53 protein-coding genes and 2 pseudogenes (2 of these 55 cut by a window edge) are annotated in these 57,671 nt (G+C 43.5%); 24 read left to right on the top strand and 31 right to left on the bottom strand.

Annotated features, from left to right (window positions below; all coding sequences use genetic code 11):
* The 5 genes in view from L3J70_07000 to recG are tightly spaced (at most 52 nt apart) and all read left to right on the top strand, a layout consistent with a single transcriptional unit that may run on beyond the window.
* Window positions 1–916, top strand: the 3' portion of a protein-coding gene (locus L3J70_07000) for a hypothetical protein (GenBank protein MCF6236106.1). 452 nt of this gene lie to the left of the window's left edge; 916 of the gene's 1,368 nt are visible here — the last part of the coding sequence; the start codon falls outside the window, past its left edge; the stop codon is at window positions 914–916.
* Between the two features lie 52 nt (window positions 917–968).
* Window positions 969–1,238 carry a DNA-directed RNA polymerase subunit omega gene (gene rpoZ, locus L3J70_06995; protein MCF6236105.1) on the top strand — a complete coding sequence of 90 codons (270 nt, stop codon included), beginning with the start codon at window positions 969–971 and terminating at the stop codon, window positions 1,236–1,238.
* A 14-nt stretch (window positions 1,239–1,252) separates the two neighbouring features.
* Window positions 1,253–3,481, top strand: a complete 2,229-nt coding sequence (locus tag L3J70_06990; GenBank protein ID MCF6236104.1) for a RelA/SpoT family protein — start codon at window positions 1,253–1,255, stop codon at window positions 3,479–3,481.
* A gap of 24 nt (window positions 3,482–3,505) precedes the next feature.
* A complete protein-coding gene (locus L3J70_06985) occupies window positions 3,506–3,892 on the top strand; it encodes a RidA family protein (protein MCF6236103.1) in 387 nt (128 codons plus the stop codon).
* Window positions 3,893–3,899: 7 nt separating this feature from the next.
* Entirely contained in the window at window positions 3,900–5,981 is a 2,082-nt protein-coding gene (recG, locus tag L3J70_06980) for an ATP-dependent DNA helicase RecG (GenBank protein MCF6236102.1), read from the top strand.
* Here recG and L3J70_06975 read toward each other — a convergent pair whose 3' ends face one another.
* Complete coding sequence (locus L3J70_06975; protein MCF6236101.1) at window positions 5,982–7,220, bottom strand: malate dehydrogenase; 1,239 nt, start codon at window positions 7,218–7,220, stop codon at window positions 5,982–5,984. It abuts the gene before it with no gap.
* Between the two features lie 118 nt (window positions 7,221–7,338).
* Window positions 7,339–7,545: a 50S ribosomal protein L31 gene (rpmE, locus tag L3J70_06970; protein MCF6236100.1), complete on the bottom strand. Its 207-nt coding sequence runs from the start codon at window positions 7,543–7,545 to the stop codon at window positions 7,339–7,341.
* Window positions 7,546–7,714: 169 nt separating this feature from the next.
* Between rpmE and L3J70_06965 the strand changes: the two genes are divergently transcribed.
* Window positions 7,715–10,201 (top strand): glycogen/starch/alpha-glucan phosphorylase, encoded by a 2,487-nt coding sequence (locus L3J70_06965; protein MCF6236099.1) that lies wholly within the window; start codon window positions 7,715–7,717, stop codon window positions 10,199–10,201.
* A gap of 63 nt (window positions 10,202–10,264) precedes the next feature.
* Here the strand turns inward: L3J70_06965 and rho are convergent, their stop codons facing one another.
* The 7 genes from rho to L3J70_06930 form a co-directional block, all read right to left on the bottom strand.
* Complete coding sequence (gene rho / locus L3J70_06960; protein ID MCF6236098.1) at window positions 10,265–11,524, bottom strand: transcription termination factor Rho; 1,260 nt, start codon at window positions 11,522–11,524, stop codon at window positions 10,265–10,267.
* Window positions 11,525–11,694: 170 nt separating this feature from the next.
* Entirely contained in the window at window positions 11,695–12,021 is a 327-nt protein-coding gene (gene trxA, locus L3J70_06955; protein MCF6236097.1) for a thioredoxin TrxA, read from the bottom strand.
* A gap of 227 nt (window positions 12,022–12,248) precedes the next feature.
* Window positions 12,249–13,823, bottom strand: coding sequence for a bifunctional phosphoribosylaminoimidazolecarboxamide formyltransferase/IMP cyclohydrolase (purH, locus tag L3J70_06950; protein MCF6236096.1), 1,575 nt, complete (start codon window positions 13,821–13,823; stop codon window positions 12,249–12,251).
* A gap of 50 nt (window positions 13,824–13,873) precedes the next feature.
* Entirely contained in the window at window positions 13,874–14,149 is a 276-nt protein-coding gene (gene fis / locus L3J70_06945) for a DNA-binding transcriptional regulator Fis (GenBank protein MCF6236095.1), read from the bottom strand.
* Window positions 14,146–15,123 carry a tRNA dihydrouridine synthase DusB gene (gene dusB, locus L3J70_06940; protein MCF6236094.1) on the bottom strand — a complete coding sequence of 326 codons (978 nt, stop codon included), beginning with the start codon at window positions 15,121–15,123 and terminating at the stop codon, window positions 14,146–14,148. The genes fis and dusB overlap by 4 nt, the downstream gene beginning before the upstream one ends.
* An 83-nt stretch (window positions 15,124–15,206) precedes the next feature.
* Window positions 15,207–16,172: an arsenosugar biosynthesis radical SAM protein ArsS gene (gene arsS, locus L3J70_06935; GenBank protein MCF6236093.1), complete on the bottom strand. Its 966-nt coding sequence runs from the start codon at window positions 16,170–16,172 to the stop codon at window positions 15,207–15,209.
* Window positions 16,173–16,816: 644 nt separating this feature from the next.
* On the bottom strand, window positions 16,817–17,320 hold the full coding sequence (locus L3J70_06930; protein MCF6236092.1) for a chemotaxis protein CheW: 504 nt from the start codon (window positions 17,318–17,320) through the stop codon (window positions 16,817–16,819).
* Between the two features lie 92 nt (window positions 17,321–17,412).
* On the opposite strand from L3J70_06930, the gene L3J70_06925 reads away from it, so the two are divergent.
* The 6 genes from L3J70_06925 (at window position 17,413) to L3J70_06900 (ending at window position 22,497) form a co-directional block, all read left to right on the top strand.
* Entirely contained in the window at window positions 17,413–17,937 is a 525-nt protein-coding gene (locus L3J70_06925; GenBank protein ID MCF6236091.1) for a hypothetical protein, read from the top strand.
* 108 nt (window positions 17,938–18,045) lie between these two features.
* Window positions 18,046–19,302 (top strand): hypothetical protein, encoded by a 1,257-nt coding sequence (locus tag L3J70_06920; GenBank protein MCF6236090.1) that lies wholly within the window; start codon window positions 18,046–18,048, stop codon window positions 19,300–19,302.
* Window positions 19,303–19,330: 28 nt separating this feature from the next.
* The gene (locus L3J70_06915) at window positions 19,331–20,389 is read left to right on the top strand and encodes a 3-deoxy-7-phosphoheptulonate synthase (protein ID MCF6236089.1); all 1,059 of its coding nucleotides are present in this window, start codon (window positions 19,331–19,333) and stop codon (window positions 20,387–20,389) included.
* A gap of 118 nt (window positions 20,390–20,507) precedes the next feature.
* Complete coding sequence (locus L3J70_06910) at window positions 20,508–21,134, top strand: glutathione S-transferase N-terminal domain-containing protein (protein MCF6236088.1); 627 nt, start codon at window positions 20,508–20,510, stop codon at window positions 21,132–21,134.
* A gap of 7 nt (window positions 21,135–21,141) precedes the next feature.
* A complete protein-coding gene (locus tag L3J70_06905; GenBank protein ID MCF6236087.1) occupies window positions 21,142–21,555 on the top strand; it encodes a ClpXP protease specificity-enhancing factor in 414 nt (137 codons plus the stop codon).
* Window positions 21,556–21,576: 21 nt separating this feature from the next.
* Window positions 21,577–22,497: a branched-chain amino acid transaminase gene (locus tag L3J70_06900; GenBank protein ID MCF6236086.1), complete on the top strand. Its 921-nt coding sequence runs from the start codon at window positions 21,577–21,579 to the stop codon at window positions 22,495–22,497.
* Window positions 22,498–22,591: 94 nt separating this feature from the next.
* Here the strand turns inward: L3J70_06900 and glmS are convergent, their stop codons facing one another.
* The 16 genes from glmS to mnmG form a co-directional block, all read right to left on the bottom strand.
* Entirely contained in the window at window positions 22,592–24,424 is a 1,833-nt protein-coding gene (gene glmS, locus L3J70_06895; GenBank protein ID MCF6236085.1) for a glutamine--fructose-6-phosphate transaminase (isomerizing), read from the bottom strand.
* A gap of 21 nt (window positions 24,425–24,445) precedes the next feature.
* Window positions 24,446–25,810: a bifunctional UDP-N-acetylglucosamine diphosphorylase/glucosamine-1-phosphate N-acetyltransferase GlmU gene (gene glmU, locus L3J70_06890; protein MCF6236084.1), complete on the bottom strand. Its 1,365-nt coding sequence runs from the start codon at window positions 25,808–25,810 to the stop codon at window positions 24,446–24,448.
* 166 nt (window positions 25,811–25,976) lie between these two features.
* Complete coding sequence (locus tag L3J70_06885; GenBank protein MCF6236083.1) at window positions 25,977–26,399, bottom strand: F0F1 ATP synthase subunit epsilon; 423 nt, start codon at window positions 26,397–26,399, stop codon at window positions 25,977–25,979.
* A 78-nt stretch (window positions 26,400–26,477) separates the two neighbouring features.
* Window positions 26,478–27,863, bottom strand: a complete 1,386-nt coding sequence (atpD, locus tag L3J70_06880; GenBank protein ID MCF6236082.1) for a F0F1 ATP synthase subunit beta — start codon at window positions 27,861–27,863, stop codon at window positions 26,478–26,480.
* Between the two features lie 99 nt (window positions 27,864–27,962).
* Entirely contained in the window at window positions 27,963–28,823 is an 861-nt protein-coding gene (atpG, locus tag L3J70_06875; GenBank protein MCF6236081.1) for a F0F1 ATP synthase subunit gamma, read from the bottom strand.
* A gap of 12 nt (window positions 28,824–28,835) precedes the next feature.
* A complete protein-coding gene (gene atpA / locus L3J70_06870) occupies window positions 28,836–30,377 on the bottom strand; it encodes a F0F1 ATP synthase subunit alpha (protein ID MCF6236080.1) in 1,542 nt (513 codons plus the stop codon).
* 22 nt (window positions 30,378–30,399) lie between these two features.
* Window positions 30,400–30,936 carry a F0F1 ATP synthase subunit delta gene (locus L3J70_06865; protein MCF6236079.1) on the bottom strand — a complete coding sequence of 179 codons (537 nt, stop codon included), beginning with the start codon at window positions 30,934–30,936 and terminating at the stop codon, window positions 30,400–30,402.
* A 13-nt stretch (window positions 30,937–30,949) separates the two neighbouring features.
* On the bottom strand, window positions 30,950–31,420 hold the full coding sequence (locus tag L3J70_06860) for a F0F1 ATP synthase subunit B (protein MCF6236078.1): 471 nt from the start codon (window positions 31,418–31,420) through the stop codon (window positions 30,950–30,952).
* Between the two features lie 44 nt (window positions 31,421–31,464).
* Entirely contained in the window at window positions 31,465–31,755 is a 291-nt protein-coding gene (atpE, locus tag L3J70_06855) for a F0F1 ATP synthase subunit C (protein ID MCF6236077.1), read from the bottom strand.
* 70 nt (window positions 31,756–31,825) lie between these two features.
* On the bottom strand, window positions 31,826–32,677 hold the full coding sequence (gene atpB / locus L3J70_06850) for a F0F1 ATP synthase subunit A (protein MCF6236076.1): 852 nt from the start codon (window positions 32,675–32,677) through the stop codon (window positions 31,826–31,828).
* 47 nt (window positions 32,678–32,724) lie between these two features.
* Complete coding sequence (locus L3J70_06845) at window positions 32,725–33,006, bottom strand: ATP synthase subunit I (protein MCF6236075.1); 282 nt, start codon at window positions 33,004–33,006, stop codon at window positions 32,725–32,727.
* Between the two features lie 89 nt (window positions 33,007–33,095).
* The gene (locus tag L3J70_06840) at window positions 33,096–33,299 is read right to left on the bottom strand and encodes an AtpZ/AtpI family protein (GenBank protein MCF6236074.1); all 204 of its coding nucleotides are present in this window, start codon (window positions 33,297–33,299) and stop codon (window positions 33,096–33,098) included.
* A 71-nt stretch (window positions 33,300–33,370) separates the two neighbouring features.
* Window positions 33,371–34,240 carry a ParB/RepB/Spo0J family partition protein gene (locus L3J70_06835; GenBank protein MCF6236073.1) on the bottom strand — a complete coding sequence of 290 codons (870 nt, stop codon included), beginning with the start codon at window positions 34,238–34,240 and terminating at the stop codon, window positions 33,371–33,373.
* Window positions 34,237–35,016: an AAA family ATPase gene (locus L3J70_06830; protein MCF6236072.1), complete on the bottom strand. Its 780-nt coding sequence runs from the start codon at window positions 35,014–35,016 to the stop codon at window positions 34,237–34,239. Before L3J70_06830 ends, L3J70_06835 begins: the two co-directional genes overlap by 4 nt.
* 18 nt (window positions 35,017–35,034) lie before the next feature.
* Window positions 35,035–35,697 (bottom strand): 16S rRNA (guanine(527)-N(7))-methyltransferase RsmG, encoded by a 663-nt coding sequence (gene rsmG, locus L3J70_06825; GenBank protein ID MCF6236071.1) that lies wholly within the window; start codon window positions 35,695–35,697, stop codon window positions 35,035–35,037.
* Between the two features lie 3 nt (window positions 35,698–35,700).
* Complete coding sequence (gene mnmG / locus L3J70_06820) at window positions 35,701–37,578, bottom strand: tRNA uridine-5-carboxymethylaminomethyl(34) synthesis enzyme MnmG (GenBank protein MCF6236070.1); 1,878 nt, start codon at window positions 37,576–37,578, stop codon at window positions 35,701–35,703.
* 251 nt (window positions 37,579–37,829) lie between these two features.
* Here mnmG and L3J70_06815 point away from each other — a divergent pair, with 251 nt between their 5' ends.
* From L3J70_06815 to L3J70_06790, 6 genes are all read left to right on the top strand, one after another.
* Window positions 37,830–38,903: a pilus assembly protein PilM gene (locus tag L3J70_06815; protein MCF6236069.1), complete on the top strand. Its 1,074-nt coding sequence runs from the start codon at window positions 37,830–37,832 to the stop codon at window positions 38,901–38,903.
* A complete protein-coding gene (locus L3J70_06810) occupies window positions 38,900–39,466 on the top strand; it encodes a PilN domain-containing protein (protein ID MCF6236068.1) in 567 nt (188 codons plus the stop codon). Before L3J70_06815 ends, L3J70_06810 begins: the two co-directional genes overlap by 4 nt.
* Window positions 39,467–39,472: 6 nt before the next feature.
* Window positions 39,473–40,066 carry a type 4a pilus biogenesis protein PilO gene (locus L3J70_06805; protein MCF6236067.1) on the top strand — a complete coding sequence of 198 codons (594 nt, stop codon included), beginning with the start codon at window positions 39,473–39,475 and terminating at the stop codon, window positions 40,064–40,066.
* A 2-nt stretch (window positions 40,067–40,068) separates the two neighbouring features.
* Entirely contained in the window at window positions 40,069–40,608 is a 540-nt protein-coding gene (locus L3J70_06800; GenBank protein ID MCF6236066.1) for a pilus assembly protein PilP, read from the top strand.
* A gap of 67 nt (window positions 40,609–40,675) precedes the next feature.
* Window positions 40,676–42,775 carry a type IV pilus secretin PilQ gene (locus L3J70_06795; protein ID MCF6236065.1) on the top strand — a complete coding sequence of 700 codons (2,100 nt, stop codon included), beginning with the start codon at window positions 40,676–40,678 and terminating at the stop codon, window positions 42,773–42,775.
* A 51-nt stretch (window positions 42,776–42,826) separates the two neighbouring features.
* A complete protein-coding gene (locus L3J70_06790) occupies window positions 42,827–44,998 on the top strand; it encodes a DUF11 domain-containing protein (protein ID MCF6236064.1) in 2,172 nt (723 codons plus the stop codon).
* A gap of 133 nt (window positions 44,999–45,131) precedes the next feature.
* Here the strand turns inward: L3J70_06790 and L3J70_06785 are convergent, their stop codons facing one another.
* From L3J70_06785 to L3J70_06775, 3 genes are all read right to left on the bottom strand, one after another.
* Window positions 45,132–45,578: a phosphate ABC transporter substrate-binding protein gene (locus tag L3J70_06785; GenBank protein MCF6236063.1), complete on the bottom strand. Its 447-nt coding sequence runs from the start codon at window positions 45,576–45,578 to the stop codon at window positions 45,132–45,134.
* Window positions 45,579–45,588: 10 nt separating this feature from the next.
* Window positions 45,589–46,794, bottom strand: a complete 1,206-nt coding sequence (locus L3J70_06780) for a porin (protein ID MCF6236062.1) — start codon at window positions 46,792–46,794, stop codon at window positions 45,589–45,591.
* Window positions 46,795–46,937: 143 nt separating this feature from the next.
* The gene (locus L3J70_06775) at window positions 46,938–48,332 is read right to left on the bottom strand and encodes a hypothetical protein (GenBank protein ID MCF6236061.1); all 1,395 of its coding nucleotides are present in this window, start codon (window positions 48,330–48,332) and stop codon (window positions 46,938–46,940) included.
* Between the two features lie 137 nt (window positions 48,333–48,469).
* On the opposite strand from L3J70_06775, the gene aroK reads away from it, so the two are divergent.
* The 4 genes from aroK to hemL are packed head-to-tail and all read left to right on the top strand — an operon-like array spanning window position 48,470 to window position 52,543.
* The gene (gene aroK / locus L3J70_06770; protein MCF6236060.1) at window positions 48,470–49,012 is read left to right on the top strand and encodes a shikimate kinase AroK; all 543 of its coding nucleotides are present in this window, start codon (window positions 48,470–48,472) and stop codon (window positions 49,010–49,012) included.
* A complete protein-coding gene (aroB, locus tag L3J70_06765; GenBank protein ID MCF6236059.1) occupies window positions 49,013–50,095 on the top strand; it encodes a 3-dehydroquinate synthase in 1,083 nt (360 codons plus the stop codon). It abuts the gene before it with no gap.
* Complete coding sequence (locus L3J70_06760) at window positions 50,095–51,237, top strand: deoxyguanosinetriphosphate triphosphohydrolase (protein MCF6236058.1); 1,143 nt, start codon at window positions 50,095–50,097, stop codon at window positions 51,235–51,237. Before aroB ends, L3J70_06760 begins: the two co-directional genes overlap by 1 nt.
* A gap of 25 nt (window positions 51,238–51,262) precedes the next feature.
* Window positions 51,263–52,543, top strand: a complete 1,281-nt coding sequence (hemL, locus tag L3J70_06755) for a glutamate-1-semialdehyde 2,1-aminomutase (GenBank protein ID MCF6236057.1) — start codon at window positions 51,263–51,265, stop codon at window positions 52,541–52,543.
* Between the two features lie 102 nt (window positions 52,544–52,645).
* Here hemL and L3J70_06750 read toward each other — a convergent pair whose 3' ends face one another.
* Window positions 52,646–55,573 carry an insulinase family protein gene (locus L3J70_06750; protein ID MCF6236056.1) on the bottom strand — a complete coding sequence of 976 codons (2,928 nt, stop codon included), beginning with the start codon at window positions 55,571–55,573 and terminating at the stop codon, window positions 52,646–52,648.
* Between the two features lie 126 nt (window positions 55,574–55,699).
* Between L3J70_06750 and L3J70_06745 the strand changes: the two are divergent.
* Both L3J70_06745 and L3J70_06740 read left to right on the top strand, forming a co-directional pair.
* Window positions 55,700–56,135, top strand: a pseudogene (locus tag L3J70_06745) (nucleotidyltransferase substrate binding protein).
* Window positions 56,136–56,433 (top strand): annotated as a pseudogene (locus tag L3J70_06740) (nucleotidyltransferase domain-containing protein). It begins immediately after the preceding pseudogene.
* A gap of 18 nt (window positions 56,434–56,451) precedes the next feature.
* Here the strand turns inward: L3J70_06740 and motB are convergent.
* Together motB and motA are read right to left on the bottom strand one after the other, a co-directional pair.
* Window positions 56,452–57,327 (bottom strand): flagellar motor protein MotB, encoded by an 876-nt coding sequence (gene motB / locus L3J70_06735; protein MCF6236055.1) that lies wholly within the window; start codon window positions 57,325–57,327, stop codon window positions 56,452–56,454.
* Between the two features lie 2 nt (window positions 57,328–57,329).
* Window positions 57,330–57,671, bottom strand: partial view of a flagellar motor stator protein MotA gene (motA, locus tag L3J70_06730; GenBank protein ID MCF6236054.1) — the end only. It continues 513 nt past the right edge of the window; only the last 342 of its 855 coding nucleotides appear in the window; its start codon lies beyond the right edge, outside the window; its stop codon occupies window positions 57,330–57,332.

Genomic DNA, 57,671 nt, shown 5'->3' with positions numbered 1-57,671 from the left:
ATTATTTACACTCACGTTACTCCCTGCTATTGATCAATTTAACCAGCAACAATTTTCCCATGAAAAAGAGCTGAAATTACAAAAATCCGGTTCTGACTACAGCCACCCCCTTAAATTGATCAACAAAGATATCGAAGAAGAACGAAATAGCTTTGACCTGCTCGTCAATGAAGAAGAAGGGGATGATATTGATAATATAGACTTAACAATAAAAAGCCTGGAGCACCTTGAGGAAGAAAAGTTTTATCTATTACAGGAATTTTCACAAGAAGATGCTCAACTCAAGCAGCTAACATTAGTGAGCCCACGATCATTATTCAATCTTTCATTACCGACCCAAATCAGCTCAACCCAAAAACACTTTCTAGAAAGCCAAGCACACTGGAAATATTCAGCACTTAAGCTTTTCTGCTTCTTTTTGCCTCTTTCGACCATTATTGCTTTGCTGGCTTTTAAACTATTTCAACCCATACCGGTATCACATTATCTAAACCAGCGATTGAGGCCAGAAATAGAGAGCAAAATAACGAGCACACCTACACACAAAACTATCAATAATGAAAGCGCCTTATCAGCAACATCACTACTCCGTTCAAACAATAAAAAACCATCAACCCTACAAAAACCAAGCGTACAACAAGAAACTACACAAGAAGACAAGATCACATATCTCAAGAAAAAAAGAGTCGTTGTTTTATCTGATATTGAATCTCTCGAAGGTCTCTTGAATGCAAAAAACATTACAAAAGAACGATTCATTCAAAAACGAAATATTCTTGAAAAAAACAGCCAGACTCTGTCAGAAAAAATCTTAAAAATGCTTTTAGAAAATGCTAAAACAGTATTAGCCACACATGATAATGACAAAAATAACACTAAAGACAAAAAAAAATCCAAAAAACTCTTAAACGCTTGACAGAAATTTTGTATACTCTTATCCCTTTAACTATAAAATTATAGGAACAACTATGGCGCGAGTCACTATCGAAGACTGTCTTAAGCATATTCACAGCCGGTTCGAATTAGTTTTAATCTCCTCCAAAAGAGCTCGTCAATTATCAAACGGTGCTGAAGCATTGGTTGAATGGGAGAATGACAAACCCACCGTTGTTGCACTGCGTGAAATTGCTGCAGGTAAAATCAACGCAACCATATTAGATGAAATTTCAGCTAAAGAACATGCAGAAGAGTCTTTGGTCAGTGAAGAAGAGTTACAAACTGCACTTCAACAACGCTAACAAGCACGCCAGCAGTGCTTGAAACACAAGCGGCCAAACATCCCGATACACTCACTCTGGTACAAGACTTATGTAGCTTGACTGAGACGTATCTGGATGAAAAACAAGTTCAGAGCATCAGAGAAGCCTGCCTATTTGGCATAAAAGCCCATAAAGGCCAATCTCGGCGTTCTGGTGAACCCTATATCCACCACCCATTTGCTGTCGCCAGAATTCTGGCCGGCATGCGACTGGACTGTGATAGCATCATTGCCGCAATTTTGCATGATGTGATTGAAGACACTGATATCACCAAAAACACACTGGCTCTTCAATTTGGTGACGAAGTAGCCGAACTGGTTGATAGCGTCACGAAACTCACACAAATTAAATTCGAAAGCCGCCTGGAAGCACAAGCTGAAAACTTTCGAAAAATGATGCTGGCAATGGTGCATGATATCCGCGTCATTCTTATCAAGCTGGCTGACCGTTTGCACAACATGCGAACTTTAGGCGCGATGCCCGCTGAAAAAAGCCGCCGTATTGCTCATGAAACTCTGGAAATCTATGTTCCAATTGCCTATCGTCTGGGCATTAACAGTGTTCGTACTGAGCTTCAGGATCTTGGGTTTAAAGCACTCCATCCGATGCGCTACCGAGCCATATCTAATGCTGTAAAAAGTGCGCGTGGACATTTTAAAGAGCTTGTTAGAAAAATTGAAAGCACGCTCCAGCTTCGACTCAAAGATGAAGGAATTGATGCTTGCGTTCAAGGCCGAGTCAAACACCTTCATAGTATTTATCGAAAAATGAAGGAGAAACAACTCTCGTTTTCCGAGGTGTTCGATGTCTACGCATTCCGCATCATTGTCGAAACACCCGACACATGTTATCGAGCACTCGGTGTTATCCATAGTATCTACAAGCCTGTGCCAGGGCGCTTCAAAGATTACATTGCCATCCCAAAAACCAATGGATACCAATCACTGCACACAATTCTTTTCAGCTCACACAAAATCCCCATTGAAGTGCAAATTCGCACCAAAGATATGGATAAAGTTGCCGATGCAGGCATCGCGGCTCACTGGCTCTATAAGACAAAAGAAAATACAGAAAGCAAGAATGCACACCACCATGTACGTGATTGGTTGCATGGTCTGATGGAACTGCAGAAAAATACCGAAAACTCTTTAGAGTTTATTGAAAACGTCAAGGTTGACCTATTTCCTGACAAGGTTTACGTATTTACACCCAACGGCGATATTATTGAACTACCACGTGGCTCAACCCCTGTTGACTTTGCTTATGCAGTACACACTGATATTGGTAATCGCTGTATCGCTGCAAAAATCGATCACCGTACCATTTCATTACGCACTCCCTTACATAACGGCCAAACAATTGAAATTATAACTTCCCCCAGTGCTCGCCCCAATCCAGCCTGGATTAATTTCACTGTCACAGGTAAAGCCCGCTCCAATATTCATCATTACCTGAAAAACCTCAAACAAGAAGATGCGATCAATTTAGGTGAACGCCTGCTTGACCAAGCCTTGCACGAACTTGACCTTTCGCTGATCAACCTCACCACAGCCCAAATTACCACACTTTTGGAGTCATTTAGCTTCAAATCAATGGATGATCTGCTTGCAGAAATTGGGCTTGGGAATTGTATGGCTGTTTTAGTTGCCAGACGCTTACAAAGCTCTCAAGCCATTGTAAAACCAACTCAAGAGCGTCGAAAAAAAATACGTCCTCGTGTATTTAAAAATGTGTTTTCAAACTACATGCCCTCTTGGCTACGCAAAGAGTCATCCCAACCCCGCCCTTTAGCTATTCGTGGTACCGAAGGCATGGTCACTCACTTTGCCAAGTGCTGTGACCCTATTCCTGGCGACCCAATTATTGCTCAGCTTACTGCAGGACGTGGCATCGTAATTCATACCGATATTTGTAAAAATATGACGGCACATAAACGGCCTGAAAATTGTATTGACGTACATTGGGAACGCCAAGTTGAAGGTGAATTTCCTGTAGAGGTCCATGTTGAAGTGGTCAATCAACGCGGCGTGCTTGCAACAATTTCAACCGCAATTTCAGAGCAACAATCCAATATAAATAATGTCAAAATAGATCAGCGAGACGAAAGTCATAGCTTATTAAAATTTACCATCACGGTACGTAACCGCAAACATTTAGCTTTGATTATGCGCAGAATACGCAGTATAAAGAATGTGTCACGTATTCATCGTGCAAAAAAATAACCAACAACTAGGGGGCACTTTATTATGATGCGGGAAATCATTAAAACAGACAAAGCACCGGAGGCCATTGGCACCTATTCACAAGCAGTCAAAATAGGCAGCACTGTTTACATGTCAGGGCAAATACCGCTCATACCCGATACAATGGAGCTTGTTGACGGTGATATGGCCGATCAAATCAAACAGGTTTTTAATAATCTGCAAGCCGTTGCTGAAGCTGCCGGTGGCTCTCTGGCTGATATTGCCAAACTTAATATTTTTCTAACTGATCTGGGGCATTTTTCACTGGTTAATGAAGTCATGGCGACCTATTTTCAGGAGCCTTATCCTGCACGCGCGGCGATTGGTGTAGCATCACTGCCTAAAGGGGCTGCTGTTGAAATGGATGCTGTGCTTGAACTTCATAACTAAATAACCCTTGCTCACTACGCTAAACGCTCTATCTGTAACAACGCTCAAAGGCGTTGGAGCACGTATTGCGGAGCGATTAGCTCTCCTTAATATTCACACCGTCGCAGACATTCTTTTTCACTTGCCACTGCGCTATGAAGACCACACTCATTTAACCCCCATCGCTGCACTTCGAGCCGGAAGTGAGGCGCTTGTTGAAGGCACTATTCTTCGCAGTGAAATAAAGCAGGGGCAAAGGCGTATGTTGATTGCTCACCTTGAGGAGAGTGGACACGTTCTCACGTTACGTTTTTTTCATTTCAATGCCCATCAACAGCAGATGTTAAAAAACGGAAATCGTATTCGCTGTTACGGTGAAATACGATCTAACAACATGGGATTGGAGATCATTCATCCTGAGCTTAAAAAATTAAGCTCAACGGAGCCTGAATCTGTCGAGCAAAGTTTAACGCCAGTTTACCCGACCACAGAAGGGCTACACCAGACTAGCTGGAAAAAACTAACGCAGCAGGCAATTAACCTTCTCGAAGAAAATTCACTGACCGACTTACTGCCTCAAGCCATCTGCCAACAATTTAATTTTATTCCTTTTGTTGATGCGCTGCTATATGTTCATCGCCCTCCGCCACATGCCGAGCAAAGCATACTATTACAAGGCAACCATCCCGCACAGCAACGACTTGCATTTGAAGAGCTACTGGCACATCACTTGGGGCTGCGGCAGCTGCGTCAAAACATGCAACAAAAAATGGCACCCAAACTATCCAGTTCAGATCAGCTGTTTAACGCTCTCCTCAAAAATTTGCCATTTAAGCTAACCCAGGCACAGCAACGTGTTATCGGTGAAATAAAAACAGACCTTCAAAAAACAACCCCCATGCAGCGCTTGATTCAAGGTGATGTAGGCTGCGGCAAAACATTGGTCGCAGTCGCGGCCATTCTAAATGCTATTGAAGCGGGTTATCAGGCGACAATCATGGCTCCCACCGAGCTATTGGCCGAGCAACACTTGAACAATATGCAGCAATGGCTTGAACCCCTCAATATCAAAGTAGGTTGGTTAACAGGCAAGCACAAAGGCAAAAAACGACAAGCACTGCTAGAGCAACTTGCGTCCGCTGAAATAGAGGTCATTGTCGGTACACATGCCCTTTTTCAGGAAAGCGTTGTTTTCAAAAAACTAGGGTTGATAGTGATTGATGAGCAACATCGCTTTGGTGTGCATCAACGCCTCGCTTTACGTGAAAAAGGGTTTCAATCAGGCCGTTATCCACATCAACTGATCATGACTGCCACCCCTATTCCACGCACACTCGCTATGACCGCCTATGCCGAACTGGATATTTCGATCATTGATGAGCTTCCTCCGGGCAGGAGCCCCGTTGAAACAGCCGTTATCCATGAAAACCGTCGTGATGCGGTGATTGTCCGTGTTCATCAAGCATGCCAATCTGGCAGACAAGCCTACTGGGTTTGCACATTGATTGAAGAGTCTGAAGTACTACAGTGCCAAGCGGCCTGCGATCGTGCCGCGCAACTCCATGAAACACTCACTGACATACGCATCGGCCTTATTCATGGACGTATGAAAGCGGATGAAAAAGCCGATGTCATGGCGAAGTTTAAGACCGGTGACATTGATCTTCTCGTTGCAACTACCGTCATTGAAGTCGGTGTTGACGTGCCAAACGCCAGCCTGATGATTATTGAAAATGCAGAGCGTCTGGGACTATCGCAACTGCATCAACTTAGGGGGCGTGTTGGACGTGGCAATACAAAGAGTGCTTGTATTTTAATGTATCGAGCACCACTTTCAAAAGTAGGTCGATCAAGATTAAATGCAATGAGAGAGACTAACGATGGCTTTGAAATCTCATCCCGTGATCTGGAAATTCGTGGCCCTGGAGAAGTTTTAGGAACACGTCAGAGCGGCATTGCAAAAATGCGCATTGCGGATGTCATACGCGATGCGCATCTTATAGAGAAAGTTGCCCAAGCCGCACCATTGATAATGCAGCACTATCCGCAGCAGGTTAATCCACTCATTCAGCGCTGGCTCAATGATGCGTCAAACTACGGCGAAGTATAGTTAATCAGCCACCGGATAGTCTAAATGAGCCACTCCTGAATCAACTGCTGCACGAGCGACCGCTGGTGCTACACGCTCAATCAAGCGAGGGTCTAGTGGGGTTGGAATAATATAGTCAAATCCAAACTCTAAATGATCCAGCTGGTAAGCTGTCAATACTTCATCGGGCACAGGTTCATGTGCCAAATCTGCAATCGCATGCACTGCTGCAAGCTGCATCTCCATATTAATACAGGAAGCACGCACATCCAGTGCACCGCGAAAGATAAAAGGAAAACCTAACACGTTGTTCACTTGATTAGGATGGTCACTTCGGCCTGTCGCCATTAACAGGTCGCTCCGTGTCTCGTGCGCTAAGTCGGGACTAATTTCAGGGTCAGGATTAGATAGCGCAAAAACAATCGGCTTAGGAGCCATTGCAAGCAACATTTCAGCCGTCACTAAATCGGGTCCGGAAACACCAATTAAAACATCAGCATCCTTCATTGCATCCAACAACGTCCGTTCTTCAGTATTCACTGCAAACACTTGTTTGTAATCAACCAGGTTTTCTCGATCTGTATGAATCACTCCTTTGCGATCAATCAACCGAATATTCTCTTTTTGAAGACCCAATTCAAGCAATAGATGCATCGCAGCGATGCCAGCCGCGCCAGCGCCCAAGCAAACCAGCTTGATTTGATCCATTGTTTTTTGTTGCAACTGTAAAGCGTTGAGCAAACCTGCGGCGATAATAATTGCCGTGCCATGCTGGTCATCATGAAAAACAGGAATATCCAACCGTTCAATCAACGCTTTTTCTATTTCAAAGCAGTGCGGAGCAGCAATATCTTCCAGGTTAATTCCACCAAAAGTAGGGGCAATATTTGCAACAGTTTCGATAAACGCTTCAGGTGAAGGTGCGTCCACCTCAATATCAAAACAGTTAATACCCGCAAATTTCTTGAACAGAACCCCTTTACCTTCCATGACGGGTTTACCCGCCAGCGCTCCAACATTACCTAAACCCAGCACAGCAGTACCATCGGTAATCACCGCCACCAAATTACCTTTGGCTGTATAACGGTAAGCTTCCTCAATATTCTCTGCAATGGCACGTACTGGCTCAGCAACACCTGGTGTGTATGCCAGAGCAAGATCATCTTGTGAAATACAAGATTTCGTCAACTCAATACAGATTTTCCCTGGCTCTGGGTAGGCATGATAGTGGAGTGCCGCTTTTTTTCTCTCTTCGTTCATTGCTGATTCATCCTGACATTTGTTTTTAACAATTAAAAAAGGGGCACCCTTTTTTAAGAGTGCCCCTTTATTTTCAGTACAACTGCTTCGATAAATTTCTTTATCGTCACAATACAGCTTAATGTTTCATACTGTACTTCTGACGGAACTTATCAACACGTCCAGCAGTATCTAGAATTTTTTGTTGTCCTGTATAAAAAGGGTGACAAGCCGCACATACATCCAATTGCAGGTCTTTGCCATGAGTTGAGCGAGTAATAAATTTATTACCACAACTACAAGCTACATTAATATCTTTGTATTCTGGGTGAATATCGGCCTTCATCTTTAAAACTCTCTCAATCCGTCATCTGTTCATAGTTGTTCAATAGCTGCCGTTAATCTAGTCAGATACTACAGTTATCAAACTTAAGGGAACAGCGGATAATACGCAAACTTGCAAAGAACGGCAACCCCTATTTTTTATATTCAAGCAAATAAAGGCAAGAAAAAGCATGGAACGCTCTACAGTCTATAACAACATTTTTCAGCATGAACAACTAGGTCTTGATGTAGAAACGATTAAACATTCATTAGTTCAGCGCCTAGAATACAGTATTGGTAAAGATCGCTTTACTGCAACGCCTCGTGACTGGTTCAACGCACTGGCCTATGTGACTCGTGATCGCCTGACAGAGCGCTGGATGGAAACCATGCGAACTTACTATAACAAGGATGCTAAGCGTGTTTATTACCTATCGCTGGAGTTTTTAATCGGCAGAACACTCACCAACAGTCTGCTCAATCTGGATATTTATGACAATTGTGCTGAGGCTCTTCAGGAAATTGGTGTAAAACTTGAAGATATTCTCGATGTCGAGCCTGATGCGGCTCTAGGTAATGGCGGCCTAGGTCGCCTGGCAGCCTGTTTTCTTGACTCTATGGCAACACTGAACTTGCCTGGTTATGGTTATGGCATTCGTTATGAATATGGCATGTTTAATCAAAAAATAGAAAACGGCTTCCAGGTTGAACATCCAGATAACTGGCTACGTTACAGCAACCCTTGGGAGTTTCCGCGTGCTGAAGTGCTCTATCCTGTTAAATTTAACGGCCATATTGTGCAATACCCTGATGATCAAGGTCAGATGCGTTATCACTGGGTTGAAACCGATGATGTCATGGCCATGGCTTACGACACTCCCATCCCTGGCTATAAAACAGATACTGTTAATAACATGCGCTTATGGGCTGCAAAATCTTCTCGTGATTTTGAACTTAAATACTTCAATCAAGGCGATTACATCAAAGCCGTTGAAAGCAAAAATGACTCTGAAAATATTTCCAAAGTACTCTACCCCGATGATACGACATTAACAGGGAAAACATTACGCCTGAAGCAGCAATACTTTTTTGTATGCGCATCATTACAGGATATTCTTTACCGTTTTAAAAAGCACCACGATTCATTCGATGAACTCCCGGACAAGGTCGCTATTCAGCTCAACGACACCCATCCAGCAATCGCCATACCCGAACTCATGCGCATTCTTGTAGATACCCACCACCTAAGCTGGGACGCTGCATGGGATATCACCACTCGCACCTTTGCTTATACGAACCATACCTTAATGCCAGAGGCGTTAGAAACATGGCCGGTAAAACTATTTGAAAAAATGCTACCCCGCCATCTGCAAATTATTTACGACATTAACCATCATTTTCTAGTAGATGTTTCTCATCGCTTTCCAGGCAATCAGGAGATGCTTCAAGAGCTATCGATCATTGATGACAATGGTGATAAAAGAATTCGCATGGCACACTTGGCTATTGTCGGCAGCCACAAGGTCAATGGTGTTGCAGAGCTGCATACTCAGCTCATGAAATCCACTATTTTTTCCAAATTTGATCAGCATTTTCCTGAAAAAATCATTAATAAAACTAATGGGATAACACCAAGACGGTGGTTAAACCAAGCAAATAAGGAATTAGCACAGCTTATTACAGCTAAAATTGGTGATGAGTGGATTACCGATCTGGATAAATTAAAAGCACTGAATTCACTTAAAAGTAATAAAAAATTCCAGAAGGAAATACGTGACATCAAACAACGTAACAAGCAGCATCTGGCTGAAATGATCACAAAAGAGCTGGGAATACAAATCAATACAGAGTCAATTTTTGACATACAAGTGAAACGTATTCACGAATACAAACGTCAACTGCTTAACGTACTGCACATTATTACGCTCTATAACCGTATTCGCCATAATCCACAAACGAGCACCGTTCCTCGCACCTTTATTTTTGCTGGCAAAGCTGCCCCTGCCTACACAATGGCCAAGCTCATCATCAAACTCATTAATAGTGTTGCAGAGATAGTTAATAATGACCCCGCTATAGGGGATCGCATGAAAGTTGTATTTCTTCCAAATTATAACGTTTCAGCGGCTCAAAAAATTATTCCAGCCTGTGACCTTTCAGAACAAATTTCGACAGCAGGCACTGAAGCCTCAGGCACCAGCAATATGAAGTTTGCACTCAATGGTGCATTAACGATTGGTACGCTGGATGGTGCTAATATTGAAATTAGAGAAGAGGTGGGTGAAGAAAATATTTTTATTTTTGGCATGAACACCACAGAAGTAGAATCACTTCGTACTAATGGCTATAACCCTAAAGACTATTATCATGCTAATCACGAGCTAAAAGAGACTATTGATATGATTGGCTCTGGCTACTTTTCTCCGAGAAACATTGATCTCTTTCAACCTATCGTTGATACACTGCTAAATCATGGAGATCAATATTGCCTGCTCGCTGATTACGCATCCTATGTAGCTTGCCAGGAAACCGTTTCAGACTTATACCTTGACCCGGGAGCCTGGACACAAAAAGCTATTGCTAATATAGCTAATATGGGTAAATTTTCGAGCGACCGCACTATCGGTGAATATGCAAAAGAGATCTGGAATACAAAGCCTATAAAAGTAAAGCTGTAGAAACAGAAAAGGGCGGCAAACTTGCATTTGCCGCCCTCTATTATGGAATTGAAGTCTTTGTTACTACTTTCGCTTCATTGATTCAAAAAATTCATTATTTGTTTTTGTATCTTTTAATTTATCCAGTAAAAAGTCCATCGCAGCCAGATCTTCCATCGGGTGCAATAATTTACGCAATATCCAGACTTTCTGTAATTCCTCAGGCTTGCTTAATAACTCTTCACGACGCGTTCCAGAACGATTGATGTTTATCGCTGGGTAAATACGTTTTTCAGCAATTTTACGTTCGAGGTGCAATTCCATATTACCCGTTCCCTTGAACTCTTCGTAAATGACATCATCCATACGTGACCCCGTTTCAACCAGCGCAGTTGCGATAATAGTCAAACTACCGCCTTCCTCGACATTACGTGCCGCACCAAAAAAGCGTTTAGGACGTTGCAATGCGTTCGCATCCACACCACCCGTCAAAACTTTGCCTGAAGAAGGTGCGACCGTATTATATGCACGAGCGAGACGTGTAATTGAATCAAGCAAAATAACAACATCATGCTTATGCTCAACAAGGCGCTTTGCCTTTTCAATAACCATTTCAGCGACCTGCACATGGCGGCTGGCAGGTTCATCAAAAGTGCTGGAGACCACTTCGCCCCGTACCGAGCGTGACATTTCCGTCACCTCTTCTGGGCGCTCATCAATGAGTAAAACAATCAGGTAACATTCAGGGTGGCTCGTTGCAATCGCTTGTGCAATCGTTTGCAGCATCATTGTTTTACCCGCTTTGGGTGGTGAAACAATCAAACCACGCTGCCCTTTTCCTATCGGAGAAACAAGCTCGATAATACGTGAGGTTAAATCCTCTGTACTGCCATTCCCCTGTTCCAGATTAAAACGCTCATTAGCAAACAGAGGAGTTAAATTTTCAAATAACACCTTATGCTTGGCATTTTCTGGCGAATCAAAATTAATTTTATCAACTTTAAGCAAAGCAAAGTAACGCTCACCATCTTTAGGTGGACGAATTTTCCCAGCAATAGTATCTCCTGTTCGTAAACTGAAACGTCGAATCTGGCTGGGTGATACATAAATATCATCGGGTCCGGCTAAATAGGAGCTGTCCGATGAACGTAAGAACCCAAAGCCATCCTGTAAGATCTCCAACACACCATCACCAAAAATATTTTCACCTTTTTTAGCATGTGCTTTTAAAATAGAAAATATGATGTCCTGTTTTCTTGCTCGGGAAACATTATCGACCCCCATAGATTTAGCAAGATCAAGCAGTTCGGTTACAGGAAGTTTTTTAAGTTCGGTAAGGTTCATAATTTATTTATTCACATGAATTTTTATGATAAGACCAGAGGTCGGCTGGTTGAATTTGATTAGTATCGGCGGGATTAAAAGTTTAGTTTGGTGACTAACAACAGGTTTTTGAGTCAATGCTATAAATAATCCCCACCCTTGAATATCGTTATAGGTGGGGCACAATTCTACTATAAGTTACTATCAATAAATGTAGTCAACTGTGACTTAGAAACAGCACCCACGCGTGTTGCCTCTACATTGCCATTTTTAAACAACATAATTGTTGGGATACCACGAATACCAAACTTGGGTGGTGTCACAGGATTATCATCAATATTAAGTTTTGCTACTTTTATTTTACCCATATATTCGTCTGCAATTTCATCCAGAATCGGGGCAATCATTTTACATGGGCCACACCAATCAGCCCAAAAATCAACTAATACTGGAACTTCAGACTTAATCACCTCAGCATCATAATTTGCATCAGTTACATAAATTATGTTTTCGCTCACTTAGTCTCTCCTTTAAGAGCCGAACTTTAAAAATTAAAATCAATAGAACCAATAATAGAAAATATACTCTCAATAAAAAATGTATTTGATACGTGGTTAAGTAGAAAGTCTGAGAGTTTTATTTATATAGTTAGAATTACTATCGACAGATATATATTACATTTGAGCTCAAACGACTGAAAATTGCAACCCTAACTATATATTTTTTCATTAAGCCCAATTTTCTTTTAATGGCGAAAATGTCTCATCCCACTAAAAACCATAGCGATATTATGATCATCAGCAGCAGCAATCACCTCTTGATCACGCATGGAACCGCCAGGCTGAATGACCGCTGTTACGCCTACATCTGCCGCACTATCCAGACCATCGCGAAATGGAAAAAAAGCATCAGAGGCCATCACAGAGCCTTTAACCTCTAAACCGGCATCAGCCGCTTTAATTGCCGCAATACGTGCACTATAGACTCGACTCATCTGCCCTGCTCCGACACCTATTGTCTGATCGTTTTTACAGTAAACAATGGCATTAGATTTTACGAACTTTGCTACTTTCCAGGCAAATAACAGATCTCTCATTTCATCTTCACTCGGCTTGCGCTTCGTCACGATTTTTAAATCAGCTTGCTTGACCACCCCTTGGTCACGATCTTGTATCAGCAAACCACCTGTCACCCGCTTGTAATCCCATTCAATGCGACCTTCTTCCTGTTGCTCCCAAGCACCGCAATTTAATACACGAATATTAGGCTTGCTCGCAAAAATAGCCAATGCAGCCTTTGCAATTTCTGGTGCAATGATAACCTCAATAAATTGGCGGTCAATCAATACCTTGGCTGTTTTTTCATCCAGCACCTGATTGAACGCAATGATACCGCCAAAAGCAGAGGTTGGATCGGTTTCATAAGCACGTTCATAGGCAGCTAACAAATTTTCGCCCATAGCCACTCCACAAGGATTTGCGTGCTTTACAATGACACAAGCAGGCGCCTGACCCAATGATTTAACACACTCTAGCGCAGCATCAGTATCAGCAATATTATTAAATGAAAGTGCTTTACCTTGCAGCTGGTTCGCTGTTCCAACACTTACCTCAGTGGGTGACGCTTCTATATAGAAAGCGGCTTTTTGGTGAGGATTTTCTCCATAACGTAACTCCTGCGCTTTTAGGTACTGTGCATTATAAGTATGCGGGAAGTCCGTGCGTCCACCTGAGCTTTGTATTGTCCCTAAATAATTAGCAATCGCACCATCGTACTCGGCTGTATGCTCAAAAGTTTTTACCGCCAGAGAGAAGCGAACAGTCTCTGAAACTGCGCCCTCATTTTTCTTCATTTCATTGAGTACTTTTGTGTAATCATCAACATCAACCACCACACTGACTGAAGCATGATTTTTTGCTGCTGCCCGCAACATGGCAGGCCCGCCAATATCAATATTTTCAATCGCATCAACCAACGTACAATCAGGCTGGGCAACCGTTTTAGAAAATGGGTATAAATTGACCACAACCAAGTCTATTGCTCCGATACCGTGCTCACCCATCACAGCATCATCAATACCACGTCGCCCCAATAATCCACCATGAATTTTGGGATGTAACGTTTTAACTCGACCCTCCATCATTTCAGGAAAGCCCGTATAACTCGACACTTCAACGACAGCAACGCCATGTTCGCTGAGCAGCTTTGCCGTTCCACCCGTCGACAATATTTCAACTTCAAACTCTTGCTCCAATTGTCGAGCAAAGTCGATGACACCACGCTTGTCTGAAACACTAATGAGCGCACGCTTTATTTTCAATGCAGAATTTCCTTAATATTTAGTTGGGAAAAGAGACTCAATGCTCGCTCCTAATCTAATTTATAGCGTTTTAATTTTTTGCGGAGCGTCGTTCTGTTAAGACCCAGTATTTTTGCTGCTTTACTCTGGTTTCCGCCGGTATATTTCATTACAACTTCAAGGAGTGGCAATTCAACCTCGTCCAATACCATCTGGTAAAGATTTTCCGGTGGCAACCCACCATCAAGGTCTTTAAAATACATCTCCAGAGCAATTCGTACACAACCACTTAATGGCTGTTTGTGCCGCTCAACAGTAGCATCCTGCTTTAATCCAGATTCGCTCATGCGACCTTTTCCATACAATCAAAAAATTCATGAGCCAAGTTGATTTGTTGTACTGATGACTGCAACCGATTCACCCGATGACGAAATTCAGAAGCGCCGACCTGCCCTTTACTAAACCAGGATAAGTGCTTACGCGCCATGCGTACCCCAGTATATTCGCCATAAAAATCGTACATTTTTTGCAAATGATCCAACACCATCGCTTTTATCTCGACGGCAGTCGGCTGCGGTGGAATGCGTCCTGTTTCTATATACGCAGCAATATCGCGGAAAATCCAGGGCCGCCCCTGTGCCGCACGACCAATCATGACAGCATCAACGCCGGTATAGTCCAGTACAAATTTAGCTTTTTCTGGCGATGTAATATCGCCATTAGCAATCACCGGAATCGTCACCGCTACTTTAATAGCAGCAATTGTATCGTACTCAGCATCACCACGATACCCGCAAGCACGTGTGCGCCCATGCACGGCCAAAGCCTGAATGCCAGACTGCTCTGCGATTCGTGCAATGTTAGCCCCATTACGGCTCCCCGTATCCCAGCCCGTACGAATTTTGAGTGTCACCGGCACATCAACAGTGTTGGTAACAGCCTCCAGAATTTCCCTGACAAGCCCCTCATTCTGCAATAACGCTGACCCGGCCATCACGTTGCAGATTTTTTTTGCTGGGCAACCCATATTAATATCAATAATTTGTGCGCCATTATCAACATTCATCTGTGCAGCTTGCGCCATAAGTGCAGGGTCTGAACCAACAATTTGAACAGAACGTGGTGCATCATCAGCATCAAAAAATGTTGCTCGCCGCCGTGTTTTATCACTTCCCCATAACAGAGAATTAGATGAAACCATTTCAGACACAGCTAAACCTGCACCCCATTGCTTGCACAATTGGCGAAACGGCGCATCAGTCACTCCCGCCATGGGCGCAAGTATCAAATTATTTGTAAGTTCGTATGGACCAATTCGCATGAAATTTTACTTTGAAAAACCTGATTACACCCAGCAATTTATGTTATCGAGTATAGGAAGAGCCGAACATCATACCAGAAAAATCACCCTTCCAGCGCACCACCACAACTACTCCCCTGCCCAGCAGTACAGCCATAACAGTGCCCTTTAACAACAATCGGCTGATTTTCAAGCATGGTTGCAGTTAATTCAGATAGATGCCAACGGCTTTTTCCTGCCCGTTGCAAAGGCAAATCAAGCATTTGATTAAAGTCACAATCATAAACAAAACCTTGCCAATCGACACTTAACTGATTGCGACACATTAAACTCTCCAGATTCTCTTGCCGGTATGCATTTTTTAATAACTGGATATACTCATCAAACTCACCTTTTGAAATCAGCATACTGCCAAAGCGCTTGATTGGCATATTTGTTAATGTAAATAACTGGTTAAATTCTATACTAAAATTGTCCATTAGATACTTTTTATAATCAACTTCCAAAGCCGCCTGCGGAGGAGGTAAAACAGAACCTTGTGGATTATAAACAAGATTCAACACCAAGCCTGTTGCGGCTTTCCCATACCCCAAAGCATTCAACCTTTGAAGCCCCTTAATGCTCGCAGCAAAAGTACCCCGACCTCGCTGCTTATCAACATTATCTTCAAGGTAGCACGGCAATGAGGCGACCACCTCTACTCTGTTTTTGGCTAAAAAGTGAGCGACCCCTTCATAACCAAACTCTTCAAGAATCGTTAAATTACAACGATCAATAACATGAACTCCCAAAGATCGGGCACACGCGATCAAATAGTGAAAGCTCTCATTCATCTCTGGCGCGCCCCCCGTCAGGTCCAGAACTTTGATCCCGCCTTGCTCCAAAAACCTGACGACATCGTCAACAACATCGCGCGCCATCATTTCAGTCCGCTTAGGACCGGCATCAACATGACAGTGCAAACATTGCAAGTTACAGCGATACCCTAAGTTGACCTGCAACACCTCCACTTTATTTCTCGTTACAGACGGAAACTCCCACTCTTCAAGCAGCGACAATGTATTGAGCATACCTAATTATTACTCCTTTTTTCATTACGACAACTCGCTACCAAAAAATGTTTTTATTTACTGTGACAGACCTCACATAAAAAATTAAAATTTACAAACTATTCAATAGTATGTAACAATGCTTGTGCGTTTTCTCAAGTTTACCCTGTATCCGCCGTTAACATGTTCGCAAGGACGAAGCTAAGCAACAAGGAATAAAGGAATGCGTTGCAACAAAAGGATGTTACTGTGTAAATCGTAACACATGGATCGGTTCTGACAGGAAGTCGGCCGCAAGGGTAAGGATTGAATGCAACTGGTCATGGAATGATCATGGCAGGATGCCTGTTACACAGATACAACTTTGAAACTGGTTTCACAGGAGTGAAATTCAGATAATGGAAGTAGTATGCTATGGATAGGGAAGAGGCAATATATATTGGAAGGCAAGATGCCGCTATGTCACATGGAGTGACAGCATGGAAGCAACAGTCGCGAAGGATTAGGGATAGATGCGATTGAAAACTCAGGGAGAAATGGACTGTACGCATTGCGCGTACCTTAGATTACGGGATGTAATCATTATTTGGCCAAGGATGGCCTCACCAACTTTTCATTTTCAGAATCATTCTGCGCATATATTCAGGCATAACTTGCTGCCATATTTACGAAAGTATCAACCCCCCAATTTCTTCAAACAACCCAGAGAAATCAACCTCCACCCATTCACAGCTCTTATTCGAGGTCAAATGCCGCTCTAAGATAGCAGGCATATCTATTTGACCACCCTTCTCAAGCTCTTCAAGACTGACAGCTTGTGGCAAAGCATCAATTAAAATACCCACAGCTCCATCGCCGCGACCAATAACTAAAATCTGAGACTCATTATTTTGGGACGACGTATAGGTTTCCTTGTCAAAGAGCAGCCCTTTTAAATCAAAAATCGAAACAATATTTCCACGATGATTAATCACCCCTCCAAACCATTCCGGCGTATTGGGCACAGGATAAATCACACCCTCATCAACAACCTCATTCAAAGTCTGCGAAGGAAGCAGCAAATGAAGCCCCCCGACCCGAACACCATAACGCACCACCCCAGCATCCGATTGCAAATCTGTTTCACTCAAAATATTTGGTTGGTTCATTGCTTCAATACTCGCCACCATTACATCATGCCTCCTCTGTTTTTCAGCAGATAATCTGAATATCGACTTTAAATGACCTAATGATTAGGAAACAAAGTCCGAAAGTTAATAGTATGAGATACAGCACAACTATCCTTTCGCTCTATTTATTAATCAGCAGCAGCTATTCACCGCCGATCTATTCGCTTGAGCTGTTCGGCATCAATATTGAAACTACAAATAGAAACCTATTACGCAGTGCGATTAAACAGGCGGGAGCCAAGCTGATACGTGAAGGGGGGCTTTCTAATTTTTATGATATTTATGAGAGTAACAAGCTTTTTGAAAACAGCGAACGTCTCTATACGGGCTTCATTAAAGAAAATGGAAATTTTGCTTTTCTGGAGTATCAATTTCCAACGCAATACCACCACACCATTCAACAAAAATTAGAAAGTAAATATGGACCAGCCGAATACAACAAAGGGATCTTTCTAACCGATAGCACCCTGCGCTGGAATATAGAAAATATTCTCATCACCCTTTATACTGATTTTTACAAAAACAAAAGCCTTCTAATTTATGAAGTTCCCGAAAACCGCGCAAAGCTCAATACTGAGTTCAACCAACAACGAATTCAAGACAGCTCTTTTTATTGAATTTACTCCAAACTCAACCCTTCGCTTGGTAGTATTGTTGAGTATAAGTTGAGAAATTGCCTTAAATTTCCTATTCTCTCCTCTATTTTAAACTAAAGGTACAACAGAATGAACAAGGTTTGCTGGTCATTAGCCTGCTTTTCGAGCGATAGAAAGACGGGCAACATTTCAATCATCAAACATGATGGGATAACTTCTATAAAAGAGATCCCGCTTGATCCTGCCACTGATACTGCAAAACCTTACAAGCCTGTTTTTCTTGGTATCAGCCGAAACGAGAAAGTGATCTTGATGAACCCTGCATCAAAAGAGATATATCTTGCTGATCGTTTTCCAACGGATGCATTTCCAGTACATGCTTATCCCGACCCATACTCTGACCGAGTTTGGTACATGAATGATGGTGATAAACAGACAGGTAACGATACTCTCAATTGTGGTACTCAAGGCTCTTCTGTCATGGTTGTCAACCTAGACAAGGCAGGTCAAAGTGAGTCGGCTAAAGTTTTAAAAACCATCTGTGTAGGGCGCGGGCATCACAATGCAACTTTTTCAGCACCTTCAAAAAGTGCACCCAATGTGCCTCATCGTACATTCATTTCCAACTTAAAAGATGGCACTCTCTCCGTCATTGGTAATGACCCTGATGATGAAGAGACCTGGTTAAAAATTGTTGCAACCATTAACTTATGTAATGCCGAAAAAGAAGAAAATGGTGAAGCTGGCATTCCAAACAACTCATTTCCTCATGGCACTGACTACTCGTCTCTTACTGGAAAGCTGTATTGCCTCAGTAACGGTTACGAACAAATACAAATTATTGATCCGATCAAAAATGTAATTGAAAGCACAATTGAGCTCAAAGGCAGTCGCAACCTGTTACTGCACCCTGCGGGACAATTTTTAATTGGTAAAGGTGCCGATCGAAAATCAGATGCTGAACATATTATTGGTGAGCTGCCTATTATTGATGTGCTAAATAAAGCGGTTGTAGGTATTATAAAAATACCCGATGTCTATGCTGCAAAATACACCTTCAGTCCAACAGGCGACAAACTCTATCTCGCTTGTGCCGCATCAGGCAATGATGCTCAACAAAAAAATGCAAAAACTGACATAATTCAGGTGTATGACACGTCTGCTCTGCCCAATATGCCGCTGCTCACCGAAATCAAAGTCGGACAAGCACAATGTGGCAGCCGCTCTGCTGATATACTGATGCAACAAGACGGCAGGGCACCCTACGTATTTGTAACCAACCCAACGGATGGCTCAGTCAGTGTTATTGATGCAACAAGCAATACCGTGATCGAAACAGTTATACTTAAAAACAGTTCAAGCCACGCTCGTCTTTACGACATATAAGCTATACAAATAAATGCAGAATTAAACCATGAAATACCTAACGGACGATTTACGTATCGTAGCACTCAAAGAGTTACTCGCTCCAGAAGACGTGCACCAAAAACATCCTATTACAGAGTCAGCTGCAAAATTAATCCTGGATACCAGACAACAAGAACATAACATTCTGACAGGAAAAGATGACCGCTTAATCGTGATCGTCGGGCCATGCTCTATTCATGACCCCGAAGCGGCTCTTGAGTATGCGACTCGCTTGAAAAAAGTAAGTGAAACATTGAAAGATGACCTGCTCATCATCATGCGTGTCTACTTCGAAAAGCCACGCACACGTGTCGGTTGGAAAGGGCTGATCAATGACCCTGAGCTGGATGGCAGCTTTCATATCAACAAAGGCTTGAATTTAGCTCGCAAGCTATTACTGGATCTCAACGAAATAGGGGTTCCTGCCGCGACAGAATACCTAGATCTCATCAGCCCTCAATATATCGCCGACCTCATCAGCTGGGGGGCAATCGGTGCTCGCACGACAGAAAGCCAAGCACATCGTGAACTTGCTTCCGGCCTATCTTGCCCTGTGGGATTTAAAAATGGTACTGATGGCAATCTAAATATTGCTGTTGATGCTATCTGCTCAGCATCACAACCCCATAACTTTCTTTCCGTTACCAAGGCAGGGTGCTCTGCAATCTTTGCCACCACAGGTAATGACGATTGTCATATCATTCTACGCGGTGGAAACAGCGCTCCAAATTACGATACCGAATCAGTCAACCTCGCAAGCCAGACTTTGAAGAATGCAGGATTACGTGAAAATATCATGATTGATCTCAGTCATGCCAATAGCAACAAGCAGCCTGAAAAACAGACTCAGGTTGGAAATCATGTTGCAAAGCAGATTGCCGATGGGGACCCTCGGATTATAGGTGTCATGATCGAAAGCCATCTGATTGGAGGGCGACAAAATATTGTCGATGGCAAAGCTCCAACCTATGGACAAAGCATTACTGATGGCTGTTTAAGCTGGGATAACTCCGTTCCATTACTAAAAAAACTAGCCGCTTCAGTACAGCAACGACGCAAAAAATAATTTTCAAAAAATCAACTGAAAATGCGCTATAATGTAGGGCTTTTTTCTGGGCATGAAGAGATGTTTCTTCATGCCCAGAAAGATACTACACATTTAAATCTTAACCGGAGAGATTGCCATGGCGGCGAATGCTAAAAGAAGATCTGTAATGACCCTCTATTCGGGCGCAAACTGTCCGTTAAGTCACCGCACTCGAATTGTGCTTTCTGAAAAAAATGTAACTGCCGAAATTATTATGGTGGAAAAAAATAATCTTCCGGAAGATTTAATTGACCTGAATCCATATAATACGCTACCGACATTAGTTGATCGTGACCTCGCACTATTTAACTCCAAAATCATTATGGAGTATCTCGATGAACGCTACCCACACCCACCATTAATGCCGGTGGAACCCGTTTTACGCGCTCGCACTCGGCTGATGTTATATCGCATTGACCGTGATTGGTATAGCCAGCTACCGGATATCTTAGGTAAAGATGACAAAAAGGCCGCAAAAGCACGCAAAGTCATTCGTGATGGTCTAACGGTTATTGCACCTATTTTTGAACAAAAAGACTATTTTATTAGCGATGAGTTTTCGCTTCTAGACTGCAGTGTTGCACCACTATTATGGCGCCTGCCTTATTATAATATTCAGCTAACCGCTGCTGCAAAACCTGTTTTGAAATATGCTGAACGCCTATTTGAACGTGAATCATTCCAGATCAGTTTAACTGAAGCCGAACGCGAATTAAGAGACTGAACAACTCGTGCAAAAACATAACAACCCAACCATGACACCTATTCGTCCGTACTTGTTACGCACAATTTATGACTGGATCGTAGACAATAATTGCACACCTTACATTTTAGTTGATACCAACCAGAGTGGGGTTATAGTTCCTGAGCAATATATTGAAAATAATCAAATCACATTAAACTTAAGCCCTGGTTCGATACGAGGCTTATCTTTTGACAATGACTGGGTGATGTTCAATGCTCGCTTTTCAGGAGCCGCTTGGGATATTGAAGTTCCCATGAACGCTGTGAATGCCATTTATGCACAAGAAAATGGCCAAGGCATGGTTTTTGACAAAAACCAGGAAGAAGCTCCACAACCACCCGCTCAAAAAAGCCTTAAGACAAAAAAACCTTCAAAACCTTCTTTAAAGATTGTTAAATAACAGCAATTAGGAGTAAAAAATATGACAATGGATGATCGTGACGGTATCATCTGGTTCGATGGTGAGCTGGTTCCTTGGCGCGAAGCTAAAGTCCATGTATTAACCCATACGCTGCATTATGGCATGGGTGTTTTTGAAGGCATTCGAGCTTATAAAACTGATAAAGGCCCAGCAATATTTCGCCTGCATGAGCATACCGACCGCCTGTTTCGCTCAGCTCATATTATGGAAATGGCCATACCTTTCGACAAAGAGACCATCAACGAAGCCACGATGACTGCCGTACGTGAAAACAATCTGGAAAGCGGCTATATTCGCCCTATGTGCTTTTACGGTGCAGAAAGCATGGGAATACGTGCCAGCAACTTGAAAGTACATGTGATTATTGCTGCCTGGCTGTGGGGTTCTTATATGGGCGTTGAGAACCTTAAAAATGGCATCAAAGTTCAAACATCTTCTTACACACGTCACCACGTTAATATTTCCATGTGCAAAGCCAAAGCCAATGGACATTACATTAACTCAATGCTGGCACTCCACGAAGCACTGCGCCACGGCTGTGATGAAGCCATGCTACTGGACAATGAAGGTTATGTCGCTGAAGGCAGTGGTGAAAATATTTTTATTATTCGCGATGGTGTCATCTACACTCCTGATCTGACCTCAGCGCTGGACGGTATTACTCGCCACACAATATTCCAGCTAGCAGATGACTTAGGCATTGAGGTCAAAGAAAAGCGCATTACGCGTGATGAAGTTTATATTGCTGATGAAGCTTTTTTTACAGGCACCGCCGCAGAAGTTACGCCGATACGAGAAGTCGATGGGCGCTCCATTGGCTCAGGTACGCGCGGCCCCATCACTGAACAACTACAAAGTAACTATTTTGATTTAGTACATGGTCGTAGTAAAACTCACTCTGAGTGGCTTACACTGGTTTAACCTAGAAGCGAGACTTAAATAACCTCCGAAATTGACATAAAGACAAAGCAACTTCAGAGGTTAAAAAATTTACGACCCTAAGCTCTTAAAAATACTACTCAACCGTCACTGATTTAGCCAAATTACGTGGTTGATCAACATCCGTGCCTTTCAAAATTGCTGCGTGGTACGCAAGCAATTGTAATGGTATTGAATAGATAATCGGTGCAATTGCATCTTCAGTTGAATCAACATGTAAAACACGTACATTTTCAGACTCCTTCATACCCGAAGACTCATCCGCAAATACAAATAACTCTCCACCTCGCGCACTCACTTCCTGCAGATTGGATTTAAGCTTTTCCAGCAACTCATCATTCGGTGCAACCGCAATTACGGGCATATCATCATCAACGAGCGCTAATGGGCCATGCTTTAACTCGCCCGCAGGATAAGCTTCAGCATGAATATAAGAGATCTCTTTAAGCTTTAACGCTCCTTCCATGGCAACAGGGTATTGAGCTCCACGCCCTAAAAAGAGTGCGTGATGTTTATCTGCAAAAAATTCAGCCCAAGCCTTTACCGCACTATTTAACTCCAGCGCCCGCTCAGCTTTAGCGGGCAGACTTTGAAGCTGCTTAACAAGTTTTGACTCTGTTTGTTCTGACATCCCATGACGTCGACCCAAAACAACCACCACCAACATTAATGCAGCCAACTGTGTTGTAAACGCTTTTGTTGAAGCCACACCAATTTCAGGGCCTGCACGCGTCATCAAAGACAAGTCCGAGGCTCTAACCAATGAACTTTCAGGCACATTGCAAATAGCTAAGGAGTAACCAAAACCTCGTTTTTTTGCTTCTCCAAGCGCAGCTAATGTATCTGCTGTTTCACCTGATTGAGAAATAGAAATAATTAATGAATTACGGCGAACAACGGGATTTCGATAACGAAATTCACTGGCCACTTCCACACTGCACGGAACACCTGCAATGGATTCCAACCAGTAGCGTGCAATTAAGCCCGCATGATAACTGGTGCCACACGCAATAATATGCACCCCTTTAACCTGATCAAATATCTCAGCGGCACCCTGGCCAAAAGCACTGTCTAAAACTTTTTGGCTGGTCATTCTACCTTCTAAAGTTTCTGCCAATGCACGTGGCTGTTCAAAAATTTCTTTCAGCATATAATGACGATATTGGCCTTTGCTTGTCGCATCAACAGTCAATTCGCTTTCATTGATTGGCCGTTCAATAACTTTGCCGTGTTCATCAAAAATCGTCAGAGATTCCCGTGTCAGGTCAGCAATATCGCCATCTTCAAGAAAAATAAAACGCTGCGTCACTGGCAGCAATGCGGCAACATCAGATGCAATAAAATACTCTCCAATGCCCACGCCAATGACAAGTGGACTGCCACGTCGTGCTGCAATTAATCTCTGAGGCTCTGATTTACAAATAACACCTAGAGCATACGCACCTTCAAGGTCTTTTACTGTTTGTTGAACAGCATCCAGAAGATCATTGCTTTTTTCAAAGTGCTCAAAAATCTGGTGAACAACGACTTCAGTATCTGTTTCAGACGTAAATTCAAAACCTTTTTCTATTTGCTCAGAGCGAAGCAGTTCATGGTTTTCAATAATACCATTGTGCACAATTGCAATATTTTTCCTGCAAACATGAGGGTGTGAATTTTTTTCGCTAGGCTTACCGTGGGTTGCCCAGCGTGTATGAGCAATCCCCACATGCCCAGATATCGAATCTGACTCCATAATGGATTCAAGCTCACTCACTTTGCCTTTAGCCCTGAGACGCTTTAGGCCACCCTGATCCTCCAAAACTGCAATGCCTGCAGAATCATAGCCCCGATATTCAAGTCGCCTTAAACCTTCAATAAGAATAGGAACAACGTCCCGCTCTGCTACTGCACCAATAATGCCACACATACTATTTATACCTTTTTATTACTATTTATTCTTTGTTGGACGTTGCCAATCTGATCGCGTTGTCTGTTTTGTTCGACTCAAGGTCAGTTCATTGGCTCCTACATTTTTGGTAATGGTTGAACCCGCACCGACCGTTGCACCTTCTCCAATCGTAACAGGAGCCACCAACTGTGAAGCAGAACCGATAAAAACATGATCTTCTATCACCGTATGGTGCTTATTGGCCCCATCATAATTACAAGTAATAGTACCCGCACCAATATTGACATTTTTGCCAATGGTTGAGTCGCCCACATAGCTCAAATGATTAACTTTCGAACCCGCGCCAACAACTGCTTTTTTAATTTCAACAAAATTTCCTATTTTAGTATTTTCGGCCAAACGTGTTTCAGGTCGAAGTCTCGCAAACGGACCTATATGACTGCAATCACCAATAATACTGTTTTCAATGGTACAGTTAGATAATACTTGAACACCTGAGCCGATTTGACTGTCTTTAATGACTGTATTGGGTCCAATATAGGTATCGTCACCAATCGAAACATCGCCTTCAAAAATGACATTAACATCAATCACTACATCCCGACCAATAGTCGCCTTTCCACGCAAATCAAAACGTGAAGGGTCATACAGTGTCACTCCTTGAGTCAGTAGTAATTGAGCCTGCTGCTGCTGTTTGTAACGTTCAAGCATTGCCAGTTGTGATTTATTATTCACACCGCAAATTTCCATGGGTGACTCTGGGTTCACTGCATTAATGTTGATACCATCTTTTACAGCCATTGCAATAATATCTGTTAAGTAATATTCGTCCTGGCTATTTTTATTGTCTAATACTGGCAACCACTTCTTCAGTAAATCAGCCGCAACAACAAGCATTCCAGTATTAATTTCATTGACACTTTTTTCTGCCTCAGATGCATCTTTTTCTTCAACAATACAGCTTACAGCTCCAGACTTATCACGAATAATACGGCCATAGCCAGCCGGATTGTCCAAGTAGGCGGTTAATAGCCCCAAACTTCGATTATGTGCGGCATCAACTAATGATTTTAGAGTATCAAGCTGTGTGAGAGGCACATCACCATACAGCACAAGAACTATGTTTTCCGAAGGGATAGTTGGTAGCGCTTGTGCAACGGCATGGCCAGTACCTAACTGCGCAGATTGTTCTACCCAATTGATTTCATAAGATTTCAGCCTATCTTTGACAACTTCACCCCCATGCCCATATACAACATGAACATCCACATCACCTAATTTTCTTGCCGTATCTACTACATGCCTTAACAAAGGCTTACCCGCAAGAGAATGCAGTACTTTGGGAAGTGCTGAACGCATTCGAGTTCCTTGGCCAGCAGCAAGAATAACCACACTTAACTTCATTGATATAAACCTTTATTATTCCACAACGTTGTTATTATCAGGAGTTAAACTATAAACCTTTAAGACACTTTAGATTGCTTTTCTGAAATAAAAAAGGCCGTATGAAAACGGCCCTTGGAATCTTTCAAAGTGTATTTTTGAAAATACCGAATCTAAAAATACAACTTTAACGCCTTCCTGCTTTACGCAATTTATCTAACAACTGCAACTGTGCAACTGCTTGAGCCAGCTCAGCTTCAGCATGTGCCAAATCAACTTCAGAGCCTCTATTTTTCAAAGCTTCTTCCGCTTGTTGTTTTGCCTCATTTGCTGCTGCTTCATCAATATCTTTAGCTCTCACAGCAGTATCCGATAAAACCGTGACAACGTGGGGTTGCACTTCAAGCATACCGCCCGAAACATAAATTGAATCTTCACCCTCAGAAGTTTTAATAACAACTTCACCGGGTTTTAGCTTTGCCAATAATGGAGTATGACGAGGTAAAATACCTAAATCTCCCATTTCACTTGGCGCAAATATCATTTCAGCAGTACCAGAGTATATTTCACCTTCAGCACTTACAATATCAACATGCATTGTCATGGCCATCATTATCCTCCTGCTATATACAGAGCTATCACCTGCTTAAAGAAACCCAAATGACAGCCCCAGAACCTTTAAGATTGATTACTTAGAATCCATCTTATTAGCTTTTTCTACGGCTTCATCAATACTGCCGACCATATAGAACGCTTGCTCCGGCAAATGGTCATATTCACCCGCAACGATTGCTTTGAAACCAGTAATAGTATCTTTCAATGATACATATTTACCTGGTGAACCTGTAAATACTTCAGCAACGAAGAAAGGTTGTGACAAGAAGCGTTGAATTTTACGAGCACGCGCTACAGACAGTTTATCTTCTTCTGAAAGCTCATCCATACCTAAAATAGCAATGATATCTTTCAGCTCTTTATAACGTTGCAATGTCCCCTGAACCGAACGAGCCACATCATAATGCTCTTGTCCAATAACCAATGGATCAAGCTGACGGCTTGTAGAATCCAGAGGGTCAATCGCAGGATAGATACCCAACTCTGCAATTTGACGTGACAATACAACCGTTGCATCCAAATGAGCAAATGTTGTTGCCGGCGACGGATCAGTCAAATCATCTGCAGGAACATAAACGGCTTGAATTGATGTAATCGAACCCGTTTTAGTTGAAGTGATACGTTCCTGAAGAACGCCCATCTCTTCCGCTAGAGTCGGCTGGTAACCTACCGCTGATGGCATACGACCCAACAGTGCTGATACTTCTGTTCCTGCCAAGGTATAACGATAAATATTGTCAACGAATAACAGTACGTCACGGCCTTCATCACGGAAGAATTCTGCCATTGTCAAGCCACTTAGAGCAACTCGCAATCTATTTCCGGGAGGCTCATTCATTTGACCATACACCAGCGCAACTTTATCAATTACGTTGCTGTCTGTCATTTCATGATAGAAGTCATTACCCTCACGAGTACGCTCACCAACACCCGCGAATACAGAAAAACCGCTATGCTCAATGGCGATGTTGCGAATCAGCTCCATCATATTAACGGTTTTACCTACACCCGCACCACCAAACAATCCGACTTTACCGCCTTTAGCAAAAGGGCATATCAAGTCAATAACTTTGATGCCTGTTTCAAGCAGTTCAGAGCTTGCTGCCAGTTCATCATAGGCAGGAGCCTTACGATGAATTGCCCATCGCTCCTCTTCACCGATGTCGCCTTTATCATCAATAGGATCGCCCAGCACATCCATGATACGACCCAAAGTTTTCTGACCCACTGGCACAGAAATCGGCGCACCTGAATTAGACACGGATAGTTCACGACGTAAACCATCACTTGAACCCATAGCAATGGTTCGAACAACACCATCACCTAACTGCTGCTGAACTTCCAAAACCAAACTGGTCTCTTCAACTTTCAACGCATCATATATCTTCGGCATAGCGTCACGCGGAAACTCTACGTCAACTACTGCGCCGATGATTTGTGAAATTTTTCCTGAACTCATTTATCCAGTTCCCCTTAAAATTGTGAAGTGACAAGTTTGACTTTTAAAGTGCTTTGTTTTCACCACTTGTGCAACCAAAATACCACTTGCAAACATCAATTAAACTGCTGCTGCACCCGCAACGATCTCTGATATCTCTTGAGTAATTGCCGCCTGACGCGCTTTATTGTAAACCAATTCAAGATCGTCAATAACACTACCCGCATTATCAGAAGCACTTTTCATTGAAACCATTCGAGCCGCCTGCTCACAAGCAATGTTTTCAACAAGGCCTTGATAAACGAGTGACTCAATATAACGAGTCATCAAAGCATCCAGGACATCTTTAGCCTCAGGCTCATAAAGATAATCCCAATGGTGCTCAAGCTCCTTTTCATCACTCGCCACGATTGGTAGTAATTGCTGAACCTTTGGTGTTTGAGTCATTGTATTAACAAACTCATTATTCACCACATAAAGCCGATCAATTTCGCCTTTATCATAAGCATCCAGCATCACCTTAACATTACCAATGATGTCATTCACAGAAGGCGTATCACCTAACTGTGTAATCTGAGCTTGAATATCTGCAAAGCGTTTAAAGAATGACAGTGCTTTTGAACCAATAATAGAATAAATGGCTTCAACACCTTTTTCTTTCCACTCTTTTGCAGAATTAATCGTAGCCCTGAAAAGGTTCGGGTTTAACCCGCCACATAAGCCCCGGTCGGATGAAATCACAATATAGCCCACTCGTTTGACCTCATCATGTGAGGTCAAATAAGGGTGGTTATATTCAGGATGTGCATGTGCAAGGTGACCAATTACGTTACGAATTTTTTCTGCATAAGGCCTTGAAGCAGTCATTCGCTCCTGAGCTTTCCGCATTTTACTCGCCGCGACCATCTCCATGGCACGCGTTATTTTTTGAGTATTTTTTACACTCTTGATTTGAGTGCGGATCTCTTTTCCAACGGCCATAACGAGTCCCCTTTACCAGACCTGATTTGCTTTAAAGCTCTCAAGTGCAGTCTTCAAACCCTTTGCAATTTCATCATTAAAATCACCCGTATCGTTGATACGTTTCATTAAATCAGTATGCTCAGATCCCATAAAAGAAAGCAATGCACCTTCGAAAGAACCCACTTTTTCAAGCTCTACATCATCAAGAAAACCTTCATTCGCAGCAAATAGAGAAACCGCCTGCTGTGCAACACTCAAAGGAGAGTATTGAGCCTGTTTCATCAATTCAGTCACGCGTTGACCGCGCTCCAACTGCTTACGTGTTGTTTCATCCAGATCAGATGCAAATTGAGCGAATGCGGCCAATTCACGATATTGAGCTAAATCAAGACGTACACCACCACCAAGCTTTTTAATAATCTTGGTTTGTGCTGCACCACCCACACGAGAAACTGAAAGACCTGCATTAATCGCTGGTCTTATACCAGAGTTAAACAGATCAGTTTCAAGGAAGATTTGACCATCAGTAATAGATATTACGTTCGTTGGTACAAATGCAGATACATCTCCGCCTTGGGTTTCGATAATAGGCAGCGCAGTTAAAGAGCCTGTCTTGCCTTTAACTTTCCCGCCAGTGATTGCTTCAACATGCTCAGCATTAATGCGCGCCGCACGCTCAAGCAAACGAGAATGAAGGTAAAATACATCACCAGGATAAGCTTCACGACCAGGTGGACGGCGAAGTAACAAAGAGACTTGACGATATGCCCAAGCTTGCTTGGTTAAATCATCATATACAATCAGCGCATCTTCGCCACGGTCACGGAAGTATTCTCCCATTGTGCAACCTGAATAAGGTGCAATATATTGCATTGCAGCAGATTCTGACGCAGCAGCTGATACAATAATTGTATGCTCTAATGCACCATGCTCTTCCAACTTGCGTACCACAGCGGCAATAGAAGATGCTTTTTGACCAATCGCAACATAGATACATTTAATACCTGTGCCTTTTTGATTGATAATTGCATCGATAGCAACTGCTGTTTTACCCGTTTGACGATCACCAATGATTAACTCACGCTGACCACGCCCAACTGGAATCATCGCATCAACAGCCTTCAGACCTGTTTGCACAGGCTGATCGACTGATTTACGACTAATAACACCAGGCGCAACCTTTTCAATAGGCGAAGTTCCAGACGCTTCAACAGGCCCTTTACCATCAATCGGGTTACCCAAAGCATCGACTACACGCCCTAATAGCGCTTCACCAACAGGAACTTCAAGAATACGTCCAGTACACTTTACAGTGTCACCTTCAGATATGTGCAGATAAGAACCTAAAACAACAGCTCCTACAGAATCACGCTCCAAGTTCAAAGCCATACCGTATGTATCGCCAGGAAATTCGATCATTTCCCCTTGCATTACATCTGCCAGCCCGTGGACACGAACAATACCGTCAGCCACACTGACAACAGTTCCTTCCGTACGAGCTTCGGTTACAGCTTCAAAATTTTTAATGCGCTTTTTAATTAAATTGCTTATTTCGGAAGCACTCAATTGCATTTTGCTTTTCCCCATACGGCCATCAACGTGACAATGCGCTAGCTAGCTTTTGCAGTTGTCCAGTTGCAGACCCATCAATAACTAAATCACCCGCGCGAATAATTGCCCCACCCAATAGACTTTCATCTATGGAACAAGTCAAACTCACTTCACGCCCCAGCCGCGCCTTTAAGGCCTCTGCAATTTTTATCTGCAGCGCATTGGTTACTTTAAATGCTGAAATAACTTCAGCCTCTATTGTTCCCTCAGCTTCAGCTCGATAAGATTCATAAAGTGTTACAATCTCTGGTAAAAATGATAATCGATTATTATCAATCAGTAGACGAATCAAGTTTTCTACCGGCTTACCAAGATTTTTTCCGCAAACACCCAGGAATAGCTTTCCCAACTGATCCTTTGACAAGCGAGGGTTAGAAACCACAGCTTGCATTTCAGGATTGACGGCTACAGAAGCTGCCAATTCCAAACCATTAGACCAACCGGAATAGTCTTTTTGACTTTTAGCCATTTCAAATACAGCCTGAGCATACGGCCTTGCGATTGTGCTTTTCTCAGCCATTACTCAACACTCATTATATTTGCTTAATCAAATCTTTCATCAATTTATCGTGAGATTTGTTATCAATCTCACGACCAAGAACCTTTGATGCACCTGCGACAGCAATTTCTGCGACCTGGCCGCGTAATTGCTCTCTCGCACGACTGACTTCCTGATCAATCTCAGACTGAGCTGACGCTTTTATACGATCACCTTCAACCTGTGCTTTTTCTTTAGATTCTTCAACGACAATTGATGCACGCTTTTCAGCTTGAGCTAACACTTCAGCTGCTTGAGTCTTTGCTTCTTTCAAAGTCTCTTTAGCATGCTTCTCTGCCAACTCTTGCTCATGCTTACCCTTTTCAGCCGCTGCCAGACCATCCGCAATACGCTTCTGACGATCTTCCAGCATGGCATTCACCGGGGTCCACAAATACTTATTGACAAACCATATCAATAAGATAAACGCAATCATTTGAAAGATAAGAGTTACGGTAATATTCATTTCGTTCCTCCTCGCCCAAACTGGCTCAGACTAGTCAATATGACCTAGCCTATTGCCATAATGGCAGCTTCCAAAGCACCAACGAACGGGTTGGCGAACAAGAACCACATAGCGAACGCTAAAATGATGAAAGGAAAAGATTCCATCAAACCAGCAAAGATGAACATATTCGTCATTAAAGCAGGGCGCATTTCTGGCTGACGAGCAATGCCTTCCAGAGTTTTCGCACAAATCAGACCCCAGCCAATAGCTGAACCCATACCTGCTGCTGCCAAAATCACACCTACACCCACTGCGGTGTAAGCATAGATCATCGATAACATGTCGGCTGTCATTATTTATTTCCTCCAAAATTAAACATAAAAACAACGATAATAAAACTTCCTAAAACACCAGTTTTATAAACTAATGATCTTCAACGTGAGCCATTCCCAGGTAGACAATCGTCAATACCATAAATATAAATGCCTGCAACGTAATAACTAGTAAGTGGAAAATCAACCATCCTAAATCGAGAAGTACCTGCAACCCACCCCAAAACATACCGCCCAACAGGCCTGCGGTTACAAACATGGTTCCACCAATTAATGCAATCAACAAAAAGACAAGCTCACCCGCAAATAGATTCCCAAAAAGACGTAAACCGAGACTAAGTGGCTTAGCAATCTCTTCAATAATCGACATCACAATATTAACTGGCACGAAAAACTTACCAAACGGATGGAATAAAAACATTTTAAGATAGCCTACAGGGCCTTTTATTTTGATGTTGTAATAGACAATCAGTGCAAACACAACCAAAGCCATCGCAAATGTCGCACTTAAATCTGTAGTTGGCACCGCCTTCAAATATTCAATACCAAATATTGAGTTCGCCAGCACTGGCAACAGATCAACAGGAATTAAATCCATAGCATTCATCAACCATACCCAAACGAATATAGTCAAGGCAAGCGGTGCAATCAATGGATTATGACCAGGAAATGTATCTCTAACCTGCTGAGCAACAAAGTCAACAATCGTCTCTACAAAATTTTGAAAGCCGCTGGGTGTATCAGAGACTAAACTCCGTCCCAAGCGCCATGAAACCACCATAATCAGCGCCGCAAGCGCATAACTAAAAAAGATCGTATCCAGATGCAACGCCCAAAAACCTGTTGCTTTATGTGTTATCGGATCACACTGCCCTGCACACAGGTTAGTTAAATGATGCTGTATATACTGGACGGTACCACCACCAGAAGCTGCTTCAGCCAATGCTTTGTCCCCCGAGTCCCTAATTATCTAGACTAAAATAAATTTCATCAGCGCACACCTGCTATATAAGCCAACTGTGCCAGAGAAAAACCAACTACAACCGCCAGAGGCGCTAATTCAAGCACCGCCAAGCAGATAACAAACATAACGAGCACCAGCACAAAACGAAATGCAGCGCTCACATATAAAATAATCTGACTGCCACTGGGGTTACGAAGCGATAAAGAAGAAGACCACCTCATACTTCCCCATGAAACTAGAGTCGCAATCAAACTGACTGCACCACCAGCGACAGCAGACACCCCATGCAAGGTGCCCGAAAAATACATAAAAACTCCAGCAACTACTAAAATTACTAGTAACTGAACTTTAATAACCTTGCGACTCTCTGCTGCGAGCCTCTGAGCTGTAACATCCATCACAACCGACTCAAAAGCTTATAAACCTTAAGGCCGCCGCCAACAAAGCCAAGCGCGCCGAATAGTAACATGAACATGGGTGTGGTTTCCAGCCAATAATCAACGCCATACCCCAACAAAAATCCACTCACAACTATTGAGGTCAACATAGTGCCCACACCGACAAGCAATAGCGATGCCTTCTTGTCTTTCTCACTATTCAACAACACGCACCTACAAACTTTCGGTAGAGGAGTATAGCGATAAGTAAATTGTGCCGCAAGTGGAGAATCCTTTATTTTAAATGAGCCAAAATACCATCCAGTTCATCCAAACTATTGTAGTGAATAGTGACACGCCCTTTCCCCTTGGAGTTGTGTTGAACTTTTAGTTCAGCACCAAGCTTTTCCGACAGAGTCTCTTCTAGTTTTTTTATGTCTGGATCAATATATCTATGCTTTTCAGGCTGATCTGACCCAGCCAGCACTGACCGAACCAGATGCTCCGTTTCCCGTACAGTCAAACCACGTTTAACAACCTTGGTTGCAGCCTGCTTTTGCTCTTTTTCTGTTAAACTTAACAAAGCACGTGCATGCCCCATCTCCAGCTCACCCCTCACTAGCATGGTCTTCACATGCTCATGCAAATCCAGCAAACGCAGCAAATTTGTGACTGAAGTACGTGACCGCCCCACCGCTTCAGCAGCCTCTTGATGCGTTAACGAAAACTCTTCAATTAACCTTTGCAGCGCACTGGCCTCTTCCACAGGATTTAGATCTTCCCGCTGGATATTTTCAATCAAAGCAATTGCAATGGCCGTCTCATCCGGCACATCACGCACGACAGCCGGAATATCTTGCAATCCCGCCATCTGCGAAGCTCTCCAACGCCGTTCACCCGCTATTATTTCGAATTTTTTATCGGAAATAGCTCGAACAACAATAGGCTGAACAACCCCTTGAGCCCGAATCGAATTAGCCAGCTCTTCCAGCGTCTCCTGCTTCATATCAATACGCGGCTGATACTTGCCCCGCTGAACCATATCAACAGGCAAAATGCGTAACTCACTATTGTCATTCGTGACATGAGGCTCATTTAAAACCGGCCGGACATCACCCAACAATGCACCCAAGCCTTTACCTAACCCTCTACGCTTTGCAATCATCGTTCCACTGAACCTTGAATTTTTTCTTTACGAATCATCTCACCCGCCAATGCTAGGTAGGCCATTGCTCCAGCCGAAGTACCATCATAATGCATCGCTGGAGTCCCATAACTAGGCGCTTCTGCAAGCCGCACATTGCGCGGAATAATTGCGTTATAAACTTTAGCGCCAAAATGGGAGAGCAGCTGCTCTGAAACCTCTTTGGCTAATTTATTTCGCGGATCATACATTGTACGCAACAAACCAAAAACCTGAAGACCAGGGTTGAGAGAGACTCTAATCTGATCAAGGATATCCATCAATGCCGTCAACCCCTCAAGCGCATAATACTCACATTGCACAGGAATAATAACTCCTTGCGAAGCGACCATTGCATTCACGGTCAGCATATTCAATGATGGAGGGCAATCAATAAAAACATAGTCGTAATCTTTTGTAACCTTATCCAACGCCCATTTAAGCTGCTGTTCACGCTGAAATATATTCATAAGCTTAACTTCAGCAGCCGTCAGATCAGCATTAGCGGGCAGTAGCATATAACCCGCCTCACCCACAGAAATTATTGCATCTTTAATATCACATTGGCCTAACAATACATCATAGACTGTTCTGTCCTGAGCCACCTTTTCAACGCCACTTCCTGTAGTTGCATTCCCCTGCGGATCGAGATCCACCAACAAAACCCGCCGACGTATTGAGCTTAATGATGCGGCAAGATTAATACTTGTCGTTGTTTTACCAACCCCGCCTTTTTGATTTGTCACTGCAATTATCATAATCGAATTTCGAAACACTCAAGTTTTTGTTGCCGTTGATTGACTACAACCAATCTCCACAACATGCCTTTCTGCAGCCAAGCCAGGGACTTTTAACGCATGCACTGCAAGCACTTCACAACCTCCGGTCAACGCATTCATCTCCTCATCAGGAAAACACCCTTTCATCGCAAGCAACTTACCGCCTTTTCCGCAATACGCCACTGCCTCAGATGTAAATTTATGAAGACTGCTAAAAGCACGCGACACCACAATATCAAAATCATGATGTGCATTATAATTTTCTAAACGGCAATGTACCACATCTACATTTTTCAAGCCCAATTGAGCAACGACCTGCATTAAAAAATGAGTACGCTTCCCAAGTGAATCCAGCAATGTAAAATGCTGCTCAGGCAAAGCAACGGCCAACGGTATGCCGGGTAAACCTGCGCCCGTACCAACGTCCAATATATACTTCCCTGACACATAAGGCAGAACTGACAAGCTATCGAGCAAGTGACGAACAACCATTGAATCAGGGTCACGAACACTTGTTAAGTTCATTGCCTGATTCCACTTCACCAGCAAATAAAGATACTCAATCAAAGCTTTTTGGCGATTTTCAGGTAGAGCAATATTTAACTCCTCACACCCCTGAGCCAACTGCTCAAGTAAAGCCCCTCTATTAAAATTACGCATACTTCATGCACTTTTTGCTTTTTTCATATAGACAATTAACAAAGATATTGCCGCAGGTGTTACACCAGAAATTCGTGCCGCTTGTCCAACCGTTACAGGACGAGTATCACCAAGCTTTTGCTGCACCTCTACAGAAAGGCCTGACACCTTTTTATACTCAAAATCAGAGGGAATAATTAACGCTTCATAACGACGATGCTTCTCAATTTCTACCTGTTGCCGCTCAATATAGCCCGAATATTTTGCTTGAATTTCAATTTGAGCGGCAACACACTCATCACTGACCCCAGGCCCAGCACTCTCCAGCGCCATCAAATCGAAGTAGCCAACATCAGGGCGACGCAATAACTCTGATAATTTATGCTCTCTTTTGAGTCGACCACCAAACAGCTTTTTACTTTCAGCTTCGCTTAATGCAGCAGGCTGCAAAACTGTGCTCAGCAGTCGTTGTTGCTCTTGCGCAATCAATTCACGCTTTTTCTCAAAAGAGCTCCAACGCTCATTACCAACCAAACCTAATTCACGCCCCTTAGGTGTCAAACGCAAATCTGCGTTATCTTCTCTGAGAAATAAACGATGTTCAGCGCGACTGGTAAACATTCGGTAAGGCTCCTGTGTGCCTTGAGTCACCAGATCATCAATCAACACGCCGATATAAGCTTCATCACGTCGCGGTGACCAGGCATCAAGCCCTTGCACGAAACGTGCCGCATTTAAGCCTGCGATCAACCCTTGTGCAGCGGCCTCCTCATAACCTGTTGTACCATTAATTTGGCCTGCAAAATATAGCCCTGAAATATTTTTTGTTTCAAGCGATGGTTTTAAATCTCGCGGATCAAAAAAATCATACTCAATCGCATACCCAGGCCGAACAATATGTACATTTTCAAATCCAGCCATTGAGCGAACAAAATCATACTGCACATCAAAAGGAAGGCTGGTGGAAATCCCGTTTGGATACACCTCATGCGTATCCAGGCCTTCAGGCTCCACAAAGATTTGGTGTGAATTTTTATCAGAAAAACGCACCACTTTATCTTCAATTGAAGGGCAATAACGAGGCCCTACCCCTTCAATTTTCCCAGTAAAAAGTGGTGAACGCGACATCCCTTGGCGAATAATTTCGTGTGTTTCTTCATTTGTTTTTGTAATAAAACAGGAAACTTGACGAGGATGTTGCTCTTTTTCCCCCAGAAAAGAAAATACGGGGACAGGTGAATCACCGGGCTGCTCCTCCAGCTTGCTATAGTCAATCGTTCTGCCATCTAAACGTGGGGGCGTGCCCGTTTTCAATCGTCCGGTACGAAAGGGTAAGTCCCTTAATCGTTGGCCTAATGCATTTGCTGCGGGGTCACCCGCCCTTCCTGCCTGATAATTGGCTTCGCCAATATGAATGCGCCCAGTTAAAAACGTACCCACAGTCAACACTACACTGGGCGCAAAAAATTTAAGCCCCATTTGCGTCACCACACCCGCAACGTGCTCTTGATCTAAAATTAAATCTTCTACAGCTTGCTGAAAAATAGATAAATTCGACTGATTTTCTAATACTGACCGCACAACTTGCTTATATAAGGTTCGATCGGCTTGAGCTCGCGTTGCACGCACTGCGGGCCCTTTGCGTGAATTTAATATCCGAAAATGAATGCCGGCCATATCAATGGCATGCGCCATCAACCCACCCAGCGCATCAACCTCCTTGACCAAATGACCCTTGCCAATACCACCAACCGCTGGATTGCAACTCATCATACCCAGCGTATCAACATTATGAGTCAATAATAACGTACGAGAGCCCGCGCGTGATGCAGCTAATGCTGCCTCTGTTCCCGCATGGCCACCGCCAACAACAATAACATCAAATTTTTCTTGGTAATTCACAGCTTATATTCAACTTTTAAGTATAGCTTGAATAGTATCATGCACACCCCCAATCACCGCAAAGATTATGAAGCAGGCAACATTCGCACCTCTCTATTTGTGGGTTTTGGAACTTGATGGCGATCCAGAAACAAGCGCTTAACTGATAATCTATGCCGTATATTGAATCAAGGTTAAGTTTTGTATCTAATGGGTCGTAATAATTGATACTTCATAACGGACTAAACAAATAACGGAGTAATGACAGGGCTGTGGAATTTTTAAAGAAACTCCTGGGTGTCAAAAAATCGCCATTGATTGGCCTGGATATTAGCTCAACAGCCGTCAAGCTTGTTGAGCTAAGCCAAGCAGGTTCGCATTTCAAAGTGGAACGTTACGCTGTTGCTCCATTGCCAGCCAACGCAGTAATTGAAAAAAACATTAACGATCTTGAAGCAGTGGCTGCATCCGTTCAACGAGCCATGCATCGCTCCGGCACACGCTCCAGAAATGCCGTTGCCGCCGTGGCTGGGTCAGCAGTCATCACCAAAATCATCACCATGCCAGCGGAAATTTCTGACAAAGAAATGGCGGCTCAAATAGAGCTCGAAGCGGATCAATATATCCCTTATCCGTTAGAAGAAGTTAATCTCGATTTTGAAATTATCGGTCCCACACAGGATAACCCTGAAAAAGTTGATGTCTTATTGGCTGCATCACGAAGTGAAAATGTTGATACCAGAGTCGCCGCCGTTGAATTAGGTGGAATGCATGCAAAAGTTATTGATGTCGAAGCATTTGCAATGGAGAATGCTTTCGCACTCATTGCCTCACAATTTCCCAAGCAGGAAAAAACAATCGCATTGGTTGATATTGGAGCCACAATGACGACTTTGAATGTTATACATGATGCAAAAGTCATATACACACGAGAACAGGTATTCGGTGGCAAGCAGCTCACCGAAGAGATTCAGAGACGCTACGGGCTCTCCTATGAAGAAGCTGGGCTTGCAAAAAAAGAGGGCGGATTGCCCGACAACTATATTCCAGAAGTTCTAGCTCCATTCAAGGAAGCAATAACCCAGCAGGTCAGCCGTGCTTTGCAATTTTTCTTCTCATCCAGCCAATACAACAAAGTGAACCATATTGTTCTGGCTGGTGGCTGTGCCACCATTCCTGATATTGCCGATTTGATTGAAGAAAAAACAGGCACTTCAACATCAATTGCAAACCCGTTTTCCAATATGTCACTATCGCCACACGTTAAAATTCAATCGCTCAACGCTGATGCGCCTGCACTGATGATTGCATGCGGGCTTGCCATGAGGAGCTTTGATAAAAAATGACTCACATTAACTTACTTCCATGGCGCGAAATCCAGCGTAAAGAGCGTGAGCGCCAGTTCTATTCACTGCTCACTGCGACCGCAATTTTGATGGCTGTCATCGTTTTTTATATGCACTTACATTTTAATGGAAAAATCGAAGAGCAGACACAACGCAACAATTATATAGAGCAACAAATCACATTAGTGGATAAAAAAATAAAAGAGATCCGTACGCTTGAGTCGGAAAAAGAGAATTTACTGGCTCGAATGAATATCATTCAAGACCTGCAAGGTCGACGACCATTAATTGTGCACCTGTTTGATGAATTGGTAAAAACCCTTCCCAAGGGAGTATCGCTCACGAGTATTGCTCAAAAAGGAACGATTGTCACACTGAAAGGTATTGCGCAATCCAATGCCAGCATATCTATATTCATGGGTGAACTGGATGCTTCAGCGTGGTTGAGTAACCCTCGTCTTGATGTAATTGAAGCGAATCAAAAAGTAGGTCGCCGAGCCGCTGAGTTTACCATGCGGGTTGATTTGATCAGCCATAACAACGCTTCAAAGCAGGAGGATTAAATCGACATGAGTCTCTCTTCTGACTTTAAAAACCTAGATTTCACCGAAGTCGGTGACTGGGCTATCTCTGTTAAAATTTTTATGGTGATTTTACTCATCATCGCTATATTGGGCGCAGGAATCTGGTTCAACACCATGAGTCAACTGGAAACACTGGAAACCGCTCAAAAAAAAGAGAACCAACTGAAGCAGACATTTGAGGCCAAGCAACATAAAGCCACCAGTCTGGATGCTTATAAACAGCAGTTAATCGACATGAAACGATCTTTTGGCTCAATGCTGCGCCAACTTCCCGGAGAGACAGAAGTGTCCGAGCTTTTGGTTGACATCTCTCAAGCGGGGTTAAGCAACGGTCTGGAGTTTGAGTTATTTAAACCAGAAAAAGAGCGCCCCGTCGATTTTTATGCAGAGCTGCCCATTAAAATCAATGTCAAAGGTGATTATCACCAGTTTGGGTCATTTGTCAGCGATGTTGTTGCACTGCCCCGTATTGTAACGCTTCACGATATCGAAATTTCCCGAAAATCAGACAAAGACACGGAATTATCAATGCGGGCCACGGCCAAAACTTTCCGTTATCTTGAAGAGGAGAGCAACTAATCGTGTATTCCAGATCAATCGCCAGCAAAACTTCACTATTATTAATGTGCTGCTTGCTACTTTCTGCTTGCAGCAACAACGAACTTGAAGACTTACAAGCCTACGTAGCCGAAGTTCAATCACGCCCTAGTGGAAAAATCAAGCCTTTGCCTGAAATTAAACCTTTTGACAACTTTAGTTATGACGTGGCTCACCTACGTGATCCGTTTCAACACTGGTTCGCCATCACAGCAATAAAACAAAAGCAGGCTTCAAAAGATGGTAGCCTGATACCCGATACACAGCGCAAGAGAAGTGAGCTTGAAAGCTTTCCGCTTGATACGCTCCAGGCGGTAGGCACCATTAAGTTCAAAGGCATACTTTGGGCACTCATCAAAACCCCTGAAGGCCAAACAACCCGTGTTAAAAATGGCTCCCACATGGGGCAAAATTTTGGCACGGTTACAACAATCAGTGATGAAAAAATAGTTTTAAAAGAGATCGTTCCTGATGGAATGAATGGGTGGCAAGAACGGTTGACGGACTTACCGTTTAACCAATAATAATTAACAACGACATAGTTGGTGCAGGGAAGTCGCTTCAATTAACAAAACAGGGATGTATATTTTTATGAAACATTTTTTAACTATCTGGCTGGTACTTTTCTTCGCATCCGGCACTGCTTTTTCTGCCGGAATAACAAATTCCCTGGAAGATATTAATGTTTCCAGTTTGCCTGATAACAGAGTACAAATTGAACTGGTGTTATCTAAACCGACATCAGTGCCATTCAGTTTTACGATTGATGACCCATCACGTATTGCTCTGGATTTCCCCAACACCCGCAATAACGTCAAAAAGAAAAAGAAAAAAATTAATGCGGGGGCTGTGCACTATGCTCAGGTGGTTGAATCAAAAGGCCGGACACGAGTCGTTATTAACTTGTCAGAAATGGTTCCTTATGAAATATCGGTCCATGATAACCGAGCTTATATCACGCTCGGAGAAAAAGCAGGCCATGGAACAAATACGCCGCAAATTATTCCACATTTGGGCAAAACTTCAAACCTGTCGCATACAGCCAATACTCACAACAATACGATTCGTAATATTGACTTTCATCGCGGCACATCAAGTGAAGGTCGTATAACAGTATCCCTTTCCAATAATAAAGTTCCTATTAATATGCAAAAAAAGGGAAATACGCTTATTGTTGATTTTATTGGAACTGAAGTGCTCAAAAACTTGGAGCAACGTCTTGATGTGGTTGATTTTGCCACACCCGTGCACACCATTGATACTCGCCAACAAGGCAATAACGCTCAAATGCATATCAGGACACAGGCAAATAGTGAATATATCGCCTATCAATCTGGTGATACTTTTACAATAGAGATCACACCCATGACTCAAACACAGCAAGATGCTGCTGAAAAGCGAAAGACCAAATACAGTGGAGACAAGCTGGATCTCAATTTTCAAAATATTGAAATTCGCTCAGTGCTTGATATTATTGCTGAGTTTTCAGGGTTCAATATTGTTGCGAGTGATACTGTCAATGGCAATATTACATTACGCTTGAAAAATGTGCCTTGGGATCAAGCTTTGGAGATTATTTTAAAATCACACGGGCTTTCTATGCGGGAAAAAGGCAATGTCATTATGATTGCCCCCAGCAGCGAAGTGATCGCTCAAGAAAAGCAGGAAATTGAGGCAAAAAAACAAGCCGAAGAAGTTACGGCTCTTCAATCTGAATTAATCCAGATTAATTACGCCAAAGCACAAAATATGGCTAATTTGATCAAAGAAGAAGAGAGCGCTTTACTTTCACCGCGAGGCTCGGTCAGCGTCGATACCCGAACAAATGCTTTACTGGTACTTGATACGCCTGAAAAAATAGTCGAATTAAAACGACTCATCTCTCAAATCGACATCCCGGTACGCCAGGTACTCATCGAATCACGCATCGTAATCGCCAATGATGGCTTCAGCAAAGACCTGGGGGTTCGCTTTGGTGCCACTGGCATTCGCCAGCAAGGAAGCTCTACTTTGATGACAACCGCGTCGGGTAATGGTGTAAATACCATGGCCACTAGTGCGGCGGCTAATTTACAAAACTCATCGAGCCCATTCCCTATATCTCTCCCTGGCCTTTCAGACAGGTTGAATGTCAATTTACCGGTCAGCGCGCCCACAGGGCAGATCGCCTTCGCTATTCTCGGCTCAGATTACTTACTTGACCTTGAGCTCTCAGCAATGCAAGCAGAAAACCGCGGAGAAGTGGTCTCCAGCCCTCGCGTTATTACATCAAATCAACGTGAAGCAACCATTGAGCAAGGCACGGAGATCCCTTATATCACGCCAGCATCAGGTGCAAGTAATGTGCCCGCCATTGCTTTCAAAAAAGCCGTATTAAGCTTGAAAGTCACACCACAAATTACCCCTGATGATCGAGTATTACTCGATATCACCGTAAAAAAAGATCGTGTCGGCCAAATATTTCAGGGAATTCCCAGCATTGATACCAAAGAAGTGTCCACACAAGTACTCATTGAAAATGGAGACACGGTGGTACTCGGTGGTGTTTACGAGCAGGTCAAACGTACGGATATAAGCCAAGTGCCTCTCCTGGGTGATATCCCATATCTGGGAGCACTTTTTCGTAGGACTCAACGCGTTGATACAAAAGATGAAATACTAATTTTTGTGACACCTAAAATTTTGAAATAATCATATAACCTGAAGTAATTACAGGAATAGAAGACACGGAGGTCGTACATTGTGAAGAAACGATTATTGATATCGGTAGCACTATTATTTTTGACAGCATGCGGCAGTGAGGATGCTTTTTATGGTGATTCTGCCAACCCTTCACCAGGAAATACCAATACCTCAACAGGGGGTGACAACACCTCGACAGGCGGTGACACGGCCACCAATCCTATCATACGAATTGGTAGCGGCAGTGGCAGTTCGTTTGTTTCTGGAGTACTCGATATTGGCTTAAGCTCCCTTTCTGCTGGCGCATCGACAGGCATTACGGTTGACCTCGTTGATGAAGCAGGCAATTTATATACCACACCCACTGATGTTGTCTTTAATTCCGAGTGTGAAAAAACAGGGCTTTCAGAGCTGACTTCTCCAGCCTCCACTTTTGCAGGGAGAGCTTCCAGCACCTATATTGCAAAAGGTTGCTCAGGGAGTGACAAAATTATTGCGACAGCCGTTGTCAGTGGCATCCCTCTTCAAGCAACAGGAACGGTTAACGTACTTCCAGCAGCACTGGGTTCCATTCAATTTATTTCAGCCACCCCTACAAATATTGCACTGAGAGGTACAGGTGGCGCTGGACTTGAAGAGACATCCACGGTTATTTTCAAAGTACTCAATGCAGTCGGCGGCCCCGTGGCCGATGAAGAGGTCATCTTTTCATTAAATACAACAATCGGCGGCCTTGCCCTAACACCCAAAACGGGAACAACCAATTCCCAAGGCGAAGTGCAGACTGTTGTGCAATCAGGCACCGTATCTACGCCGATAAGAATCACTGCCACAGTTACAAACTCTTCACCACAGCTAAAAACTCAATCAGACCAGCTGACTATTACAACGGGTCTACCTGATCAAAATAGTTTCTCTCTCAGTGCGACTACATTGAACCCTGAGGCATGGAATCATGATGGTGTAGAAGTTGCCGTCACTGCACGCTTAGCCGACCGTTTTAACAATCCTGTACCCGATGGTACTGCAATCACCTTTACAACAGAAGGCGGTAGCATCGAAGGCTCGTGTTTAACCTCGGGAGGTGCCTGCTCTGTTATCTGGACCAGCCAAGACGTTCGCCCTTGTGGACAGGCTCTTGGTATCAACTCAATCGTGGGTGCTGATATTGATGTTGCACTTAACAATTGCGTGGCAACTGGTGCACCAAATATAGGCCCACAATCAGGGGATGCGCCACTGGGTCAACCCTATGGAGGCAGAGCTACAATCACTGCAACAGCAGTAGGCGAAGAAAGCTTTACTGATGAGAATGGAAATTTTGTATTTGACGATGGAGAGGCCTTCACCGACTTGCCTGAAGCATTCCTTGATATTAATGAAAACAGTGTTTTTAATTCAGGCCAGGATATCTTTTTCGATTTTAATGAAGATGGCCAATACAATGCCGCTGATGGTAAATTTAATGGCGTACTTTGCAAACACCCTACGCTCTGCAGCGCAAAACAAACCCTCCATGTACGAGACTCTTTAGTTCTGGTGATGTCGGGCTCTGGTGCCTATCTATCGGCTAACCCAACGACCATAACAATACCCAATGGAGGCGTTGGATCAACAACAGTTCAACTTTCTGACCTGCATAATCAACCCATGCCTGCGGGAACAACCGTTAAAGTAGAAACAACGGCGGGAACATTAATTTCTGATGGCTCCTTTTCGATTAACAATACGAACTATAACGGCGGTATTGGCTTCGGCATATCCATAGAAGGTCAAGGAGAGGATGATGGTGACAGTGGTGTCGCTATTATTTCAATTACCACTCCAAAAGGGGTTGAAGGTGGCCTTGCGATTTCCGTCATAGAAGAAGCCAAGCCTTCGGCTGATTTATCTGTGAGCATGACTGGCCCTGCGACCGCCACACTCAACGCAACAGAAACCTATACAGTGCAGATAACAAACAATGGCCCTAATGATGCTGCAGGAGTCATCGTCACTGTAACGCTTGCTGATTCAGCCACATATCAATCCCATACAGCGACAGGCAACTGTTTTGGTAGCCCTCTGGTATGTAATTTGGGAGATATTGTAAATGGGGACACTGCGACTGTCACTGTAAATGCAATATTAACAACAGCTGAAGTTATCACAAATAAAGCTGCGGCAACATCGACAATGAGAGATCTAAATTCAGGAAATAATGAAGGTGGTCTTAATACTGTTGTAAATTAACTTCATAATCCTCATTCTTAACTAAAGCCCATTGACGTTAATAATCAATGGGCTTTTTTGTTTCAGAGTCGATCTTAAGTTGTGACTCAGATAGCTATGGCTAATGAATTTGGCTTGATAGAGAGTGAGTTCGTTACTTTTTTACGCGAAGCCTCATGAGTACTTTAACTGAATCATTGACTACACTGCTATCAACATACCCAATAAAGTTTGGAGTTGTCGATATTTTTTGAACAATGCTAGCATCATCTCCTGCAATTTCAGGAGGAGTACCCCTGCCAGCAAAAACTCGTTTAGTCCAATAAGACTTCAATTGAACCCTGTTTTTTTTCACCACTTTTGTATAAAAAAATTTCCGACTCTCACTCCCCTCCTTCTGATCAACAGGTACCACGCTCCCAGCTCCTATTATATTTTTCGTCTTACCTAAAAATATTCTGCTCACATTTTTTCTTTCTATAGACGATGCCGCATGGTCAGGATGAACAATAATGGAGATATCCGCACTTACAATTCCTGAAAAAAGCATTGCTATCAGCAAAATACTGCTCTTCTTTTTTAATCTGTTTTTTAAAAACATGTTCTTTCCCCTAAAATACAACATCGTATACAACACTCAAGAGGTTAACTTTATCTTCAGGGTCTGTTGAAAAATATCCTGCCGCACCCGTCAGCCTGCGCATCGCATCAATCTGTTGCAATTCAACTTTAAGTGCAGAATTACTTCCTACGTTATAACGCATGCTCAATGTAATTGACTTTTGATCTTCACCGCCTACCTCATCTGAAATAGATTTTGCGTAGGTAATAGCAGGAAATAAAGTATCAAATCGATACCCCAGAGTGACATACCAACCATGATTGTCAGCAACCACTGGAATACCTGTATCCATTGGTGGAATAGGATCCTCCAGCCCAACAATTTTCCCTGCAGGAATGACGATATTTCCGGTGTCTATTTTTAACGAAACATATTCAGCGTAACCAACAAAATTATTCCAATCGAGCGTAGCGCCTACAGATGCAAACTCTGTTGTAGCATCCTCAACGGGAAGATTAACTAATCTTCCCGTTAATGAGTGCGTTCCCCCTCCTAATTTGTCACTCAAATCTGGAACAATCGTGGTAATACCACTGACATTGGCCGTGGTTTTAGCATAACCTAAACGAAATGTAGCAATCTCTCCCGACAACACGATATTTAAACCCATTAAATTTTCACTTTCAACCTGAAAATCACCATTGTTATTTGAGATATTTTCGTTTACGTTACCGATATATGGCTGTAATTGTATATCCATCAGATTCGTTTCGACATTATAAAGGAAGTCTGTTCCCATATAGGATGACAACAGACCTAACCCATATACTTCAACGGGAGGTCTGGCCCATGGGTACGCATAACCGACCTCTAAAAACTCTGACATTAGAAAGGCTGGAAAACGCAAGCGCCCCGCACGCACAGACATTTCGTCTGTCAATGCATAGGTGGCATAAGCCCAATCTGTCGACAAGTCAAATGAGCCATCGCCTCCTTTTGCCAGAAACTGTCCCGTAACACTCAACTTCTCATCAATCTGAGATCTGACCTGCAAACCAAAAACTGTGTCAGTCTCAAAGTCAGCTTTATCACGAATGCCTCGTCCATACAGGCCGGGACTATACGGTGACTCGCTATCGCTTTTAGTCACTCCAGCTGTCAAAAAGCCATTAAACTGAACAGGCATTTGAGCCGCAACGTTACCACCGCTCAAAGCCAAGGCGCACGCCATGGCGAATACACTTTTTTTCTTCATTATTTTCACTTCCTTTTTTCTACACTCAACTCAACAACACCATGAGTTCTAATAGCCCTATAAATCAATAGCAACGGTTAAATAATGCCCCTGACCTACCAAAGCATTGCCATTTTCACTCAGCCCGAAGAGCTTTCGCGTGCTTAGAAAGAGGGTAGGGTGGTCTTTTCGATCCGATCCTTCAAGCTTAAAGGTGACTCAGACTCAGGCGGCACACTCACGACGGGATTATCACGCACGGATGTCGCAGCAGGTAGGTCAGTTCGCTCAATTTGATCCTTCAAGCTTGCCCCCTCCAACGGAGGAAGTACACCCACGGCTGAAAAGTTTTCGCTCGCTGATGCGGCAGGTAGAGCTGCCTGCTCAATCTGATCCTTCAACGACTCACCCCTAGGCAGCGCATCCTCCTCACCATGACTCTCGATTAATACTGATTCAGCAAGTAAAGCCGTCTGTTCCGCCTCACTCTTCGACCTTGAACTGGTCAACGGAAGTGATTCAACCTTGGGCGGTAGATCCACAACAACGTTGTCACGCGCCGGTATCATTGATGGAACAGCTTCCTGCCTGGCCGGTTCCTCGGAGACTACGCTGATCGGTGCGATATCGTTATCTTGTATCACCGCCATTGAAATTTCTTGTTGATCCGATACAGGTAAGTGCTCCGCTTGCTCGGGCTTTGGAACAACAGTCTGGACATCTAGCTCAGCAACGCCTGTCTGTAATTGTTGCTCAGTTTGAAGTAGGGCTGGAATTTCAGAGACAACTTTTTCTGTTGCAGGTGTTTTTTCTGGTTGCTTCAACATACTCTTTTGTGAAGAGGAAGTTACGTCTGTCTCCATGGTTTTATCAAAATAGAACATGGCTCCAGCCACCCCCAAAACCATCAGCATAGCAACAGCAGCAAAACTCCACCGGTCATTTTTTTTTCGCACTTTCCTGCGAGGAGTGGCAAACAAAGACTGCTGCTGGAGTTGATTATTGTACTGATGCCGCAACTCAGGGTTCTTGAGAACTGCATAGGCAGTAGAAATGCGTGACCTGCTTTTTCGTTGTGGATCAAAATCTCCATCAAACCAGAACAGCTTACAAAACAATTGATAGTGCTTCTCTATCTGCACTAAAGTTGCTCCGTCATTCAAACCAAGAACGCGATAATGACTGGCATTCGGCATTTGCAACAAATGACCCAGCAGTAGCGTCGCCAGATGCAATAACTTTTTCTTCTCCTTCCGGTTTTTTTCACTCGCCCTCGCCTCTGCCGCCAGCTCGGCCAATAGCAGAAACATGTTTGGCAGATCTTCTAACTGAATAGCCGAAAGTTCATCCGAGTGGTTGGGTGCAAAACAAAACTTCGATATGAGCGACCTGAGCTGCTCAAATGCTTTTTTGCGCTCAAGCATACTCAAAGGTTTAACTAATGAGTCTTTTGGCTGATATTTATTCTTTACATCGTCCACACTAATATCAGCATCTTCGGATTTGAGAATAGATATCAGCGAATCAAGGTGTTTTAGCGCTTCTTTACGTTCAGACATACCCATTTTATTATATTTTTTAACGGTATCATAAGGTCGTGGACAAACTCCAAAAATTATAGTAGCACTGTAATATATTATTACAAATTTTACAAAACCACTTGCTTTACCCCACCCGCCCCTAGTACTTTCCATCTATGGCAATACAAAATATATTTCTCATTGGCCCCATGGGGGTTGGAAAAACAACGGTTGGACGACAACTGGCTAAACAGTTGTGCCTGGATTTCACTGACAGCGACCATGAAATTGAGCGCCGTACGGGTGTGGATATTCCTCTGATTTTTGAAATTGAAGGTGAAGCTGGTTTTCGCACACGAGAATCGGCCATTATTAGTGAACTCACAGAGCGCCAAGGCATTGTTCTTGCGACAGGTGGGGGCGCTATTTTAGACCCTGAAAATCGTTCACTCCTTTCTGCGCGTGGCTTTGTCGTTTATTTGAGCGCACCCATTGAGCAGTTATTAAAACGCACAGCACATGACTCAAACCGGCCATTGCTAGAAAATAAGGATCCACGTCAACAACTGGAAAAAATCATGAGCGAGCGTGAGCCGCTGTATCAATCGACATCTGATTTAGTGGTACATAGTGCTCAAGGCTCGCCTAACAAAGTTGTAAAACAGATCATCGAAAAAATGAATGAAACCCGTAATCCACTCCATACGCAGGGGGATTAAATGGAAACGCTTAATGTTGAACTCAAAGAACGCAGCTACCCGATTTTTATCGGAACGGGTATTTTAGGGCAAGCTGAACTCATAAGGCCTTACATTCATGGCCGTCAAGTCATGATTGTCACCAATGAAACCATTGCGCCGCTTTATCTGGAGTTATGTAAAGCCGCACTCAATGACTTTCAAGTTGAGTCTGTCATTTTGCCAGACGGTGAACAATATAAAAATTTAGATACTTTAAACTCCATTTTTGATGCGTTATTAACCCATCGCTTTAACCGTCATGCCACCCTGATTGCGTTGGGCGGCGGTGTGATTGGTGACATTACAGGCTTTGCCGCTTCAGCTTATCAACGCGGCATTCCATTCATTCAGATTCCCACCACCCTGCTCGCTCAGGTTGACTCATCCGTCGGTGGAAAAACAGCCGTGAACCATCCGCTTGGAAAAAACATGATTGGTGCTTTTTATCAGCCCCAATGCGTCATTGCGGACATCAAGACCCTCAACACACTAGAAGATCGACAGCTCAAATCAGGCATCGCTGAAGTTATCAAATATGGCCTGATCAACGACCCAGAATTTTTCAGTTGGCTCGAAACCAATATGGACAAACTGCTTCAACGCGATCATGAAGCGCTCACCTACGCCATCAAACGCTCCTGCCAAGATAAAGCCGATATCGTATCAATGGACGAAACAGAGCAAGGTGTACGCGCACTGCTCAATCTGGGTCACACTTTTGGCCATGCCATAGAAACGGGCATGGGATATGGGCAGTGGTTACACGGTGAAGGCGTTGCAGCAGGCATCTGCATGGCGGCTCATCTCTCTGCGCTTCGTTCAGACCTAACTCAAAAAGATGTTGAACGTATTCAGAAAATCATAAAAAAATCCCAGCTCCCCACGGAGCCACCTCAAAACCTTTCCAGCAGTAAAATGCTCTCTTTAATGTCTGTCGATAAAAAAAATATAGACAATGGTATTCGGCTCATTTTGCTTAAAGCCGTTGGCCAAGCCGTGCTCAGCAGTGATTATCACACGGATGACCTGCAAGCAACGCTAGATCATTACTGTCAAAGCTGATGAACGGCTCACCACTCGCCTCCTATGCCGCCTGCCCAAGCCACTCCCGAGGTCGCTACCACTCTGAGCCTGCGCCCAACTACCGCACAGAATACCAGCGAGACCGTGACCGCATCGTTCACTCAGCAGCATTCAGGCGTTTGGAATACAAAACCCAGGTCTTTGTTAACCATGAAGGTGACCTCTACCGCACACGGCTCACTCACTCAATTGAAGTCGCACAAATAGGCCGCTCCATCGCGCGTGCACTCAATCTCAATGAAGATCTTGTTGAAGCCATTGCTCTCGCTCATGACTTAGGCCACACCCCTTTTGGTCACGCGGGGCAAGAAGCTCTGAACCAGTGCATGGCTGACTATGGTGGCTTTGAGCATAACCTGCAGTCACTGCGAGTTGTTGATGAACTGGAAGAGAAATATGCTGAGTTTTCAGGTCTCAACCTGACCTATGAAACCCGTGAAGGAATTTTAAAGCACTGCTCGAAAGAAAATGCCAAACAACTGGGTGCCATTGGCTTGCGTTTCTTAAACAAAGAACAAGCCAGCCTAGAAGCGCAGCTCACCGATCTTGCGGATGCAATTACCTACAATAATCACGATGTAGACGATGGTTTACGTGCCGGTCTCATCACGATTGAGCAACTGAACGAAGTCCCTTTTTTTAGTGAACAATATTCAATTGTCAAAAAGAGTTACCCCGATTTACCAAAGCGCCGCAGCATTCACGAAACAATTCGTAGAATGATTAACCGCCAGATCACCGACTTAATTACAACCAGTACCGCTTTGATTCATTCGGCTAATCCCGAAACAGTCGATGACATTCGCGCTCAAAGCCATTCATTAATAAAATTCAGTGACGCGATGGCCGAGCAGCACCACGCCTTAAAACAGTTTTTGCGCCAACACCTTTATCAGCACTACAAAGTCTACCGCGAAACAATCAAAGCACAGCAGATTGTTCACGCACTGTTTAAAGCATTTATGGATCACCCGCGCCTGCTTCCTCAAGAGCATTACAATACGCTCAATAAAATTCAGAAGCACTTCGGAGAAACAGGCCGGGCTCGTACTATTGCAGACTATATTGCAGGCATGACCGACCGTTTTGCCATAACCGAATTCGACAAACTTTTTCCATGAACAAATTATTTAACAAGGAAACATCATGAGCAAATCGCACACTCTGTTTCAACAAGCACAGAAACACATTCCCGGCGGAGTCAATTCACCGGTACGTGCATTCAAAGGGGTCGGCGGTGATCCAATTTTTTTCAAACGCGGTGAAGGCGCTTATCTTTTTGATGAAGATGACAAACGCTATATTGACTATGTGGCTTCATGGGGCCCCATGATCGCTGGGCATTCAAACCCCAAAGTCATAAAAGCCGTGCAAAACAGCCTCAAAAATGGCCTCGGATTTGGTGCGCCCACCGCAATTGAAACCACAATGGCGGATAAAGTATGTGAGCTAGTGCCCTCGATTGAGTTAGTTCGCATGGTCAACTCAGGCACCGAAGCCACCATGAGCGCTATCCGCTTAGCTCGTGGCTTTACAGGTCGTGACAAAATCATCAAATTCGAAGGCTGCTACCACGGTCACTCTGATTCATTACTGGTCAAAGCAGGTTCAGGAGCACTCACACTGGGCGTACCCACCTCACCCGGCGTACCCGTCGCACTGGCTGAGCATACGATCACCCTCGACTATAATAATATTGAGCAAGTTAAAGAGACCTTCGCTCACTTAGGCAATCAAGTCGCAGCTATTATTGTTGAACCCGTTGCAGGCAATATGAACTGTATTCCACCCGTTCCAGGCTTTCTCGAAGGCTTACGTGAAATCTGTGATAAATACGAATCTGTATTAATATTTGATGAAGTAATGACCGGTTTTCGTGTGGCGTTGGGTGGTGCTCAGCAGCATTACAACGTAAAACCAGACCTAACGACATTAGGCAAAGTGATTGGTGGTGGATTGCCTGTTGGCGCATTTGGTGGCAAAAAAGAGATCATGCAACAGATCGCGCCCTTAGGGCCGATTTATCAAGCCGGAACACTGTCAGGCAACCCACTTGCCATGGCCGCAGGCTTGGCAACACTTTCTCAAATCGAGAAAACTGGATTTTTTGATGAACTTTCAGCTAAAGCACAGCGCCTTGCAAGCGGCATTATAGAGCGCGGCAAAGCGGCAGGCATACCAATGACCTATAATCAGGTCGGTGGCATGTTTGGCCTGTTTTTTACTGAAGAAGAAACCGTCACAAACTTCTATCAAGCGACACAGTGCAACATTGATCGTTTTCAACTGTTCTTCCATGGCATGTTACAAGAAGGTGTCTACCTCGCACCCTCAGCCTATGAAACTGGATTTATTTCAGCCTCACATGGTGATACTGAAATTGAAGCCACATTGAAAGCCGCTGAAAATGTTTTTGCTACGCTTTAACAAACCAAGGGGGTCACACATCGTTGATGTTCTAATTTACCCATGCTGATTTAGAGAAGGGGCGAACACAGAGGTTCGCCCTTAAGATAGTGAACAATTAAATTAGAGCTTGATAACCTTCAGACCTAAATGGGCGTTCTGCTCAGCCGTGGTGGCATTGCTAATCACCGCAACACTAGCTTTTTCTGGCTTCAAATAAGTGCGTGTTACGCGCTTTAGATCATCCAGAGTTGTTTCGAGCACACGTTGACGAAAGCGCCTTCGTTGCTCCGGTGTTCGTCCGTGCAGTTCATTGTGAAAGGCTTTTTTGGCCTCCCCTGCTGGTGATGCCGGTTTGTCGATACTGCTGACCACACCGAGTATCGCTTCTTCTACCAGTCGCCACTCGTGTTCTTCATCCAGTAACCATTGAATGGATTGATCGAAATCATCGAGTGTTTCGCTGAGCCTTGGATCACGGTAAGAGTAAAAGCGGAATGCACCGCTGTCGGCATCATGACTCGCGCCGCCACCATAAGCACCACCTTGCTCACGAATGGCTCGATGCAGATAACCGTTGCGTAAAAAACCACCGAGCACGGTTAATGGTGCGGCATCGGGGTGATCCACCGGAATGGTTGGGTAGGCTTTGGCGCAGAAGTTCACCTGAGTGCTGGTGACCCAAAGTTCTTTTTTCTGTATTTGAATTTCAGGGGCTGTGAATGCTGTGAAGTGATTAGAGCTCTCTGTTGATTGTGACCAGCAAAGATCTAAATCTTTCCTGAGGCTCGCTTTGTGCTCTTTCTCTGCAATCATTAAAAATTGACGGGGTGCCTTTAAAACAGCCTGATGAATCTGTCTGAATTTATCAGCAACCGCTTTAACGTTATTGAGATCTTGTAATGAGTCATCCAGTTGTTTGATGCTTTGAATGCCAACAAGTCCGCGCAAGCGATGAGAGAGTGCTGATGCTGGGCCTAAGCCACTGCTCGCGGCGAGCATTGCGAGTGTATGACCGCTTCCCGTGACGCTCTGTTCGCTGGCGGCACGTTGCTGTGCAATAATTTCTCGAATACGAGTGTGTTCATCAAAGCGCACTTCTTTCAGTGTTTTTTGTAGTAATTGGCTCAGTTGTTGGTGATTACGTACCAGTGATTTACCTGAAAAAATTAACTTTCCACCAATTTTCTGAATATCACTGGTGTGAGTTTGTACTGATGAGTAAGCACCGATACCTCCGCTGACGCTGGATTGCCATGCTTGGGTTTGCAGATAATCAAGATCTCCGCAACCTAATTCAGTGAGGCACTGGCTATAATAGGGCAGGAGTTCGAGCAGCTCATTACTCAGCTTGGGTAGATCAATAATGATCTGTTGGTAAATAATGCCGTTGGTACCTTGTTCAAAAAATGTCGCAGGAAAGGAACCAACTTTTTCCGAAGTGCCGCGAGCAATATTCAGTGTGGGTGGAATATCTTCCAGTCCCACTTTAGGCAGAAGCCCAGGATCATCTTGCTCAGCTTGGCGAGCTGCCAACTCTGCGGCTAATTGAACGATTTGTGCTTTTTCCTCTTCACTCATTGCGGCTTTGATTGCAGCAAGGCGTTCAGTTTCTGCTTGGTTTTTACGCTCACTGAGTTCGGTGTCAGGCTTGAGTGTAAGGCGTATACGGTGTGAGTTATCGATCAGAAGCTTCTGAACAAGGCTCTTGATGAATTCAGGGTCTTTGATTTGCTCACGAAGTTTTTTGAGAATGGGATCTAAGTCCAGCGTGCCAACGGGGTCTCCGCGGTGGATGGCGGTGGAAAGCCCTCCCAAAATAAGCTGCAATCCAAAAGGATACCCATCCCCTGAGATTTCACGCTGGCTTAATTCGAGCTGATGTAATACCGACTCAACACGCTCGATAGGAACGCCTTCATCAGCTACTTTTTGTAATACACCTAAAACGAGTTCTTCCAAGGCTTCACTACTTTCAGGACGACTGCCTTCAATACCACAAACGAAACTCATCTCTTTATTGGAATCTTCCAGTCCACATAAGGGTGATGGAGCCGTACCCAAATCGGTATTCTCAAGTGCAAACCTGAGTGGAGATGCGCCATCATCCAATAATACGCCCGACAACAAGTGGGCTTGTAACTGCGCTTCGAGGTCAATGCTGTGTCCGAGTAACCAGCCTACGACGATATGAGTTTTGTCACCATCCGCATCATTTTTATCGAGTGCATAGCTTTTTTCGATGACTTGTGGTGTGGTAAAACGTCCCGCATCCGCAACATCAATTTGACCCTCTTGCTTTTCAAATCGTGCAAGTGCGCGTTTTTCAAATGTGGCTTGGTGCTCATGTGCAGGAATGTTGCCATAGGTCATAAATATGGCATTCGATGGGTGGTAGTGTTTTTTATAAAATTCCTTCAACTCATCGTAAGACAAATCAGGGATATTTTCGGGCTCACCGCCACTGTTGTAATGGTAAGTATTGTCGGTAAACAAATGCTCAGTAAGTGTTTGCCAGAGCGTGCTGACTGGGGAGCTCATCGCCCCTTTCATTTCGTTGTAGACGACCCCTTTGAAGGTGAGGTCGCTGTTAGGATCATCAGCGGTTTCAAATTCAACGCGATGCCCTTCTTGAGCAAAATCCAGCTCATTGAGGCTGGAGAAAAATACCGCATCTAAATAGACATCAAGCAGATTGTTAAAATCTTTTTTATTCTGGCTGGCAAAGGGATAGGCCGTCCAGTCGCTGCTGGTGAAGGCATTCATAAAAGTATTCAATGAACGGCGGATCATCATAAAAAATGGATCACGTACCGGATAGCGTTCACTGCCGCACAGTGCGGTGTGTTCTAGGATATGAGCAACGCCTTTAGAGTCGGTTGGAATCGTACGTAGCGCAACGAGAAAAACATTTTCAGAGTTATCTGCGGCTAAATGGTAATGCAGCGCACCGGTTTTTTTGTGCTGATACTCTTCAACTGTAATGTTGAGAGAATCGATGGTTTTACTGCGCTTCCATTCAAAAGCAGGGTGTGTCTGGTTTTTTATCATTACGCGTTATCCGTGTTGTTTTGTATTATTTTGTGCAATTTTTATTTCGGCATAAAATAGTCTCAGGGTAGTATATAGGGTTGTTAGTCCCATAAAACAAATCTGAGATGAGTAAACGGAGATAAAATGACAAAGAGGAACGGTGATATTCGCTGGATACAACGATTTAGCAATTACAATAAAGCATTAGCAAAATTAAGTGAGGCGGTCGCACTAAATAAAACAAGACCATTAAGTGAGCTGGAAAAACAAGGCTTAATACAAGCTTTTGAATACACTCACGAGTTGGCTTGGAAAGTTATGCAAGATTTTTTTATATATCAAGGCAACACAGAAATAAGAGGTTCAAGAGATGCAACCCGTGAAGCATTTAAAGCCGAACTAATTATTGATGGCGATAGCTGGATGGAAATGATAAAAAAAAGAAATCTTACAAGCTATACTTATTAATAGCGAAACCGCAGACGAAATATATAAAAATATTATTGAAGATTTTCACCCCGTTTTTGTAGCATTTCAAAAAATGATGAGTGCCATTAAAGAAAAAGAAGAAAACCAATAAATGTATGGACTAAAAGAAAAGCATATTGAAGCGATTAACTCCGTTTTTTTAAAACGCCCTAAAATTGAAAAAGTGATACTTTACGGTTCTCGTGCCAGAGGCAATTACCGCAATGGCTCTGATATTGATCTTGCCTTGGTTGGTAAAGAACTGGATTTAACTACCCTGTTTAAAGTCGAAACCGAACTGGACGACCTGCTGTTGCCCTACAAAATAGATTTATCTATACACCATAAAATAGAAAATCCAGACTTATTTAGAGCATATTAAAAAAGTGGGCGTTATTTTTTATGAGTAGAAGAAATCAATTGTGTCACTATTGAGTCACACCCGCCGCACGATTTTTAATCGCTTCCTCTGCATCGTGAGTCAATACAATAATGCTAATGCGGCGATTTTTAGGGCTGTAGGGGTTTTCTGCGTCAAATAAAACAGAGGAAGCAAAACCAACGACTTGTGCAACTTTATCAGGGTTAAGTCCGCCTTCAATAAGTGCACGTCGGGCGGAAGTGGCGCGTTCTGCCGAGAGTTCCCAGTTGCTGTAGTCTCGTCGCCTTGATGAAAAAGGAATTGCATCGGTGTGGCCTGTAATACTGATTTTGTTGGGGCCTTTATTTATCATTACGGCAAGATTTTTCATGATTTCCATAGAATAGCTTTTGAGTGTGGCATCACCAGAGGCAAACATGGGGCGATTTTTTTTGTCGATTACCTGAATGCGTAACCCTTCAGAGACAAGGTCAATCAATAGCTGTTCTTTATATGGGTTTAAAGTTTCATTATTTTCAATCGCAGAGAGCATTTCATCCATCAATTCAGAAAGGTGCATATTTTCAAGGTCTCTCATTAAGTCTTCATCAGACTCACCATCATCAAACTTTTCGTTTAAATTATCGCCCTTACCCAAGCTGGAAACAGCATCGCCTCCCATTTGAATCATGCTGGAGCTGCTTCCTGCGCCATCACCAATACCCGCGCCACCCGCTGAAGGTGTTGCAATGGGGTTTATAAAATAGTTTGATATAGATTTTTGCTGCTCAGCCGTGGTGCTTCCCAGTAACCACATCAGCAAGAAAAAGGCCATCATGGCGACAGCAAAGTCAGCAAAGGCTACTTTCCATGCGCCTCCATGATGGCCTGCGTGTTTGTTGATTTTTTTAATAACAATGGGTTGAACGCTAGTGTCTTCCATGACTATTTTTTCTTCTTAACGTGTTTTTCCAGTTCGACAAAGCTGGGTCTGTCCTCTGAATACATTGCTTTACGTGCAAACTCCACAGCAATTTGTGGGCTGTAACCGTTAGCAGAGGCCAGCAGGCATACTTTGATACATTGGTAAAATTGCGCTTCTTCACGCCCCATGTGCTCTATTGATGTCGCAAATGGGCCGACGAAGCCGTAAGCAAATAAAATACCGAGAAAAGTACCCACCAGTGCGGCGGCAACATGAGCGCCGATCACTTCAGGTGGTTCCCCGAGTGAGGCCATGGTGATGACAATACCGAGTACTGCAGCTACGATGCCGAAGCCAGGCAA

The organism is Gammaproteobacteria bacterium (genome assembly GCA_021648145.1).
GTDB lineage: Bacteria > Pseudomonadota > Gammaproteobacteria > JAADGQ01 > JAADGQ01 > S141-38.
The sequence above is the reverse complement of the archived record's forward strand: the minus strand, read 5'-3'. Positions and strand labels throughout refer to the sequence as shown.

Excerpts from the sequence above, each read along its gene's own strand:
- L3J70_06830 (MCF6236072.1), bottom strand. The coding sequence starts at position 35,016 with ATGATAATTGCAGTGACAAATCAAAAAGGCGGGGTTGGTAAAACAACG.
- dusB (MCF6236094.1), bottom strand. The coding sequence starts at position 15,123 with ATGCGAATTGGTCCATACGAACTTACAAATAATTTGATACTTGCGCCC.
- aroB (MCF6236059.1), top strand. The coding sequence starts at position 49,013 with ATGGAAACGCTTAATGTTGAACTCAAAGAACGCAGCTACCCGATTTTT.
- atpD (MCF6236082.1), bottom strand. The coding sequence starts at position 27,863 with ATGAGTTCAGGAAAAATTTCACAAATCATCGGCGCAGTAGTTGACGTA.
- L3J70_06910 (MCF6236088.1), top strand. The coding sequence starts at position 20,508 with ATGGCGGCGAATGCTAAAAGAAGATCTGTAATGACCCTCTATTCGGGC.
- L3J70_06835 (MCF6236073.1), bottom strand. The coding sequence starts at position 34,240 with ATGATTGCAAAGCGTAGAGGGTTAGGTAAAGGCTTGGGTGCATTGTTG.
- motB (MCF6236055.1), bottom strand. The coding sequence starts at position 57,327 with ATGGAAGACACTAGCGTTCAACCCATTGTTATTAAAAAAATCAACAAA.
- atpA (MCF6236080.1), bottom strand. The coding sequence starts at position 30,377 with ATGCAATTGAGTGCTTCCGAAATAAGCAATTTAATTAAAAAGCGCATT.
- L3J70_06915 (MCF6236089.1), top strand. The coding sequence starts at position 19,331 with ATGAAATACCTAACGGACGATTTACGTATCGTAGCACTCAAAGAGTTA.
- glmU (MCF6236084.1), bottom strand. The coding sequence starts at position 25,810 with ATGAAGTTAAGTGTGGTTATTCTTGCTGCTGGCCAAGGAACTCGAATG.
- L3J70_06805 (MCF6236067.1), top strand. The coding sequence starts at position 39,473 with ATGAGTCTCTCTTCTGACTTTAAAAACCTAGATTTCACCGAAGTCGGT.
- hemL (MCF6236057.1), top strand. The coding sequence starts at position 51,263 with ATGAGCAAATCGCACACTCTGTTTCAACAAGCACAGAAACACATTCCC.
- L3J70_06865 (MCF6236079.1), bottom strand. The coding sequence starts at position 30,936 with ATGGCTGAGAAAAGCACAATCGCAAGGCCGTATGCTCAGGCTGTATTT.
- L3J70_06985 (MCF6236103.1), top strand. The coding sequence starts at position 3,506 with ATGATGCGGGAAATCATTAAAACAGACAAAGCACCGGAGGCCATTGGC.
- rsmG (MCF6236071.1), bottom strand. The coding sequence starts at position 35,697 with ATGCGTAATTTTAATAGAGGGGCTTTACTTGAGCAGTTGGCTCAGGGG.
- arsS (MCF6236093.1), bottom strand. The coding sequence starts at position 16,172 with ATGCTCAATACATTGTCGCTGCTTGAAGAGTGGGAGTTTCCGTCTGTA.
- L3J70_06965 (MCF6236099.1), top strand. The coding sequence starts at position 7,715 with ATGGAACGCTCTACAGTCTATAACAACATTTTTCAGCATGAACAACTA.
- L3J70_06845 (MCF6236075.1), bottom strand. The coding sequence starts at position 33,006 with ATGTATTTTTCGGGCACCTTGCATGGGGTGTCTGCTGTCGCTGGTGGT.
- L3J70_06885 (MCF6236083.1), bottom strand. The coding sequence starts at position 26,399 with ATGGCCATGACAATGCATGTTGATATTGTAAGTGCTGAAGGTGAAATA.
- fis (MCF6236095.1), bottom strand. The coding sequence starts at position 14,149 with ATGAGCGAATCTGGATTAAAGCAGGATGCTACTGTTGAGCGGCACAAA.
- atpE (MCF6236077.1), bottom strand. The coding sequence starts at position 31,755 with ATGACAGCCGACATGTTATCGATGATCTATGCTTACACCGCAGTGGGT.
- L3J70_06775 (MCF6236061.1), bottom strand. The coding sequence starts at position 48,332 with ATGTCTGAACGTAAAGAAGCGCTAAAACACCTTGATTCGCTGATATCT.
- L3J70_06810 (MCF6236068.1), top strand. The coding sequence starts at position 38,900 with ATGACTCACATTAACTTACTTCCATGGCGCGAAATCCAGCGTAAAGAG.
- L3J70_06975 (MCF6236101.1), bottom strand. The coding sequence starts at position 7,220 with ATGAACGAAGAGAGAAAAAAAGCGGCACTCCACTATCATGCCTACCCA.
- L3J70_06785 (MCF6236063.1), bottom strand. The coding sequence starts at position 45,578 with ATGTTTTTAAAAAACAGATTAAAAAAGAAGAGCAGTATTTTGCTGATA.
- L3J70_06795 (MCF6236065.1), top strand. The coding sequence starts at position 40,676 with ATGAAACATTTTTTAACTATCTGGCTGGTACTTTTCTTCGCATCCGGC.
- glmS (MCF6236085.1), bottom strand. The coding sequence starts at position 24,424 with ATGTGTGGCATTATTGGTGCAGTAGCAGAGCGGGACGTTGTTCCTATT.
- L3J70_06860 (MCF6236078.1), bottom strand. The coding sequence starts at position 31,420 with ATGAATATTACCGTAACTCTTATCTTTCAAATGATTGCGTTTATCTTA.
- L3J70_06760 (MCF6236058.1), top strand. The coding sequence starts at position 50,095 with ATGAACGGCTCACCACTCGCCTCCTATGCCGCCTGCCCAAGCCACTCC.
- rpmE (MCF6236100.1), bottom strand. The coding sequence starts at position 7,545 with ATGAAGGCCGATATTCACCCAGAATACAAAGATATTAATGTAGCTTGT.
- L3J70_06900 (MCF6236086.1), top strand. The coding sequence starts at position 21,577 with ATGACAATGGATGATCGTGACGGTATCATCTGGTTCGATGGTGAGCTG.
- rho (MCF6236098.1), bottom strand. The coding sequence starts at position 11,524 with ATGAACCTTACCGAACTTAAAAAACTTCCTGTAACCGAACTGCTTGAT.
- L3J70_06750 (MCF6236056.1), bottom strand. The coding sequence starts at position 55,573 with ATGATAAAAAACCAGACACACCCTGCTTTTGAATGGAAGCGCAGTAAA.
- L3J70_06925 (MCF6236091.1), top strand. The coding sequence starts at position 17,413 with ATGAGATACAGCACAACTATCCTTTCGCTCTATTTATTAATCAGCAGC.
- aroK (MCF6236060.1), top strand. The coding sequence starts at position 48,470 with ATGGCAATACAAAATATATTTCTCATTGGCCCCATGGGGGTTGGAAAA.
- rpoZ (MCF6236105.1), top strand. The coding sequence starts at position 969 with ATGGCGCGAGTCACTATCGAAGACTGTCTTAAGCATATTCACAGCCGG.
- L3J70_06930 (MCF6236092.1), bottom strand. The coding sequence starts at position 17,320 with ATGGTGGCGAGTATTGAAGCAATGAACCAACCAAATATTTTGAGTGAA.
- L3J70_06920 (MCF6236090.1), top strand. The coding sequence starts at position 18,046 with ATGAACAAGGTTTGCTGGTCATTAGCCTGCTTTTCGAGCGATAGAAAG.
- atpG (MCF6236081.1), bottom strand. The coding sequence starts at position 28,823 with ATGGCCGTTGGAAAAGAGATCCGCACTCAAATCAAGAGTGTAAAAAAT.
- L3J70_06780 (MCF6236062.1), bottom strand. The coding sequence starts at position 46,794 with ATGAAGAAAAAAAGTGTATTCGCCATGGCGTGCGCCTTGGCTTTGAGC.